Raw genomic sequence first — 57,531 nt, 5'->3', positions numbered from 1 at the left:
GCTGGTGGTGTACCGCTTCGACGACGCGATCCTGTTCTTCAACGCCGACTACTTCAAGATGCGCCTGCTCGAGGCGGTACAGAGCCAGGACCAGCCCAAGGCCGTGCTGTTCGATGCCGAAGCAGTCACCAACATCGACGTCAGCGGCATCGCTGCCCTGCGTGAAGTACGCGACACCCTGGCCGCGCAAGGCATCTTCTTTGCCATCGCACGCGCCCGGGGTACGTTCCTGCGCATGCTGGTACGCTCGGGGATGGCGCGGGAAATGGAAGACAAGCTGCTGTTCGGATCGGTACGGGCCGGGATTCGCGCGTACCGGGTGTGGCGCAACCGGAACCGCAGTGTGCCGGCTGCCGAGCAGGACTAAAGAGGTGTTTTATGACCACTGGCCCTATCGCCGGCAAGCCAGCTCCCACAGGTACGACGCAAGGCTCATGGGCTGTGCCGTACCTGTAGGCGCTGGCTTGCCGGCGACAGGGCCAGTGCAGCCAACACAAGACCCTGGCGTGGACACCAACCCTCGCACACCGTGCATGACATGCTAAAGTCGCCCCGTTCTCCGCTCCACCCAACGGACCCCAGCATGCCCGCACTTGACGCCACCCTCACCCCCTGGCCAGAACTCGCTGCCCGCCACCCCTGCGACGCCCTGCTGCTGGGCAACGGTGCCAGCCGCGCAGTGTGGAAGCCGTTTGGCTACTTCTCGCTGTTCGAGGAAGCGCAACGCGCCGGCCGCAAGAAAGGCCTGGCGGTCAGCGACCAGGCGCTGTTCAAATCCTTGGGCACAGAACTGTTCGAGCCCGTGCTAAGCGCCCTCAACACCACCGTGCGCGCCAACGCCGCGCTGGCCATCAACTCCACCGCGCCGCTGAACCGCTACTACTCGATCAAGGAAGGGTTGATCCACGCCGTGCGCACGGTGCACCTGCCGTGGTCACTGATGCCAGCCACCACCCTGGCAGCCCTCAACCAGGCCCTGCGCGGCTACCGCAGTATCTACACCAGCAACTACGACTTGCTGCTGCCCTGGGCCATACAACACGCTCCGCATGGCTTCGCCAACCTGTTCGACGAGCAAGGCTTTTTCGATGTGCGCCGCACCCGCAGCGAAGGCACCCGGGTGCTGCACCTGCATGGCGGCCTGCACTTGCTCAAGCTGCCTGACGGCACCACACGCCAACGCAGCGCCGACAACGCCGAGCTGCTCGATGGCTTTGCGGTGAACATCCCCGGAGAGGTGCCGCTGTTCGTCAACGAAGACCGCAGCGACGAAAAACTGCGCGCCATCCGCAACTCGGACTACCTGAGCTGGTGCCTTGGGCAGTTGGCCCGGGAAAGCCAAGGGCTATGCCTGTTCGGGCAGCATCTGGACAGCAGTGACCAGCACCTGCTCGAAGCCATCCGCCAGGCGCGGCCACAGCATCTGTCGATTGCCATAAGGCCATTGAGCGAGGCTTCAGTGATCAACCAGAAGCAACACTATATTGATCGATTCGGAAATCTGGCGGGGACGCAGGTGCATTTCTTTGATGCCAGTACGCATCCGTTGGGGCTGGCGGCGTTAGCTACTGAGATGCCGCTTAACCGAAGATGAGGTGGGCTCGGTGCACAAGCTCAATGGGCCAAGCCAGACTCGCCGAAAACACGCTTGTATGAACTGGAAACATTGACAGCCATCGCTATGCGAGCCAGCTCCAAGGTGCCCTGAGCAATCGAGTAGCTGCCTCGCTCCTGCAACCAGAGCAAAATGTCGGCAAGGTGCCAGAGAGAAGTACTGCCATCGTGAACAGGTGCAGGAAAGCTGACCGAATGCGCCACCATCAATTTCCGCATGTTTTGCCGAGACATGCCGATGATCTCAGCCACATCGGTAAGCCCCACGAGATCGGGAGTCGCTTCGATCAGGCGAGCCCACGGAACAATTTTGCCAACGTCAGCAAGCGCGCTCTCGATAGCCTCTTTGGCAGAGGAAGATTCGCGAATGAATGCCAGTGCCAACCGACCCGGCTGACCTACGCCAACCAACGCATCATCACACCCGCCTTCAGCCAGACGCTCCAATAGCACATCGGTATCTTCGTTTTCGCCCAATTGATACTTCAGGGTGAACTCGTACTCCATTGCGATTACTCCTTCCAAGCATTCGGCGCATGAGCTGCCTTCCGGCTGCCCGAACAGTTGTCGACCACACGCTTTAGCTGTCGCGCAAAATTGCCAGCACTCTTCGGCGTGCTCCATACGCTGACAATGCAGTATTCCCCGCACCGGCAATCGGCATCATTGAGGGGGCAATACATCTTTCCCCAACAGTGCCCACCGCCCACTACGATTTTCCATCCCTTTGACTCTGCGTGCCTCAAGGCCTGCTCGACCTCTTTCTTGGCGTGACAGGGGCGTGCCATCAGCTTTCTCCAGTGTGAGCCCGCCACTCGAGAGTTGTCAACTGACAACCAAAACGCTCGACAAGCGTGCACGCCACACTACAGAAAGGCTGATGAAAGAAATCGCCGCAAAGTGCGATTAGGAATTTCCCTACATCGATTGGAGATTCATACCCAATGTGCGCCTCAATCAGGTCCGACGTGCAGCCGTCAGAGCAACCCATCCGCCCGCAGTAACGTCTCCAGGCAATGCTCCTGCACCCCATAGAACGCCTTGAGCTGGCCAATCTTCTCCAGCAACGCCCCGTTATCTGCCGCCTTGGGCCGCTTCACCGCAAGAATCATCTTGTTCTTGTTGGTGTGCTCCAGCGAGATAAACTCGAACACCTTGGTCTCGTAACCGCAGGCTTCCAGGTACAGCGCGCGCAGGCTGTCGGTCAGCATTTCGGCCTGCTGGCCCAGGTGCAGGCCGTACTGCAGCATGGGTTGCAGCAACCCCGGGCTATGCAGTTGCGGGCGGATCTGTTTGTGGCAGCACGGCGAGCACATGATGATCGCGGCGTTGCAGCGGATACCGGTATGGATGGCGTAGTCGGTGGCGATGTCACAGGCATGCAGGGCGATCATCACTTCGATGGCCTCAGGCACCACGCTGCGCACATCACCGCACTGAAACTCCAGGCCCGGGTGGTCGAGGCGTGCGGCAGCGCTGTTGCACAGGTCGACCATGTCCTGGCGCAGTTCCACGCCAGTTACCTGTGCGTCGCGGCCCAGGCTGTTGCGCAGGTAATCGTGCATGGCGAAGGTCAGGTAACCCTTGCCCGAGCCAAAGTCGGCCACCCGCAGTGCCTGCCCGGCAGGCACCGGAGCGCTGGCCAGGGCGTGGTCGAAGACCTCGATGAACTTGTTGATCTGCTTCCATTTGCGCGACATCGACGGAATCAGCGCGCCTTGTGCATCGGTTACGCCCAGGTCACGCAAAAACGGGCGCGACAACGCCAGGTAACGCTTCTTCTCGCGGTCATGGCCGCTGCTGGCAGTGACATCACGCGGTGCCTGTGCGCCGTGACGCTGCAGCATCGGCTTGCCCTTCTTGCTGAAGGTCAGCTGCACTTCGCCGTCAGCATCGAACAGGTGGGCGTTGCGGAAGCTGTCTGGCAGCAGCTCGGCGACCAGCGCCTGGGCCTGGTCCAGCGGCAGGTTGCGGGTGATGTCACGCGTCTGGTGGCGGTAGACCAGCGAAAGGCACGGCTGGCCCTTGACCTGCAGCGGCTTGGCGATGATCCGTTGCAATGTCTGGTCGGCACCGACATGGCGCGCCAGCACCAGTTTGACCAAGGTATCGCCGTGCAGGGCGGCGTTCAGCAGGTCGAGAAACTGAGCGCGCGCATCCGGCGCGGAGTGGGCGGAAGTACTGGCGGACATGGAGAAACGGTGCCTCGAATAGCGGGAAGCGCATTCTACACCCTGTGGGAGCGGGTTTACCCGCGAATGCGTCGGTAGCCTCCAGGCAGCATTCGCGGGTGAACCCGCTCCCACAGGGAACGCGTCAAGCCAGGCGGATCCGAATCAATCGAGAATGACCAGCCGGTTGGGCAACTCGTTACGGGCATGGGTTGCCGGCACGTGCTGGCCAAGCAGCTCGCCACACGCCTCGATGCACTCGACAAAGCCCTGCAACGTCTGGCCCTGGCGCACCTGTTCGGCAAGGCGGGCACCCATGGCCGCGCGGGCTTCAGCATCCAGGCAGTGTTCGATACCCCGATCGACCAGGATCTCCACATGCCGCTCCGCCTCGCTGACGAAAATCAGCACGCCCGTGGCGCCTGCGGTGCGCTGCAGGTTCTGCTCGCGAAACTGCTGGCGGGCCAGCCGAGAAGCATGCCAGCGACGCAGGCCACGGGGGATCAGCCAGCCGGCCAGGCGCGGGTTGCGTAGCAGCAGGCACAAGCCGACGAACAGCAGCACGTTGGCCACCAGCAAGCCGCGCACGCCGGGCCAGCCCAGCAGCCAATGCAACAGGCCCGGTACAACCAGCGCCAGCACGGCGGCCCAGAACAACGGCCAATAGGCGTAATCGTCGGCACGGCGGGCCAGCACCGTCACCAGTTCGGCATCGGTGCGCCGTTCGGCACGCGCAATGGCTTCGGCAATCTGCCGTTGATGGTACTCGTCGAAGGGGGTCATGCCGTCGGTCTCTTGAGCGTTCTTATAGTTGTTGTCCCGGCACTCGGGGCTTCATCCGCAGGGGACATATTCAGGCATAATCCGCTGCTGGAACCTAAGCCTGCAAATCGTACAACAATAGCCGCCTGAAAACTCCGGCCGCGCGCGTATCACCCTGGATACGGCAGAGGCCCCACAACGGAATTGATGATGAAACTGTCTTTGCTGGGCCTGGCCATGGGCCTTGCCAGTCAGGCGGCTCTTGCCGCCCCCTACGCCCCGCCCCTGCAGGACAAGCAGGCGTTCATCGAGCACCTGATCAGCCAGATGACCGAAGCCGAGAAGATCGGCCAGTTGCGCCTGATCAGCATCGGCCCGGAAATGCCCCACGAAAAGATCCGCGAGGAAATCGCAGCAGGCCGCATCGGCGGTACCTTCAACTCGCGCACCGCACCCGAAAACCGCCCCATGCAGGACGCGGCCATGCGCAGCCGACTGAAGATCCCGATGTTCTTCGCCTACGACACCATTCACGGCGAACGCACCATTTTCCCGATCGGCCTGGGCATGGCCGCCACCTGGGACATGGACGCCGTCGCCAAGGTCGGCCGCACTGCCGCCATCGAAGCCTCGGCCGACGCCCTGGACATGACCTTTGCCCCCATGGTCGATATCGCCCGTGACCCGCGCTGGGGCCGTACCAGCGAAGGCTTCGGCGAGGACACCTACCTGACCTCGAAGATCGGCCAGGTGATGGTGCGCTCGTTCCAGGGCAGCAGCCCGGCCAACCCCGACAGCATCATGGCCATCGTCAAGCACTTCGCCCTGTATGGTGCAGTGGAAGGCGGGCGCGACTACAACACGGTCGATATGAGCCTGCCGAAAATGTACAACGACTACCTGCCGCCGTACCGCGCCGCGCTTGACGCCGGTGCTGGCGGGGTGATGGTGGCGCTGAACTCGATCAACGGTGTGCCGGCCACCTCCAACACCTGGTTGATGAATGACCTGCTGCGCAAGGAGTGGGGCTTCAAAGGCGTGACCATCAGCGACCACGGCGCCATCCAGGAGCTGATCCGCCACGGCGTCGCCCGTGACGGCCGTGAAGCCGCCAAGCTGGCGATCAAGGCCGGCATCGACATGAGCATGAACGACACCCTGTACGGCGAAGAGCTGCCAGGCCTGCTGAAGTCCGGCGAAGTGACCCAGCGCGAACTGGACCAGGCGGTACGCGAAGTGCTCGGTGCCAAGTACGACATGGGCCTTTTCAAGGACCCCTACGTGCGCATCGGCAAAGCCGAAACCGACCTGAAAGACTATTACGGCAACGACCGCCTGCACCGCGAAGCTGCGCGCGACGTGGCACGCCGCAGCCTGGTGCTGCTGGAAAACCGCAACCAGACCCTGCCGCTGAAAAAGGCCGGCACCATCGCCCTGGTCGGCCCGCTGGCCGATGCCCCGATCGACATGATGGGCAGCTGGGCCGCCGACGGTAAACCGGTGCATTCGGTGACCGTACGCGAAGGCCTGCGCCGCGCCGTGGAAGGCAAGGCCAAGCTGGTCTTCGCCAAAGGCTCCAACGTCACTGGCGACAAGGCGATCCTCGATTACCTGAACTTTCTCAACTTCGACGCCCCGGAAATCGTCGACGACCCGCGCCCGCCTGCGGTGCTGATCGATGAAGCGGTCAAGGCGGCCAGGCAATCCGATGTGGTGGTGGCAGTGGTCGGCGAGTCCCGCGGTATGTCCCACGAGTCTTCGAGCCGTACCACCCTGGAAATTCCGGCCAGCCAGCGCGAGCTGATCAAAGCCCTCAAGGCCACCGGCAAACCGCTGGTGCTGGTGCTGATGAACGGCAGGCCGCTGTCGATCAGTTGGGAGCGAGAGCAGGCCGACGCCATTCTCGAAACCTGGTTTGCCGGAACTGAAGGCGGTAATGCCATTGCCGACGTGCTGTTCGGTGACTACAACCCGTCCGGCAAGCTGGCCATCACCTTCCCGCGCTCGGTCGGGCAGATCCCGATGTACTACAACCACACCCGCATCGGTCGGCCCTTCACCCCTGGCAAACCGGGCAACTACACCTCGCAGTACTTTGAAGAGCCCAACGGCCCGCTGTACCCGTTCGGCTATGGTCTGAGCTATAGCAGCTTCGAGCTGTCGGGCCTGAAGCTTTCGAACAAGGACCTGAAGCGCGGGGACACACTGGAGGCCAAGGTGACGGTGGCGAACACCGGCAAGGTAGCCGGCGAGACCGTGGTGCAGTTGTACCTGCAAGATGTGTCGGCGTCGATGAGCCGCCCGGTAAAGGAACTGAAGAACTTCCAGAAGCTGATGCTCAAGCCGGGCGAGTCACGCACCTTGACCTTCCGCATCAGTGAGGAAGACCTGAAGTTCTACAATGGCCAGCTGCAGCGGGTTGCCGAGCCAGGGGAGTTCAATGTCCAGGTCGGGCTGGATTCCCAGGCGGTGCAACAGCAGAGCTTCGAACTGCTGTAACTGAAAGGTCGCCTGTACCGGCCCTTTCGCGGGCTTGCCCGCTCCCGCAGGATACTCACAGCCCGATGGACCTGTGCAGTACCTGTGGGAGCGGGCAAGCCCGCGAAGAGGCCAACCCCGATATCACCATCATCCGGATCCGCCCCGATGCCCTTTTCCTTTCGCGCCCTGCGTCTGGGGCTGATCACCCTGTTGATCGTGCTGGGCACCGCCCTCAGTGCCGGGTGGGCCATGCACCAGGCCAAGCGCCAGGCCATGGAAGACGACGCCCGGCGTGCCAGCCAGCAGTTGGGCCTGTACGCCAATACCTTGCACACCCTGATAGACCGCTACCGCGCCCTGCCCGCCGTGCTGGCGCTGGACCCGGAACTGATCGCCGCCCTGCGCGACCCTGTCAGCGAACAGGTGCAGAACGCCCTGAACCGCAAGCTCGAACGCATCAACGGCGCCGCAAATTCCTCCACGCTCGAACTGCTTGACCGCACCGGCCTGGCCATCGCCGCCAGCAACTGGCGGCTGCCCAGCAGCTACGTCGGTTCCAACTACGGCTTCAGGCCCTACTTCAAGCAGACCCGCAGCCAGGGCAGTGGCCGCTTTTACGCCGTGGGCGTGACCAGTGGCGTGCCGGGCTACTTCCTCGCCAGCGCGGTGAACGACGAGCATGGCCGCTTCCTCGGCGCCATGGTGGTGAAGCTGGAGTTCCCCGAACTTGAACGCGAGTGGCGCCAGGGCAGCGACATCCTGCTGGTAAGCGACGCCCGCGGCATCACCTTCATTGCCAACCAGGACGGCTGGCGTTACCGCGAGCTGCAGCCGCTCAGTGGTGCCGACCGTGCCGAACTGGCCGAAACACGCCAGTACGACAAGCAACCGCTGGTGCCGTTGCAGCATCAGGTGCTGACGCGCTTTGCCGCCAACAGTACCCTCAGCCGCGTGCAAGGCCCCGAGGGCAGCGCCGAGTACCTGTGGGAAAGCCTGCCACTGGAAAGCGAAAACTGGACCCTGCACCTGCTGCGCAAACCGCAGGTCGCCGCCGACGGCCGCAATGCCGCCCTCGGCGCCGCTGCCGTCTGGCTGAGCCTGGTGTTCGCCGCCCTGTTCGTCAGCCAGCGCCTGCGCCTGGCCCGTCTGCGCCAGCGCAGCCGGCAAGAACTAAAGCGCCAGGTCGAGGAGCGCACCCGCGAACTGCGCACTGCTCAAGAAGGCCTGGTGCAATCAGCCAAGCTGGCGGCGCTCGGGCAGATGTCGGCCGCCATGGCCCACGAAATCAATCAGCCACTGACCACCCAGCGCATGCAACTGGAAACCCTTCGCCTGCTGCTCGACCATGGCCGCCATGACGAAGCGCGCCAGGCATTGGAGCCACTGGAGCAAATGCTGACGCGCATGGCCGCGCTCACCAGCCACCTGAAAACCTTTGCCCGCAACAGCCCGGTCGGGCTGCGCGAGCGCCTCGACCTGGCCACCGTTGTCGACCAGGCACTGCATCTGCTGGAAACCCGCATTCGCACTGAGGAGGTAGAGGTTGCCCTGTACCTGGCGCGCCCGGCCTGGGTACGCGGCGATGCCATCCGCCTGGAGCAAGTGCTGATCAACCTGTTGCGCAATGCCCTCGACGCCATGGCCGACAAGCGCTACAAACGCCTGGAGGTGCGCATCGAGCCCGAGGGCGAGCGGTGGTGCCTGAGTGTGCTGGACTCGGGGGGCGGCATTGCCCAGCCCGACCTGGCCAAGGTCTTCGACCCGTTCTTCACCACCAAACCGGTGGGCGAAGGACTGGGCTTGGGCCTGGCCATTTCCTACGGCATCGTCCACGAGGCCGGTGGCCAGTTGCAGGCCGAAAACCTGCCCGGTGGCGCACGCCTGAGCCTTATCCTGCCCCGTGACCTGGAGCCTGTATGTTGAATTCAGTGATCGTCGTCGATGACGAAGCCAGTATCCGCACCGCGGTCGAGCAATGGCTGAGCCTGTCCGGCTTCGGCGTGCAACTGTTCGCACGCGCCGAAGAGTGCCTGGCACACCTGCCGCAGCACTTTCCCGGGGTAATCATCAGCGATGTGCGCATGCCGGGCATGGATGGCCTGCAGTTGCTCGAACGCCTGCAGGCGGAAGACCCCGACTTGCCTGTCATCTTGCTGACCGGCCACGGCGACGTGCCGATGGCAGTGGAGGCCATGCGCAGCGGCGCCTACGACTTCCTGGAAAAACCCTTCACCCCGCAGCACCTGCTGGGCAGCCTGCGCCGGGCCCTGGAAAAGCGCCAGCTGGTGCTGGAAAACCGCCGGCTGCACGAACAGGCAGACCTCAAGTCCCGCCTGGAAGGCACGCTGCTGGGCATGTCACAGGGCCTGCAACAGCTGCGCCGACAAGTACTGGAGCTGGCCAGCCTGCCGGTCAATGTGCTGATCCGTGGCGAAACCGGCAGTGGCAAGGAGCGCGTGGCCCGCTGCCTGCACGATTTTGGGCCGCGCGCCAGCAAACCCTTCGTCGCACTCAACTGCGCGGCCATCCCCGAGTCGCTGTTCGAGGCCGAGCTGTTCGGCCATGAGAGCGGCGCCTTCACCGGCGCCCAGGGGAAGCGCATCGGCAAGCTGGAGTACGCCAACGGAGGCACGGTGTTTCTCGATGAAATCGAAAGCATGCCACTGGCGCAACAGGCCAAGCTGTTGCGCGTGATCCAGGAGCAGAAGCTGGAGCGTCTGGGTGCCAACCAGAGCATCAGCGTCGACTTGCGTGTCATTGCCGCGACCAAGCCAGATTTGCTCGAGGAAGCTCGCGCCGGGCGCTTTCGCGAAGACCTTGCCTATCGCCTGAATGTGGCCGAGTTGCACCTGGCGCCGCTGCGGGAGCGGCGCGAAGACATTCCGCTGCTGTTCGAGCACTTTGCCCGTGCCGCAGGTGAAAAGCTTGGTCGTAATGCCTTGCCGTTAACGGGTCCACAGCTGGCGCAGCTGCTATCGCATGACTGGCCAGGCAACGTGCGTGAGCTGGCCAACGCGGCGGAGCGGCATGCGTTGGGGCTGGGTTCGCCAAACATTGAAGTGACACCTGCCGGACCTTCGCTGGGCGAGCAGATGGAAGCGTTCGAGGCGCAATGCCTGCGCGCAGCCTTGCGACTGCATGGGGGCGAGATCAAGTCGGTGATGGAGGCGTTGCAGCTACCCCGGCGTACGCTTAACGAAAAAATGCAGCGGCATGGGCTGGTGCGCGAGGACTTTGTCGGGCGCGAATGAGCGGATTTCCGCTTACCTGCAATCGTTGATAGGCAAAAATCCGCTTATCTCTGAGCGATCCTGGGGCTGCTTTGCAGCCCATCGCGACGCAAGGTCGCTCCTACAGGCCAGGTACCACAAGGTCCTGCACTCAAATGAATCACCCCGCCCCCATTTGGCACACCTTCTGCAATTGCCCTGGCAAGCTGCGCCACGGCGCGCTCCACAAAAACAACGAGAAGGTATCCCTGATGGATAACGCCACCTCCCTGCCCGCCGGGGCGGCCACTGCGCCCGCCGCGGAAAAAACCACCGCCAGCCGCCTGAAGTCGATTTTCAGCGGGTCCATCGGCAACATGGTCGAATGGTACGACTGGTACGTCTACGCCGCATTCTCGCTGTACTTCGCCAAGGCCTTTTTCCCGGCCGGTGACTCCACCGCACAATTGCTCAACACCGCCGCGATCTTCGCCGTGGGCTTCCTCATGCGCCCAATCGGTGGCTGGCTGATGGGCCTGTACGCCGACCGCAAAGGCCGCAAGGCCGCGCTGATGGCCTCGGTACTGCTGATGTGCGCAGGCTCGCTGGTCATCGCCCTGACCCCGGGCTACGAAACCATCGGCGTCGCCGCACCGATCCTGCTTGTCATCGCACGCCTGCTGCAAGGCTTGTCGGTGGGTGGCGAGTACGGCACCTCGGCCACCTACCTCAGCGAAATGGCCAGCAAGGAGCGCCGTGGCTTCTTCTCCAGTTTCCAGTACGTGACCCTGATCTCCGGCCAGCTCATCGCCCTGGCGGTACTGATTGTCCTGCAACAGACTCTGACCACAGAGCAGCTGTATGCCTGGGGCTGGCGCGTGCCGTTCGTGATCGGTGCGCTGTGCGCAGTGGTTGCCCTGTACCTGCGTCGCGGCATGGAAGAAACCGCCTCGTTCACCAAAAAGGAAAAGGCCAAGGAAAGCCTGATGCGCACCCTGCTGCGCCACCCCAAGGAGCTGATGACCGTGGTCGGCCTGACCATGGGCGGCACCCTGGCGTTCTATACCTACACCACCTACATGCAGAAGTACCTGGTCAACACCGTGGGCATGAGCATCAGCGACTCGACCACCATCTCGGCCGCCACGCTGTTCCTGTTCATGTGCCTGCAGCCGGTGATCGGTGGCCTGTCCGACAAGATCGGCCGACGTCCGATCCTGATCGCCTTCGGTGTGCTAGGCACCCTGTTCACCGTACCGATCCTCAGCACCCTGCACACCATCCAGACCTGGTGGGGCGCGTTCTTCCTGATCATGGCAGCACTGATCATCGTCAGCGGCTACACCTCGATCAACGCCGTGGTCAAGGCAGAGCTGTTCCCAACGGAAATCCGCGCCCTGGGCGTGGGCCTGCCGTACGCCCTGACTGTGTCGATCTTCGGCGGCACCGCCGAGTACGTGGCCTTGTGGTTCAAGAGCGCTGGCATGGAAAGCGGCTTCTACTGGTACGTCACCGCCTGTATCGCCTGCTCGCTGCTGGTTTACGCGACCATGAAGGACACCAAGCAACACTCGCGGATTACTACCGAGTGAATGTGAAGCTGCTGAAATGAAAAGGGCGCACCGTTCCAGGTGCGCCCTTTTCATTTGTTCGATCAACACTCATCTCGCTGTGAGCCGATTAAACATGCTATTCGGCTCATCCTGTGAGCCGGATAGCTCAGTTAATCGGCGCACTCGTGCCTCAGAGCCTGTTCAGGACATCTCCAACACCTGGCGCGGTTCCCGACGCTGGTACCAGGTGGCCATCAGCACCAGCACCAGCAGCACCCCGCCCAGCACGGCCGACGAACCGATTGTGCCGAAGTCCAGGCCGCCCTTTTCATGGGGTTTGGTGAGGAAGTCGCCCAAGGTGGCGCCGAATGGGCGTGTGAGCACGAACGCCACCCAGAACAACACCACGCCGGGGATGCGCGTCCAGTAACGGGCCACTACCACCAATGCGATGGCACTGCCGATCAGCAGCGCGCCGCCGGCAAAACCAAGCCCCGAATCATCGGCCAGGTAATCGCCAAGGGCAGTGCCAAGCGTGTTGGAAAACAGGATCGCTACCCAGTAGAACAGCTCGCCCGAACGATTCTTGATGCGGGTGACGTCCAGTGGGTTGCCGCTCAGGCGCCAGACCAGGAAGGTCAGCAGCAGGATCCCGATGAGCAGGGCCGAACCCGTGGCATAACCCAGACCCAGGGTGCGGTCCATGAAATCGGACATGGTAGTGCCAGCAGTGCTGGTGGAGAGGATCACCAGCCAGTACAGCATCGGATGGTAGCGGCGGGAGTAGAGCTGGCCGACCAAGGTCAGCAGGAACACGCTGATCAGCATCAACGAGCTGAGTGCATAGCCGATGTTCAGCGTCATCGACAGCAAGTCGCCGGCGGTTTCGCCAAGGGTGGTAGCGCAGATCTTCATGACCCAGAAGGCCAAGGTGATTTGCGGGAGTTTGTTCATTGTTGTGCCGCTCCAGTTTGAGGTGCGGCGATGGTGCTGAGCAGCGTCTGAAAAATCGGTTGGTGATGTATGAAAAAAGCGTTGATTGAACTTTGAAACAAGACATTTCGTTCTTAACGCCCCATTAATTCCCGACCCTCAAGCTGCAAGGGCTGATGAAACGATACGCGAGAGCTTACGGCGAGTGAACGACACCGCTACCTGACTCACGCGAAGTGCGCCCTGACACATCGATATATTCGATTTTTAGACGCTATTATTTGCGCTTTTTAATCAAATTAATCAGCGTAGGATTAAACCCATAGAAACAAACAACCTCTCGCACAGATGGAGCACCGACCATGAAAAACAAACTGATCCTCACCCTGGCCCTTTCGGTTTTCGCAGCTGGCGCCTTCGCCGAAGATGGCTTCGACCGTACCAGCGCTCACACCTTTGCCGCGGCTCAAACACAGTCCGCTAGCTACGCTGAAGATGGCTTTGACCGCACTGGCGGCCAACGCTTTGGCGAAGACGGCTTCGACCGCACCGGTGGCCAGCGTTTCGCCGAAGACGGCTTCGACCGCACCGGTGGCCAACGCTTTGCCGAAGACGGCTTTGACCGCACCGGTGGCCAACGCTTCGCCGAAGACGGCTTTGACCGCACCAACGCCCACCGCATCAGCTGATACCTGATGCGAGCAACCAGCCCGGCTTTGGCCGGGCTTGATCATTTGCAGGCGAGCACAGGCTTGGCACACTAGGCACCTTGTCCATCAGGAGGTAGGGCCAACAAGCCCAGCACAGATGTATTACTACGAACCTGCCAAAGGCCACGGCCTGCCCCACGACCCGTTCAACGCCATCGTCGGCCCCCGCCCTATCGGCTGGATTTCCTCGCACGACCGCGAAGGCCGCCTGAACCTGGCGCCCTACAGCTTCTTCAACGCCTTCAACTACATCCCGCCGATCATCGGTTTCTGCAGTGTCGGGCGCAAAGACAGCCTGAACAACATCGAGCAGACCGGCGAATTCGTCTGGAACCTGGCCACCCGCCCCCTGGCCGAGCAGATGAACCAGAGCTGCGCGCCGGTTGCTGCCGAGGTAAGCGAGTTCGAATTGAGCGGCCTCACCGCCACGCCCTCGCGCATCGTCAGCGTGCCGCGTGTAGGCGAAACCCCGGTGGCGTTCGAATGCAAGGTCAGCCAGATCGTCCAGCTCAAGCGGGCCGACCAGGAGCTGGTGCCCAGCTGGCTGATCCTTGGCGAAGTGGTGGCGGTGCATATTGCCGAGCACCTGCTGAAAAACGGCATCTACGATACCGCTGCTGCCGAACCGATTCTGCGTGGTGGTGGCCCGGCGGACTATTTCGAATTGGGCAACCTGTTCAAGATGGCCCGCCCGCCGGCCTGATCACCAGATCAGTTCGCCCTCTTCGCTGACGCCTTGCAGGCGTTGCAGCTCGGCCGTGGCCGCTTCGTCGGCAGCCACGGCGCCTTTGAATACCTGCCCGTCGAGGACCTTGTGAAAGCGCGGCGCGCCGCCCATGCTCAAGGCCTTGACCGCAATGGCGGCGCTGTAGCCGCCACCTTCCACAGGCACCATCGCCGATACCGCTTCGAAATGAGTGAATTCCCTACGTGCCATGTTGCTATCCGCTTGGTTGAACAAGGGCGTCACTTTACCTCATCCACCCTCAATCGAAGGTATGCAAGTCCAGGCTGCTGACCACTTGCGCCTGCACCAGCTCGCCAAACACGTCCAGGGTCGGCGAAGCAAAGTAGCCACTCATCGCCTGCTGATCCTGCCAGCTGCCACTGAGCAACCACAGGTCGGCATCGGCCTGGGAGCGCTGCACCGTGAAACTCAGGCAACCCGGCGCACGCCGCGAGGGCTCGAGCAGGTCGCGCAGGCGCGCGCCCAGCTCTGCCGAGCGCCCGCTGCTGGCACGGATGAAAGCAAGATGGGTGACCGGTTGTTTTAGGGTCATTACACAATCTCCTTGAAGCAGGCGGACGGAAAAGCCAGGTTGCCAAGGTTAGGGGCTCACCCGCGCGGCGCGTTAGGCCAATACTGCTCGCCGATTGCCTGATCCTGCAGCGCGGCAGGATCAGGCAATCGACGTGCAGCTTTCGACTAGCGCCCGTCTTTGCCCAAACCTATGCTGCGTCGGTCAGTAGAGGAAAGCCATCATGACCACCGCCACGTCCATCGACCCGCCCCTGGAACTGCAGCGCCTGGAACTGGCCGAGCTGATCCGCCGCCACGCCGGCGACCCTCATGGCCCGGCATCCGCCATCGATGACCTGTACCTGGTGCGCTACACCGAGAACGTGCGCTCGGTGCCGACCTTGGCACAACCCGCACTGTGTATCCTTGCCCAAGGCAGCAAAACCCTGTTCCTCGGGGACGAGCAATACGCCTATGACCCACTGCATTACATGGTTGTCTCGGTGACCTTGCCGCTGAGTGGCGTGAGGCTCGACGCCAGCCCGGAGAACCCAAGCCTTGGCCTGCGCATGGACCTGGACCCGGCCGAGATCAGCCAGCTGATCGCCGAAAGCGGGCCGATGCTGGTACCCAACCGGCCCTCAGGCCGTGGCCTGTATGTGGAAAGGACCGATGCCGCATTGCTCGACGCCTTGCTGCGGCTGCTGCGCCTGCTGGACACCCCGCGCGACATCGCCATGCTCGCGCCGCTGTTCCGCCGCGAGATTCTCTATCGCCTGCTGCGGGGGCCGCAGGGTTGCCGGCTGTATGAAATTGCCTTGGCCAACAGCCAGACTCACCGGGTTTGCCAGGCCATTACCTGGCTGAACAACAACTATCAGTTGCCGCTGCGCATCGAGGATCTGGCGCGGGAGGTCAACCTCAGCACCTCGACCTTGCACCATCGCTTCAAGGCCGTGACGTCGATGAGCCCGTTGCAGTACCAGAAGCAGCTGCGCCTGCAGGAGGCGCGGCGGTTGATGCTCAACGACGGGCTTGAGGCGGCGGTGGCCGCCTATCGGGTGGGGTATGAAAGCCCGTCGCAGTTCAGCCGTGAGTACAGCCGGCTGTACGGCGCACCACCGATTCGGGATGTGGCGCGGTTGCGGGCTACTGCTGGCTGAGTCCTGTTTTTCCTGTACCGGCCTCTTCGCGGGCTTGCCCGCTCCCACAGGTACAGCACAACTTCAGAGTATGTGCAGCACCTGTGGGAGCGGGCAAGCCCGCGAAAGGGCCAGTACAGGCAATAGCTTGACTTCAACCCGCCACGGTTTCCTGCCACTGATTCTGGTCAACCTGAATCAAGGTCGGCCCGGTGCGCTCCACCGCCTGCCCCAGCGCCGCTTGCAGCTGCTTCACGTCCGTCACATGCTCCGCCGCAGCCCCCAACGCCCGCGCCACGCCGAGGAAGTCCGGGGTATGGATATCGACCCCGACCGGCTCGATCGCCCGGTTGACCATGTACTTCTTGATCTCCTCGTACCCTTGGTTATTCCACAGCAGCACGATCAACGGCACCTGCGCCTCCACCGCGCTGGCCAGTTCTGGCAGGGTGAACTGCAAACCGCCGTCACCAATCAGGCACACCGCAGGCGCGCGCTGACCGATTTGCTCCGCACTCCCCAGCCAGGCGCCCATGGCCGCAGGCAGGGCGTAACCCAGGGTGCCGTAACCGGTGGAGGCATTGAACCAGCGGCGTGGCTGGTCCATGTCCAGGGTCAGGTTGCCGGTGTACACGGGCTGGGTCGAATCGCCCACCAGGACGGCATTAGGCAGTCGTTCGAGAATCGCGCTCAGCAAGCGCGTCTGGCTCAGGGTTGGCTGGTCCCAACCTGCCGCCAGAGCCTGGCGTAGGCAGCCTACCCGAGCCACACCCCAAGTGCTTTCACGCACGGGTTGCGGCAGGGCCTGCAAGGCACCGAGCAATGCATCAGCAGCCAGTCCGGCATCGGCCACCAGCGCAAGCTCGGGCAAGTAATTGCGCACGGTCTGGTCCGGGTCGATGTCGATGCGCAGCAGGCTGCCCGGGATCTCGAAACCACCCTTGAAGGTCACGTCATAATCGGTTTCGGCCAATTCGGTGCCGATCGCCAGCACCACATCGGCCTCAGCCACCAGCGCACGTGTGGCCGGCAGCGACTGGGTCGAACCGATCTGCAGCGGGTGGCTGGCCGGCAACAAACCTTTGGCATTGATGGTCAGCGCCACCGGGGCCTGAAGGTGTTCGGCCAGGCGCGCCAGCGCAGCCCCCGCGGCCAACGCACCACCGCCCGCCAGGATCAAGGGCCGCCTTGCACCTGCCAGGCGCTCGGCCATCTGCGCCACGGCCTGCGGCGCTGCCCCTGCCCGGCTGCCACGCACCGGGCGGCCCGGCAGCAGGAAGTCGGCCGGTTCGACCAGCACGTCGAGCGGGATTTCGATATGCACCGGGCGCGGCCGGGCGCTCTCGAACACGGCAAATGCTCGCGCCAGCACCTGCGGCAGGTCTGCAGCCGTCATCAAGGTGTGAGAAAACGCGGCCACACCCGACACCAGTGCCGCCTGGTTGGGCAGCTCGTGCAGCTTGCCGCGGCCACCGCCCAGCTGGTCACGGGACTGCACGCTGGAAATCACCAGCATCGGGATCGAGTCGGCATACGCCTGGCCCATGGCAGTGGTGATGTTGGTCATGCCCGGGCCGGTAATAATGAAGCACACCCCAGGTTTGCCACGGGTGCGCGCATAGCCATCAGCCATGAACCCGGCACCCTGCTCGTGGCGCGGGGTGATGTGGCGAATGGACGAGCCTGCCAGACCACGATAGAGCTCCACGGTATGTACACCGGGAATGCCGAAGACATGGTCGACGCCATAGCCTTCAAGGAGATTGACCAGAACTTCGCCGCAGGTTGCCATCGGTTTTCACCCTGAATATTGTTGGATTATGCCCTTATTGGACCCAAGCCACGGCTACCGCCACAATGCAAAAAAACACATACTAGCCATGTCCTGTCATCATGGCTCAGCACGATGAAACGCTTCCCGCCCCTGCCCGCCCTGCACACCTTTCTGGTTACCGCCCAGCACTGCAACTTCACCCGTGCAGGGCAACAGCTGCACATCACCCAAGGCGCCGTCAGCCGGCAGATCGCTGCCCTCGAAGCGCACCTGGGTTATGCGCTTTTCCAGCGCCAGGCCCGCGGGCTGAGCCTGACCCGCGAAGGCCAGGACTGGCTGCCTCGTGTACAGCAGGTATTCGCGCTGATTGAGCAAGGCGTGCGTGAGGTCGGTGGACGCAGCACTACCTTGCAGCTCAAGGCCCCAACCTGCGTGATGCGCTGGCTGCTGCCGCGCCTGATGGAATGGCAGGCACTGCGCCCGGACGTACCGGTGGAGCTGACCACCACGGTGCAGCATGGCGTGGATTTTCGTCGCGAGGGCTTCGATGCAGCGGTGGTTTATGGCGATGCGCCAAACCACGGGCTGCATGTGCGCAAGCTGTTCGATGAACAACTTACGCCCGTGTGCGCCCCCTCGTTGCGTGAGGGGCCGATACCGTTGCAGCAGGTGGAAGACCTGGCGCGGCACATGCTGCTCCACCCGTCGCGGGATGAACATGACTGGCAGTTGTGGCTGCAGGCAGCGGGGGTGACGTTGGCCACTCATGGGCCGAAGCAGCATTTCGAGACACTGGACATGGCGATGGCCATGGCCTCGCAGGGGACGGGTGTGGCCATCGGCGACTGGTCGCTGATTGGCGATGACTTGCGCGGGGGGCGGCTGTGCATGCCGTTTGCGCTGAAGGTAGTGACCGGGAAAGGGTATTACCTGGTAAGCCAGGCCAGAAGCTTGCCGCCAGGGTTGATGGAGTTACTGGACTGGCTGGAGAGCCAGGCTAGCCAATAAGTGCCTCTTCGCGGGCGCGCCCGCTCCCACAGGTACAGCATGGGCCTTGGGAACTGTGCTGTAGCTGTGGGAGCGGGCATGCCCGCGAAGCAGGCGACTCAGTAGCCCACTGTAAACCGCTGCCGCGAATGCGCCGGCTTTTCCAGCTCGTCGAGCATGGCAATGGCATAGTCGGCAAAGGTGATCCAGCTTTTGCCATCCGCACCGATCAGCAGATGATCCTTGCCCACTTTGTAGCGCCCGCTGCGCTCACCTTCAACAAACTCCGCCGACGGCGAGAGGAATGTCCAGTCCAGGTCTGGGTCGCGCTGCAACGCTTCCAGAAAACGCACCCCGGCCGTGGCCTCGGCCTTGTAGGCCTCCGGGAAGTCCGGGCTGTCGATTACCCGATGCCCCGACGGCAGCAGCAAGCTGCCGGCCCCCCCCACAACTAGCAGGCGCTTTACCCCGGCCCGCTTGACCGGCTCGATGATGGCATGCGGCTCGATGGTCGAGAAATGCGCCGCGCTCAACACCGCGTCCATACCCGTTACCGCCGCTTGCAGGGCCGCACTGTCCTTGGCATCCAGCGCCTTGACGGTCACCCCTTCACGCCCTTGCAGTGGCGAAGGGTCGCGGGCGATGGCCAACACACTGTGGCCACGGCGCAGGGCCTCCTCCAGCAACTGGCTGCCAGCGCGGCCAGTGGCACCGATAATTGCGATCTTGCTCATGGGAACACTCTCCATTGATTGAACGGAATTACCACTTCATCTCGCCCTTGGCGACCTTGGCACCGAGTTCCAGCGAGCTTTCATCGGCCAGGCCCGGGTAGCGCTGCTTCATGGCCTGGATCAACGCATTGGCGTCTTTCGCCTTGGCGGTTTCAGCGTCAAACCCACGAATGTAGTTTGCCGTGAAGCGCACGGCCTGCAGTGAACGGCTGCTGTCTCCCAGGTAATGCCCGGGGATGACCGTGCGTGGCCCCAGCGCCTCGATGTGCGCCAAGGTGCCAAGCCAATCGGCATGGGACTTGGCCGATTGAGTGTCGGCCATCCACACATGAATGTTTTCGGACACCACCACGCCACCGACCACCGCCTTGATCGACGGGATCCACACAAAACTGCGGTCTGGTTGCGGGCCGTCCAGGCCGACCACGTCCAAGGCCTGCCCCTCCAGCGTCAGGCGCTGCCCTACGAGCACTTGCGGCAGCACCAGCCGCTGCGGTTTGTCTGCCCCCATCTGCGGCCCCCAGTACGCCAGCTTGGCATCCCTGGTCTGGCGGATATGTGCAACCGTGGCGGCAGAGGCCAGCACCTTGGCGTTGGGGAAGGCCTGGGTCAGGGTGTCCAGGCCAAAGTAATAGTCCGGGTCGCCGTGGCTGATGTAGATGGTGGTCAAGTGTTTGCCGCCAGCCTGCAGGCGCTTTACCAGTTGCTCAGCCTGGGCTTTGCCAAACTGGGCGTCGACCAGCACGGCATCGTGCTCGCCACTGACAATCACCGAACTGACCGGAAAAATGGCCTCGTGCCCAGGGTTGTAGACCTCCAGTTGCAGCGGTTCGGCGGCTAGCGCAGGGCCGGCCAGGGTCACGCAGGCCAGTAGCAGGCCTCGCAGGGGGGTGAACAGGGACATGGGCAAGGCCTTCAGTTGAACAATGCCTAACAGCTTAGTTGCCCGATCCGTGACAAAAAATGCCATGCTTGAACATAGTTTGTTTCTAAAAACGGGCAAATCATGGACCGTCTCAACGCCATGCGCGTTTTCGTTACCGTCGTCGACCTGGGCAGCCAGTCGGCAGCGGCAGACCACCTGCAGCTTTCTCGCCCCGTGGTGTCGCGTTACCTGGCAGAGCTGGAGGACTGGGTTGGCGCGAGGCTAATGCAGCGCACCACTCGCAAGCTCAGCCTCACCGCGGCCGGCCAGGAAACCCTGCCCCGCTGCCGGCAACTGCTGGAACTGGCCGGCGACCTGCAGGCCGCGGTGCAGCAGCCGGATGACGCGCCGAAAGGCGCGCTGCGCATCAGCGTCAGCACCTCTTTCGGCCAGGCGCAGCTGGTGGACGCGGTGGCGGCCTATGTGCGGCGCTATCCTGGGGTGAAGGTGGAACTGCAAATGCTCGATCGCACCGTCAACCTGGTGGATGAGCGCATCGACCTGGCCATCCGCACCAGCAACGAGCTGGACCCCAACCTGATCGCCCGGCGCCTGAGCGTGTGCCGCTCGGTGGTGTGCGCAGCCCCGGCCTACCTGAGCGAGCACGGCGTACCGCAACGGGTCGAGGACCTGAGCCGGCACAACTGCCTGACCCATGCCTATTTCGGCCACAGCCTGTGGCATTTCGAGGTGGCCGGCCAGCAGGTCGCCGTACCGGTGGCGGGAAACATCAGCGCCAACGAAGCCATGACATTGCAAAAGGCAGCCCTGGCCAGCGCAGGAATCGCCATGCTGCCAACCTACCAGGCCGCCGACGCCCTGCGCAGGGGCGAACTGGTACGCCTGCTGCCCGAAGCGCAGCCACGTGAACTGAACCTGAATGCGGTGTACACGTCACGCAAGCACATGCCGGCGACCTTGCGCAGCATGTTGGATTTCCTGGTGCAGCGGTTCAAGGACGAGCCGGAGTGGGATCGGGATCTGTAACGCTGAAATTGGCCTACGCTGGAAGGTATCACCTATTGCTGTAACAGGAGGTGAGCACCATGGGCATCAAATCCAGAAGAGTCGCCCTTGTCATGGCCCTGACTGCGGTCGCAGGGCTGTATGGTTCAGCGTGCTGGCGCGCCGAGCTGCTACGCAGTCAGCCCAGCGCCGCAGCCAGCTGCGAGCAGGCACATTGCGTGCCTCACACTGCAACCTTGAGCGCCATCCGCTGAGTTGACGGCGCCCTGCCGGTCACTCTTCGACGCTCATGTATTCCTTGGCCCAGCGGATGTAATCCTCGGGCTGGGTGTAGGTGTGCGAGAGTTCGGTGGCGCTCAGGTTCTGCGACTTGTTCTGCTGGCCACGCTGCAAGCGCAAGCAATCGTAAGTGGCCTTGATCGCAGCAAAGTAGGCGCCATGGCCATCGACTGCGATACGCACGCCCAGGCTCGCCAGGCGTTCATCGTCATGCAGGTTGGGGTTGCCATAGGTGACCAGCATCAGCGGCACTGTCAGGTGCTCGGCAATCTGCTCGAGGTGTTCGAAGTCCTTCACGCCTACCATACAGATACCATCGGCACCGGCCTTCTGGTAGCTCTGGGTGCGCACGATGATTTCTTCGGTGGTGAGCACGCCAGCATTGGTACGGGCAATGATCGACAATGACGAGTCGACACGCGCCTCCAGGGCCGCACGAATCTTGCCGACGCCTTCCTCAACCGGGATCAGGTCGGTGGACTTGCGCCCGAATTGGGCGGGCAGCAGGGTGTCTTCGATGGTCAGCCCAGCCACGCCGGCGCGCTCCAGTTCGATAACCGTGCGCATCACGTTCAGCGCGTTGCCGTAGCCGTGGTCGGCATCAGCCAGCACGGGCAATTGCGCTACCCGGCCAATTCGGGTGGCCTGCTCGACAAATTCACTGAGGGTGATCAGGGCGAAGTCCGGCGCAGCCAGTACCTGCAATGAAGCGACAGAACCGCCCAGGATGCCGACCTCGAAGCCCAGGTCTGCGGCAATGCGTGCCGACATCGGGTCGAACACCGATGCAGTGTGGTAACAGGAACCTGAAGCGAGCAGTTCGCGGAAGGCAAAACGCAGATCTTGATGGGAAGCCTTGGGCATGATCACTCCGCAAATAAGTTGAAATTTGAACGGTAACTACCGACCCCTGTAATCGGGTCTACCTGACCTGTTCCAACCGTCGCCATCTGGGCGGTCATGCTCGACATGCAGGCAGAGGAATAAAAGGTGTGGGAGACAGCGGCCTGAAAAACCTGCGGCATATTGCTGCACCAAGCTGGTGCAAGCCCCGGTTTTCAGCCCCTGTGGCATACCAACGATATCACGCAGCCATGCATCACTGAATGAATGCGCCAATGCCGATTCGGCATAGGGGATGCAGATAGTACATAGGAAGCTACCTAACTCAGGTTACAATCCGACTTGCCCGCGAAGAGGCCGCCACACTCAATCAAGGTATTCCCGTGACCGCCGCCCTGCCCCCCACCACCCTGCGCAACGTGCTCACCGCCCTGATGCTGGCGATCTTCCTCGGCGCACTGGACCAGACCATCGTCGCCGTCTCACTGCCCGCGATCTCGGCCCAGTTCAACGATGTCGGCCTGCTGGCGTGGATCATTTCCGGCTACATGGTGGCGATGACCGTGGCCGTGCCGATCTACGGCAAGCTGGGTGACCTGTACGGGCGGCGGCGGATGATCCTGACCGGCATCAGTCTGTTCACCCTGGCCTCGATCGCCTGCGCCTTGGCCCAGGACATGCAGCAGCTGGTGCTGGCGCGGGTACTGCAGGGCATTGGTGCGGGTGGCATGGTTTCGGTCAGCCAGGCAATTATCGGCGACTTTGTGCCACCCCGCGAACGCGGCCGCTATCAGGGCTATTTCAGCAGCATGTATGCAGTGGCGAGTGTCGCCGGGCCAGTGCTGGGTGGAGGGTTGACCGAGTACCTGTCATGGCGCTGGGTATTCTGGATCAACCTGCCGCTGGGGCTGGTTGCCTTGTGGGCGATCCACCGGGCCCTGGGCGGCATGCCGGCGCAACGCCGCGAGGCGCAGGTTGACTACCTCGGCGCCGTGCTGCTGATCCTCGGCCTGGGCAGTCTGTTACTGGGCATCACCTTGGTCGGCCAGGGCCACCCTTGGGCCGACCCGGCCGTACTGGCCCTGTTCGCCTGCGCCGTGCTGGGCCTTGCGCTGTTCATCGCTCATGAGCGCCGCTGCCCGGAGCCGCTGCTGCCCTTGGGCCTGTTCGGCAACCGTGTCGCGGTTTGGTGCTGGGGCGTGATCTTTTTCGCCAGTTTCCAGTCCATTTCCCTGACCATGCTGATGCCGTTGCGCTATCAGGGCATCACCGGCGCCGGTGCCGACAGCGCCGCCCTGCACCTGCTGCCACTGGCGATGGGGCTGCCCCTGGGTGCCTTCACCGGCGGGCGCATGACCAGCCGCACCGGGCGCTACAAGCCGCAGATTCTGGCCGGTGCCCTGCTGATGCCAGTGGCCATTTTTGCCATGGCGCTGACCCCGCCACAGTCTGGGTGGTTCAGTGCATTGTTCATGCTGCTGACCGGCATTGCCTGCGGGTTGCAGTTCCCTACATCGCTGGTAGGTACGCAAAGTGCTGTGGACAGCAAGGACATTGGGGTGGCCACCAGCACCACCAACCTGTTCCGGTCGCTGGGCGGGGCCATGGGCGTGGCCTGCATGTCCAGTCTGCTGCTGGCACTGCTGCACCAGGGCGGGTTCGAAATGCTGGGCAACCCGTTGCTTGGGAGTCTGAAGGCAGGGGAGGTGGACCTGGTCACGCAGGCGCGGTTGACGGAAACATTCCGGCAGTTGCTGATGGGAAGTGGGCTGGTTGCACTGCTCGGGCTGATTGCCGCAGTGGCGCTGCCGGATCGGCAACTGCGCGGACGCTAGAGGCAGCTCCCGCACCCTGCGCTTAATACTCTGCTAATACATAAGGGAAACAATCCCTCACAATCCTTAACAAAGTGTCATTTGCGCAGAGCCGGGCTCAAGCGCAGCATATCCAGCCCGGTGTCGACCCATTTTTCGACATCACCCAACAGATCGACACTGTCAGGCAGCAACAGCCAGCGCCCGATCAGGCCATCGACATAGGCAAACATGGCCACCGCCGCGCGCTCGACATCCAGCTCGCCAGGCAACTGGCCCCGGCGAACGGCATTGGCCAACGCCAGGGCAATGCCCTTGTGGCAATCCAGCACCGCCCCCTGGCGCTGCTGGCGAATTTCACACATGTCATCGGTGAACTCGCACTTGTGATGCAGGATTTCATTGATACGCCGGGTTCGGGCATCGAGCACCAGCTCGTTGAACACTTGCAACAGCAGCTTGCGCATGCAGCCGAGCGGGTCGACTTCGTCCTCGCTTTCGCTCGCCCGTGCCAAGTGGTCATGGGTTTCGTGCAAGCTGTCGAGCAGCGCCTGTACCAGCTCCGCCTTGTTGTTGAAGTGCCAGTAGATCGCCCCGCGCGTGACTCCCGCCAGCTCGGCGATGTCGGCCAGGGTGGTTCGCGCAACCCCGCGCTTGTAGAAGGCCTTTTCCGCCGCCTCAATGATCTGGGCGCGGGTTTCCTGGGCTTCTTCTTTGGTTCGACGGACCATGGCAGTACAACCTCATCTGGCCCGAACGCGCGGCGCGTACGGGGGACGCTTCGGGGGCACCTCTGCAGGGAGCCTCACGGATAAGCTAATCAAGAGCTGTGGCAGTACCTGAGTACAACCCAGCGGTATTTACAAACAACCATGAATGTAAGTATATTCCTTAGCAAGCTATTTATCCACCGGATAGCAATTTTTCCAGATCAAGAACTCTTCCATTACTCTTGAGCGTCTCCCTGCTCCAGCGACCCGAGGATCCTCATGCAATTCAAGCCAGCCGTTACCGCTCTGGTTTCCGCCGTCGCCCTGGCAACCCTGCTCAGTGGCTGTAAGAAAGAAGAAGCAGCGCCCGCGGCGCAGGCTCCTCAGGTCGGCGTCGTGACCATCCAGCCGCAAGCCTTCACCCTGACCTCGGAATTGCCGGGGCGCACCACTGCCTACCGCGTCGCCGAAGTGCGCCCACAGGTCAATGGCATCATCCTCAAGCGCCTGTTCAAGGAAGGCAGCGATGTCAAGGAAGGCCAGCAGCTGTACCAGATCGACCCTGCCGTGTACGAAGCCAACCTGGGCAATGCTCAGGCCAACCTGCAGGCTACCCGCTCGCTGGCCGAGCGCTACAAGCAGCTGATTGACGAACAGGCCGTCTCCAAGCAGGAGTACGACGACGCCAATGCCAAACGATTGCAGGCCGAGGCTTCGCTCAAGAGCGCACAGATCGACCTGCGCTACACCAAGGTCCTGGCACCGATCAGCGGCCGTATCGGCCGTTCTACGTTTACCGAAGGTGCCCTGGTAAGCAATGGCCAGACCAACGCCATGGCAACCATCCAGCAACTCGATCCGATCTATGTCGACGTCACCCAGTCCACCGCCGAGCTGCTCAAGTTGCGCCGTGACCTGGCGAGCGGCCAGCTGAAGAAGGCTGGCGAAAATGCAGCCTCGGTGCAGTTGGTGCTCGAAGACGGCAGCCTGTTCAAGCAGGAAGGCCGCCTGGAGTTCTCGGAAGTTTCGGTTGACGAAACCACGGGCTCGGTCACCCTGCGTGCCCTGTTCCCTAACCCCGATCACACCCTGCTCCCAGGCATGTTCGTGCATGCGCGGCTGAACGCCGGGGTTAACGCCAACGCCATTCTGGCACCGCAACAGGGCGTGACCCGTGACCTCAAAGGCTCGCCAACCGCCCTGGTGGTCAACCAGGAGAACAAGGTCGAACTGCGCCAGCTCAAGGCCAGCCGTACCTTGGGCAGCGATTGGCTGATCGAGGAAGGCCTCAACCCAGGCGACCGCCTGATCACCGAAGGGTTGCAGTACGTGCGCCCGGGCGTCGAGGTCAAGGTCAGCGAAGCCACCAACGTCAAGAAGCCGGGCAGCCCTGATCAGGCCAACGCGGCGAAAGCAGACGCCAAAGCGGAGTAAACCATGTCGAAGTTCTTTATCGATCGCCCGATCTTCGCCTGGGTGATCGCCTTGGTGATCATGCTGGTCGGCGCCTTGTCGATCCTGAAGCTGCCTATCAACCAGTACCCCAGCATCGCGCCGCCGGCCATCGCCATCGCCGTGACCTACCCGGGCGCCTCGGCGCAGACCGTGCAGGACACCGTGGTACAGGTGATCGAGCAGCAGCTCAACGGTATCGACAACCTGCGTTATGTATCGTCGGAAAGCAACTCCGACGGCAGCATGACCATTACCGCTACCTTCGAGCAAGGCACCAACCCTGACACCGCGCAGGTCCAGGTACAGAACAAGCTGAACCTGGCCACACCACTGCTGCCGCAGGAAGTGCAACAGCAAGGTATCCGTGTCACCAAGGCAGTGAAAAACTTCCTGCTGGTGATCGGCCTGGTGTCCGAAGACGGCAGCATGACCAAGGACGACTTGGCCAACTACATCGTCTCAAACATGCAGGACCCGATCTCGCGTACTGCGGGTGTGGGTGACTTCCAGGTGTTCGGTGCGCAGTACGCCATGCGTATCTGGCTCGATCCGGCCAAGCTGAACAAGTTCCAGCTCACTCCGGTCGACGTCAAGACCGCCGTGGCGGCGCAAAACGTGCAGGTGTCGTCCGGCCAGCTCGGCGGCCTGCCAGCCCTGCCTGGTACCCAGCTGAACGCCACCATCATCGGCAAGACCCGCCTGCAGACCGCCGAGCAGTTCGAGAAGATCCTGCTCAAGGTCAACAAGGACGGCTCCCAGGTACGGCTGGGTGACGTCGCGCAAGTGGGCCTGGGCGGTGAAAACTACGCGGTCAGCGCCCAGTTCAACGGCAAGCCGGCTTCCGGCCTGGCCGTAAAACTGGCAACCGGCGCCAACGCCCTGGACACCGCCAAGGCACTGCGCGAAACCATCAAAGGCCTGGAACCTTTCTTCCCGCCTGGCGTGAAAGCGGTATTCCCTTATGACACCACCCCGGTGGTCACCGAATCCATCAGCGGTGTGATCCACACCTTGATCGAAGCCGTGGTCCTGGTGTTCCTGGTGATGTACCTGTTCCTGCAGAACTTCCGCGCCACCATCATCACCACCATGACCGTACCGGTGGTGTTGTTGGGCACGTTCGGCATCCTTGCCGCCGCCGGCTTCAGCATCAACACCCTGACCATGTTCGCCATGGTCCTGGCCATCGGCTTGCTGGTGGACGACGCCATCGTCGTGGTGGAGAACGTCGAACGGGTCATGTCCGAAGAAGGGTTACCGCCCAAGGAGGCGACCAAACGTTCGATGGAACAGATCCAGGGCGCCCTGGTGGGTATCGCCCTGGTACTGTCGGCGGTACTGCTGCCCATGGCGTTCTTCGGTGGTTCCACAGGCGTGATCTACCGGCAGTTCTCCATCACCATCGTGTCGGCCATGGGCCTCTCGGTGCTGGTAGCGCTTATCTTTACCCCGGCACTGTGCGCCACCATGCTCAAGCCGCTGAAGAAAGGTGAGCACCACACCGCCAAAGGCGGGTTCTTTGGCTGGTTCAACCGCAACTTCGACCGCAGCGTAAACGGCTACGAGCGCAGCGTGGGCACTATCCTGCGCAACAAAATACCGTTCCTGCTCGGCTACGCGCTGATCGTGATCGGCATGATCTGGCTGTTCACGCGCATTCCAACGGCGTTCCTGCCCGAGGAGGACCAGGGCGTACTGTTTGCCCAGGTTCAGACACCGGCCGGCTCCAGTGCCGAACGCACGCAGGTTGTGGTTGACCAGATGCGTGAGTACCTGTTGAAGGAAGAGGCCGACACCGTGGCATCGGTGTTCACCGTCAACGGCTTCAACTTCGCCGGCCGCGGCCAGAGCTCGGGCATGGCGTTCATCATGCTCAAGCCGTGGGGCGAACGCTCCAAGGAGAACAGTGTGTTCGCCCTGGCCGAGCGTGCCCAGCAGCATTTCTTCACCTTCCGCGACGCGATGGTGTTCGCCTTCGCGCCGCCTGCGGTGCTCGAACTGGGTAACGCTACCGGCTTCGACGTGTTCCTGCAGGACCGCGGCGGTGTCGGCCATGCCAAACTCATGGAAGCGCGCAACCAGTTCCTGGCAAAGGCCGCACAAAGCAAGATCCTCAGCGCCGTGCGCCCGAACGGCCTGAACGATGAGCCGCAGTACCAGCTGACTATCGATGACGAACGTGCAAGCGCCTTGGGCGTGACCATTGCCGACATCAACAACACCCTGTCGATTGCCTTGGGTGCCAGCTACGTCAACGACTTCATCGACCGTGGCCGGGTCAAGAAGGTGTACATCCAGGGCGAACCAAACGCGCGGATGAGCCCGGAAGACCTGCAGAAGTGGTACGTGCGCAACGGTGCAGGCGAAATGGTCCCGTTCTCCTCCTTCGCCAAGGGCGAGTGGACATACGGTTCGCCCAAGCTGTCCCGTTACAACGGCGTCGAGGCAATGGAAATCCTGGGTGCTCCGGCCCCGGGCTACAGTACCGGTGATGCCATGGCCGAAGTGGAACGCATCGCGGGCGAGTTGCCGGACGGTATCGGCTTCTCCTGGACCGGCATGTCTTACGAGGAAAAACTCTCCGGCTCGCAGATGCCGGCACTGTTCGCCCTCTCTGTGCTGTTCGTGTTCCTGTGCCTGGCTGCACTGTATGAAAGCTGGTCGATCCCGATTGCCGTCGTGCTGGTCGTACCGCTGGGTATTATCGGTGCACTGATCGCCACCAGCCTGCGCGGGCTGTCCAACGACACGTACTTCCTGGTTGGCCTGTTGACCACCATCGGTCTGGCGGCGAAAAACGCCATTCTGATCGTCGAGTTCGCCAAGGAACTGCACGAGCAAGGCCGCAGCCTGTATGACGCAGCGATCGAGGCGTGCCGCATGCGTCTGCGCCCGATCATCATGACCTCGCTGGCGTTCATCCTCGGCGTGGTACCGTTGACCATCGCCAGCGGCGCCGGCGCCGGCAGCCAGCACGCCATTGGTACTGGCGTGATCGGCGGCATGATCAGTGCGACCGTGCTGGCTATCTTCTGGGTACCACTGTTCTTCGTCGCAGTGTCGTCGCTGTTCGGCAGCAAAGAGCCGGAAAAAGACGCCACCCCTGAAACTCCACGTTATGAGGCTGGGCAATGACCAAGTCTTTGTTGTCCCTGGCAGTAACCGCTTTCATCCTTGGCGGCTGCTCGCTGATCCCTGACTACCAGACCCCGGAAGCGCCGGTGGCAGCGCAGTGGCCGCAAGGCCCTGCGTACTCGCCGACGCAATCGGCGGACGTTGCTGCCGCCGAACAGGGCTGGCGCCAGTTCTTCCACGACCCGGCGCTGCAACAGCTGATCCAGACTTCGCTGGTCAACAACCGCGACCTGCGCGTCGCGGCGCTGAATATCGACGCCTATCGTGCGCAGTACCGCATTCAGCGTGCCGACCTGTTCCCCGCGGTTTCGGCCACTGGTAGCGGCAGCCGCCAGCGGGTCCCGGCAAACATGTCGCAAACCGGCGAATCCGGCATCACCAGCCAGTACTCGGCCACGGTGGGCGTGAGCGCTTATGAGCTGGACCTGTTCGGCCGTGTGCGCAGCCTGACCGAGCAGGCGCTGGAAACCTACCTGTCCAGCGAGCAGGCGCGTCGCTCCACGCAAATCGCCCTCGTAGCCAGCGTGGCCAACGCCTACTACACCTGGCAGGCCGATCAGGCCCTGTTCAAGCTGACCGAAGAAACGCTGAAGACCTACGAGGAAAGCTACAACCTCACCCGCCGCAGCAATGAAGTCGGCGTGGCTTCGGCACTCGACCTCAGCCAGGCGCGCACCGCCGTGGAAGGCGCCCGGGTCAAGTACTCGCAGTACCAGCGCCTGGTCGCCCAGGACGTCAACAGCCTGACCGTACTGCTGGGTACCGGCATTCCTGCCGACCTGGCCAAGCCCCTGGAGCTCAATGCCGACCAGCTGGCCGAAGTACCGGCCGGCCTGCCGTCAGACATTCTCCAGCGTCGCCCGGACATCCAGGAAGCCGAGCACCTGCTCAAGGCCGCCAATGCCAACATTGGTGCCGCCCGTGCAGCGTTCTTCCCCAGCATCAGCCTCACCGCCAACGCGGGCAGCCTGAGCCCCGACATGGGGCACCTGTTCGCGGGTGGCCAAGGCACCTGGCTGTTCCACCCGCAGATCAATCTGCCGATCTTCAACGCCGGCAGCCTGAAGGCCAGCCTGGATTACTCGAAGATCCAGAAGGACATCAACGTCGCCAAATACGAAAAAACCATCCAGACCGCCTTCCAGGAAGTCTCCGATGGCCTGGCCGCGCGCAAGACCTTCGAAGAGCAGCTGCAGGCACAGCGCGACCTGGTGCAGGCGAACCAGGACTACTACCGCCTGGCCGAACGCCGCTACCGCATCGGGATCGACAGTAACCTGACCTTCCTCGACGCCCAGCGCAACCTGTTCAGCGCCCAGCAGTCGCTGATTACCGACCGCCTGTCGCAGCTGACCAGCGAGGTCAACCTGTACAAGGCGCTCGGCGGTGGCTGGTACGAGCAGACCGGCCAGGCCAACCAGCAGGCATCGGTGGAAACACCGAAAGGCTGATTGCGTCATTAGCTGAATCAAGCCCACCTTCGCGGTGGGCTTTTTTGTTATCCGCTGCCTGTTCCGCCGCGAAGCACTCGGACCAGGAAATTAATTAACCAACTGGAACATTCCGTTCGATTATCGCCCCGTTCCGTTTGCGGCGAATTGCCTCACCCCCGCAAGACCCCGCAACATCCCCTCACGCAACGTTGCCCAAGTTCATCAAGAAAAGACCCGCACCTGCAGGCTCGATCCAGCAGTGCACCGGCTCGCCCCATAAAAACAAGAGATCCACGACAGATGAGCACTTTGCAACCCGCACGCCAGCTGCTGCCCGGCCTGTTGGCCATGTCCTGCGCCCTCCCCGTGTTCGCCGCCAACGAAGGTGGTTTCATGGAGGACGCCAAGGCCACCCTCAACCTGCGCAACTTCTACATCAACCGCAACTTCGTCGACCCGGCCCTCCCGCAGGGCAAGGCCGAAGAATGGACGCAAAGCTTCATTCTCGACGCCCGCTCCGGCTTCACCCAAGGCACCGTCGGGTTCGGGGTGGACGTGCTGGGCCTGTACTCGGTGAAGCTCGACGGCGGCAAAGGCACCACCAACACTCAACTGCTGCCCGTGCATGACGACGGCCGCCCGGCCGATGACTTTGGCCGCCTGGGTGTGGCACTGAAAGCCAAGCTGTCCGAAACCGAGCTGAAAGTCGGTGAATGGATGCCGGTGTTACCCATCCTGCGCTCGGACGATGGCCGCTCGCTGCCGCAGACCTTCCGCGGTGGCCAGCTGACCTCCAAGGAAATAGCCGGCCTGACGCTGTACGCCGGCCAGTTCCGCGGCAATAGCCCGCGCAACGATGCCAGCATGGAGGACATGTCGATGAACGGCAAAGGTGCGTTCACCTCCGATCGTTTCAACTTCGGCGGCGGCGAGTACACCTTCAACGACAAGCGCACCATGATCGGCCTGTGGGATGCCCAGCTCAAAGACATCTACCACCAGCAATACCTCAATCTGACCCACAGCCAGCCGCTCGGCGACTGGACCCTGGGCGCCAACCTGGGCTACTTCATCGGCAAGGAAGACGGCGCAGAGCGCGCCGGCAAGCTGGACAACCGCACCGCCTCCGCCATGCTTTCGGCGCGCTACCAGGGCCACACCTTCTACGTGGGCCTGCAGAAGGTCAGCGGCGACGATGCCTGGATGCGGGTCAACGGTACCAGTGGCGGCACCCTGGCCAACGATAGCTACAACTCCAGCTTCGACAACGCCAAGGAGCGCTCCTGGCAGCTGCGCCATGACTTCAACTTCGCAACCGTTGGCGTGCCTGGGCTGACCCTGATGAACCGCTATATCAAGGGTGAAAACGTCACCGTGGGCAGCGTGGATGACGGCAAGGAATGGGCTCGCGAGACCGAACTGGCCTATGTGGTGCAGTCAGGCAGCTTCAAGGACCTGTCGGTGAAATGGCGCAACTCCACCATGCGCCGGGACTTCAGCACCAACGCCTTTGATGAGAACCGGCTGATTGTGAGTTACCCGCTGAATCTCCTTTGAATGCTTCGCGGGCACGCCCGCTCCCACAGGACCGGCACAGCTTTCAGACGCTGTGCTGCTCCTGTGGGAGCGGGCGTGCCCGCGAAGAGGCCAAAGGCCCTTTGAAATAACCAAAAGAAATAATCAAATCCATAAACCTTCTTGGACGACATAAGCTGTAACAGCTTGAATAGGGCCCTGATCCCCGCCCCAGAGCCGTGACATGGACCTCCGCCAGCTGCGCTACTTCATTGCCCTTACCGAATACCGCAGTTTCGTCCGTGCCGCCGAGGCCATGGGCATCACTCAACCCGCCTTCAGCCGCGCCATCCAGAGCCTGGAACACACGTTTGGCTGCCCGCTGGTAGACCGCGCCAGCAAGGCGCTGCTGCCAACGCCCGAGGGCCTGGTGGTGCTGCAACACGCCCGCCGCCTGGTGCAGGGCGCAGCACAACTGAGTAACGAAGTGCTGCAAATGACCAAGCTTGACGCCGGCGAGCTGCATTTCGGCAGTGGCCCGGCGCTGGCGGTACGCCTGGTTCCCGACGCCTTGCGCCACTTCATCGAGCACCACCCCGGCATCCGCACCTCGCTGCTGGTGGACAATGCCGAACGCCTGGGCCAGGCCCTGCGCCGCGAACAGATCGAGTTTTTCGTCGACGATATCCGACCGTTCGAAGCCGACCCCAACTTCCATACCGAGCCCCTGTCGCCACGCCCCGGCCTGTTTTTCTGCCGCCCGGGGCACCCATTACTGGCCAAGGACAGCCTCTCGACCAACGACCTGTTCCGCTATCCACTGGCCAGCGCCCTGCTCGCCCCCGGCGTGCGCAAGCGCCTGGCCAACCTGAGTGGGCGCAGGGATTTCATCCCGCACCTGCAAACCGAGCACCTGGCCATACTGCGCAGCGTGGTGCAGGCCAGCAACGCTATCGGCACGGCCAGCGAGGAGGCCGTGGCCGATGACCTTGCGGCTGGCACCCTGGTGCGCCTGCACTGGCGCAACCTGCCGCCGGCGCTGGAGGTACTGAGCGTGCGTTGCGGGGTGGTCAGCCGTAGCGGTTACCGGTTGTCGCCGGCGGCGCGGGCGATGATCGAGACACTGGTGGGGCTGGATACGCCAGTGCGGGCTGCTGCCATTCGCTGAGCTGATGATAGTGGTGGCTGCGGGCTATCCTGAGCTATATGGGTTGCCAAGGCCGGCCCTTTCGCGGGTGAACCCGCTCCCACAGGGTTTCGTGGATCCCTGTGGGAGCGGGTTCACCCGCGAAAGGGCCGGCACTGGCAATACACCTAGATCAGGCACACCAGGGAGGCACAACAATGAAAACCCTCGTCGACCACCTGAGCCAATACGCCAGCTACCACCGCGACCCACGCAACATTGCCACCCACTTCGTCGGCATCCCGCTGATCGTGCTGGCAGTCACCATCCTGCTGTCACGCCCTGGCGGGGAGGTGGCTGGCATGTGGTTGTCCCCTGCCCTGCTGGCAGCGGCGGCCTCGGTGTGGTTCTACCTGCGCCTGGACCTGCGGTTCGGCCTGGTGATGGGGTTGCTGCTGGGCCTGTGCCTGTGGGTCGGCCAGGTGCTGGCCGTGCAGACAACTACGCTGTGGCTCAGCACCGGCCTGGCGGCATTCGTGGCGGGTTGGATCATCCAGTTCGTCGGCCATTACTACGAAGGCCGCAAACCTGCATTTGTCGACGATATCAGCGGCCTGATCATCGGGCCACTGTTCGTGGTGGCAGAAGCCGCGTTCATGCTGGGCCTGTGCCCGAACCTGAAACAGGCCGTAGAAAACAACGCAGGCCCGGTAGCCATGCGTTAGAAGAACACGGTTATGTAAGCATTGGATGGCCCTATCGCCGGCAAGCCAGCTCCCACAGGGATTGCATCAGGCCTGAGGGCAGTGCATTCCCCGTGGGAGCTGGCTTGCCGGCGATAGGGCCAGCGCAGGTATTACTGCTGTCGAGACTCGACACCCAGTTCATCCCACACCGACTCAGCCAGGTGGAACGTGGCGTTGGCTGCCGGAATGCCGCAATAGATGGCACTCTGCATCAGCACTTCCTTGATCTCGTCACGGGTCACGCCATTGTTGGCCGCCGCGCGCAGGTGCAGTTTCAGCTCATCGTTACGGTTCATGCCGATCAGCATGGCAATGGTGATCAGGCTGCGGGTGTGACGGGGCAGGCCCGGGCGGGTCCAGATATCACCCCAGGCGTGGCGGGTGATCATCTCCTGGAACTCGCCATTGAAGTCATTGAGCTTTTCCAGGCTGCGGTCCACGTGGGCATCGCCAAGCACCGCACGGCGCACTTGCATGCCGGCGTCGTAACGTTGTTTCTCATCCATGGCGTTTTCCTCAGTGAGCCAGCAGGAAGTCGAGCACACGGCGGCTGAACGCCTCACCGATTTCGACGTTGGACAGGTGCGCTGCCGGGAAGTCTACGTACTCGGCACCTTGGATACCGGCCTGCATGAAGCGGCCATGCTCAGGGGTGGTGACCACGTCTTGTGTACCGGCAACGATCAGCGCGGGCACCTGGATGCGGCCCAGTTGTTCACGGTAATCGGCATCACGCACCGCTGCGCAGTTGGCGGCATAACCTTGCGGGCTGGTTTGCGCCAGCATCTGGCAAATGCGCTGGGCTTGCTCAGGCTGGGCCTGGACAAAGCCTGGGGTGAACCAGCGGGCGATAGAGCCATCGCGCAGGTCGACCATGGCCTGCTGGCCACCCTTGAGCACGGTGTCGATACGGGGGTTCCACACCTCGTCACTGGCGATCTTGGCGGCGGTGTTGCACAGGGTCAGGCTGTGCAGGCGCTGGCCGGCGTTGATGCCCAGCCACTGGCCGATCAGGCCACCCATCGACAGGCCGACAAAGTGCGCTTTCTGAATGTCCAGGCCGTCAAGCAGCGCCAGCACGTCACGGCCCAATTGCTCGATGCTGTAGGGGCCTTCAGTGACCAACGAGGCACCGTGGCCACGGGTGTCGTAGCGCAGTACACGAAAGTGCTGGCTCCACAAGGGAATCTGGGTGTCCCACATGCCCAGGTCGGTGCCCAGCGAGTTGGACAGGACCAGCACCTGGGCGTTTACCGGGCCATCGATCTGGTAGTTCAAAACGCCATCGGCCAGTTGCAAATGCGCCACAGCAGTCTCCTTCAGGCAGTGAAATGTTGATGTTCGGATACGGCGCGCGCCACCCAGACGCGGGCCTGGCCCAGGTAATGGGCAGGGTCGAGCAGGCGATCAAGTTCTTCGGCAGACAGCTCGGCACTGACCTGCGGTTCGTCACCCAGCACAGCACGCAAGTGGCGCTGCTCGGCCACCGCGCGCTGGCAGCATTGTTCGAGCAGGTGGTGGGCACGGTCGCGGCCCAGGCGCTGGGCAAGCACAATACTCACCGCTTCTGCCAGCACCAGCCCTTGGGTCAGGTCGAGGTTACGGCGCATGCGCGCTGCGTCCACTTCCATGCCCTCGGCAATGACCTGGGCCTGGCGCAGCGCGCCGGAGACCAGGCAGCAGATATCCGGGAGGGTTTCCCATTCTGCATGCCACAGGCCCAGGCTGCGCTCATGTTCTTGGGGCATGGCAGCGAACAGCGTCGACACCAGCCCCGGCACACGGGTAGCCGCACCAATCAGCACCGCAGCGCCCACCGGGTTGCGCTTGTGCGGCATGGTCGAAGAGCCGCCCTTGCCCGGCGCAGAAGGCTCGAACAGCTCCCCCGCCTCGGTTTGCATCAGCAAGCTGATATCGCGGCCGAACTTGCCCAGGCTGCCGGCCACCAGGCCCAGCACCGAGGCAAACTCCACCAGGCGATCACGCTGGGTGTGCCAGGGTTGCTCAGGCAGGGTCAGCTTCAGCTGCTCGGCCAGGGCCTCGGCCACCGGCATCGCCTTGCTGCCCAAGGCGGCCAGGCTGCCCGACGCGCCGCCAAACTGCAGCACCAGCAAACGCGGGCGCAGTTCCCGCAGGCGCTGGCGGTGACGGGTCAATGCACCCAGCACGCCGGCCAGTTTCATGCCCAGGGTCACCGGGGTGGCATGTTGCAACCAGGTGCGACCTACCAACGGCGTATCAGCATGCTTCAAGGCCTGCTGCGACAGGGTATCGGCCAGTTTACCCAGGTCGGCTTCGATCAGGTCGAGGGCATCGCGCAACTGCAGGACCAACCCGGTGTCCATCGCATCCTGGCTGGTGGCGCCCAAGTGCACATAGCGCTCGGCCTCGGGCACGCCACTGGCAATCACCTTGCCCAACGCCTTCACCAGCGGGATTGCCGAGTTGCCAGCGGTAGCGATGGCATTGGCTAGCGCACCAACGTCATAGCGCTCGGCCTGGCATGCCGCTTCGATGGCAGCCACGGCGCTGTGCGGGACCAGCCCGGCAGCGGCTTCGGCACGGGCCAGTGCGGCTTCGAAATCGAGCATGCCCTGCAGGCGGCCACGGTCGGAGAAAATCTCGCGCATGGCCGGCGCGGTGAAGTAGGCGTCGAACAGTTGGTTGGTCATGCCACGTCCTTAGTCATCGTGGTGCAGGTACGCGGCCTGCTTGGGCAGGCGCAGGCTGAACAGGAAGGCAATTGCCATCATGGCCGTCACGTACCAGTAGAAAGTGTTTTCCATACCCAGGGTCTTCAGGCCCAGGGCCACGTACTCGGCAGAGCCGCCGAATGCCGCGTTGGCGACTGCATAGGCCAGGCCCACACCCAGTGCACGCACCTGTGGCGGGAACATCTCCGCCTTCACCAGGCCGCTGATCGAGGTGTAGAAGCTGACGATACACAATGCCAGGCTGATCAGTACGAAGGCCATGAACGGGCTGGTGACGGTTTTCAGCGCCATCAGCAGCGGTACAGTGCACAGGGTACCGAGGGCGCCGAACAGCAGCATCGAATTGCGCCGGCCGATGCGGTCGGACAGCATGCCGAAGAACGGCTGCAGCACCATGAACAGGAACAGCGCGCCGGTCATCACGTAGCTGGCGTTTTTCGCCGTCATGCCAGCGGTGTTGACCAGGTACTTCTGCATGTAGGTGGTGAAGGTGTAGAAGATCAGCGAGCCACCAGCGGTGTAGCCAAGCACGGTAATGAAGGCCGCTGCATGGTTGCGGAACAGGCCACCGATCGAGCCTGCATCCTTGTCATTGCGGGTTTCGGCGCTGCTGGTTTCGTGCAGCGAACGGCGCAACATCAGCGAGATAAGAGCGGCAATGGCCCCCACCACGAACGGAATGCGCCAGCCCCAGGCCCGCAGTTCGTCTTCGGTCAGCAGCTGTTGCAGGATGACCACCACCAGCACCGCCAGCAACTGGCCGCCAATCAGGGTGACGTACTGGAACGAAGCAAAAAAGCCGCGCTGGCCACGAAGGGCCACTTCACTCATGTAAGTGGCGGTGGTGCCGTATTCCCCCCCCACCGACAAGCCCTGGATCAGGCGGGCCAGCAACAGCAACGCTGGCGCCCAGGTGCCAATGCTGCCATAGGTGGGCAGGCAGGCGATCATCAAAGAGCCGAAGCACATCATCAGCACCGAGATCATCAGCGAATTCTTGCGACCATGTCGGTCAGCGAGGCGGCCGAAGATCCAGCCACCGATGGGGCGCATCAAAAAACCTGCGGCGAACACGCCGGCCGTGTTCAACAACTGCACGGTCGGGTCGTCGGAGGGGAAAAAAGCCGGGGCGAAGTAGATTGCGCAGAAGGCGTAGACGTAGAAGTCGAACCATTCCACCAGGTTGCCTGATGAGGCACCGACGATAGCGAAGATGCGCTTGCTGCGTTCTTCGCCGGTGTAATAGGTTGAGGTCATGACGGGTTTACTCCTGGAGGGTACTAGGTAAGTCTAGACATACCTGGTAACACACTCGTTCCGCTATCTGGCTGGCAATTGGCCTTATGTCGAAGCTACCGGCCCTATCGCGGGCAAGCCCGCTCCTACAGGGAGAGCGTGGTTCCTTGTAGGAGCGGGCTTGCCCGCGATAGGGCCGGTACAGGTCAAACCCGCTCGATGGCCAGCGCCAGACCTTGGCCGACACCTACACACATGGTCGCCAGGCCCTTGCGCCCGCCACTTTTCTCCAGCTGATGCAGCGCAGTCAGCACCAGGCGCGCACCGCTCATGCCCAGCGGGTGCCCCAGGGCGATCGCGCCGCCATTAGGGTTCACCTGCGGTGCATCGTCGTCCACACCCAGCTCACGCAGCACCGCCAGGCCTTGGCTGGCAAAGGCTTCGTTGAGCTCGATCACGTCGAAATCACTCACCGCCACCCCCAGGCGCTCGGTCAGCTTACGCACCGCTGGCACCGGGCCAATGCCCATCACACGTGGTGCAACACCGCCGCTGGCCATGCCCAGCACGCGGGCGCGCGGGGTCAGGCCGTGCTTCTTCACGGCTTCCGCCGACGCCAGGATCAGCGCCGCAGCACCGTCGTTCACGCCCGAGGCGTTGCCAGCGGTGACTGTCTTGTCCGGGCCATTGACCGGCTTGAGCTTGGTCAGCGCCTCCAGCGTGGTTTCCGGACGCAGGTGCTCGTCACGCTCCACGATGGTTTCGCCCTTCTTGTGCGCAATGCGCACCGGGACGATCTCTTCGGCAAAGAAGCCAGCAGCCTGGGCCGCTGCAGCCTTCTGCTGGCTGCGCAGGGCGAAAGCGTCCTGGTCAGCGCGCGAAACCTGGTAGTCGTCGGCGACGTTATCGGCCGTTTCCGGCATGGAGTCCACACCGTACTGGCTCTTCATCAGAGGGTTGATGAAACGCCAGCCGATGGTGGTGTCTTCAAGCTTCATGTTGCGCGAATAGCCGCTTTCAGCCTTGCCCATGACGAACGGTGCGCGCGACATCGACTCGACACCGCCAGCAATCACCAGCTCCATTTCGCCGCTTGCAATAGCGCGGAAGGCGGTACCAATGGCATCCATGCCCGACGCGCACAGGCGGTTCAGGGTGACACCCGGGATGCTTTCCGGCAGGCCGGCCAGCAGCAGCGCCATACGCGCCACGTTGCGGTTGTCTTCACCGGCCTGGTTGGCGCAGCCGAAGAACACTTCATCAACCTGGTCCCACTGCACGGCAGGGTTGCGCTCGATCAGCGCTTTGAGTGGCACGGCGGCCAGGTCGTCGGCACGCACACTCGCCAGCGCGCCGCCGAAGCGGCCGATGGGGGTGCGGATGGCGTCACAGATAAATACGTCGCGCATTAGGCTTCTCCTGCCACTGGCCATGGGCCGCGGCGGTACGTGTGGAGGCTACTGGTCAGGGTGCTTCGATGAGCCCAGATTAAGGAGACTGACGGTAGGCTTACAATCCGATAATCGACTATCCGTGCGATTATCGAACTATTTGTTACGCTGCTACCTATCTGCCTGCTGGGAGCGCTGCACGCCCCCCCCCGCTATTCAGGTCGCGTCGGCGTGGCTTACCAGCCCCTTCACGATCACACCTACGGTCGCCAGTGCCGCTGGCACCAGCAACGCCGTCAGTACCTGTTCGAAGTTCCAGCCCAGGCCCAACAGCGTAGCGCCGCTCCAGGCCCCCAGAATTGCACCAAAGCGGCCGATACCCAGCATCCACGATACACCCGTGGCACGGCCCTGAGTCGGGTAGAAGCGTGCTGCCAACGATGGCATTGCCGATTGCGCGCCGTTCACGCACATACCGGCAATCAGCACCAAGGTGGCCAACACGGTGATGTTGCCCAGGCTCTGCCCCACGGCGTATGCAAACACCCCGGCCAGCAGGTAGAAAATGCCGATCACCTTGTGCGGGTTGTAGCGGTCCATGGCCCAGCCCACACCCACGGCACTCAGCACGCCGCCAAACTGGAACAGCGCGCCGATAAATGCGGCCTGCTCCATGCTCGCGCCGCTGTCACGCATCAGGGTTGGCAACCAGCTGGTCAGCAGGTAGACGATCACCAGGCCCATGAAGTAGGTCAGCCACAGCAGCATGGTGCCCAGGCCATAAGTGCCGGAGAAGATCAGCGCAAAGACGCTGCGGGCGGCTACGGCCTTTTGCTCTGGCACGCTGAAGCTGCCCGCCTCGGCCACCACCTGCGGCGCAATGGGCGAAAGGGTCTTGCGTATCTTGTCGGTACCCCGGTTGCGCACCACCAGGAACCGCGCCGATTCCGGCAGCCAGACCATCAACACCAGCGCCAGCAGCAGTGGCAGCACGCCGCCGATTACCAGCAGGCTGTGCCAGCCATAGGCCGGGATCATCTTGGCGGAAATGAAGCCACCACCGGCCATGCCCAGGTTGAAGCCGCAGAACATGCTGGTCACCAGCAGCGATTTGAGGCGCTCGGGGGTGTATTCGGACAGCAGTGTGGTTGCATTGGGCATACCGGCGCCCAGACCCAGGCCGGTCAGGAAGCGCAGTACCAGCAACTGGTCGACGTTGGTGGCATAGGCTGAGGCCAGGCTGAAACCGCCAAACACCAGCACCGCGCCCACCAGCACGCCTTTACGGCCGAAGCGGTCAGCCAACGGCCCGGAGCCCAGGGCACCGAACACCATACCGATCAATGCGGCGCTCATCACCGGGCCAAGGCTCGCCCGGTCGATGCCCCACTCCTGCGACAGCGCCGGGGCGATGAAGCCCATGGCGGCAGTGTCCAGGCCATCGAGGAAGACGATCAGGAAGCACAGCAACACGACCCGCCACTGGTAGCGGGAAAGCGGCTGCTGATTGATGAACGACTGAACGTCGAGGCTTTTGCCGACGTTGTTTTGCGCTTGGTTCATTGTTGTTGTCCAGAATGTTGGGCACAGCCAGACCACTGCACACGGGCGACCGGCACAGAGGACGATGATTGGGGGAATATGGCCTGCGTCAGCCTGGATACAACGGTACTGCGTGCGGGTGCGGCCGCAGCAGCAAGTGGACAGTATTCATGGTAAGTGCCTCTTGTATTTTTTGTTCGGTCGGCATGGCCGACCGTTGCGAGAGACATTAATCAGCGGGCGGCGGTGGCGCAATTCGCCCGGAGCGACACTGTGCGTTTATCGCACAAGAAACCGTTTTGCCTGTTCTAAATGTCAAAGGGGGGCGCTCCGCGGCCCCCTTCAATCTCAGCCAAACAACTGATGGCAAAGGTCCCGGCTGGCCGCCAGCAGGATCGGCAGGAAGCGCTGTTCCAGCTCACTGCGTGTCACCCGCCCCACATGGGTGCTCACGTTCAACGCCGCCAACACTTGCCCCGATGCATCGTAGATCGGCACGGCAATCGAACGCAGCCCCTGCTCCAGCTCCTGGTCCACCACGCACCAGCCTTGGGCGCGGACCTGCTGGATGCAGGCGAACAGTGACTCGGGGTCATGCAAGGTACGGCTGGTACGCGCCTTCAGGTCGGCACGCTCCAGGTATTCACGCAGGCTGGTGTCGTCCATGGCCGCCAGCAGGATGCGCCCCATGGATGTGCAGTAGGCCGGCAGGCGCCCGCCCACCGACAGGTCGACCGATATCAGCCGCTCCACCGTGGCCGAACGGGCTATATAAAGAATGTCGTCGCCTTCAAGGGTGGCCATGTTGGCGGCTTCGTGCAATTGGTCACTGATACGGTCGAGATAAGGCTGGGCAGAGATCGCCAGTGGCGTAGACGACAGGTAGGCGTGCCCCAGCGTCAGCACTTTGGGCAGCAGCGAATAGGTACGCCCGTCGGAGGTGGCGTAACCCAGCTTGATCAGTGTGTGCAGGCAACGGCGCACCGCGGCTCGGGGGATTTCGGTGCGGTGGCTGATCTGGGCGATGGTCAGGTGGCGCTTGCGTTCCTGAAAGGCCTGGATCACGGCCAGGCCACGTGCCAGGGAGGTCATGAAGTCTGGATCGCCGGTAAACGCCTGGATGCGCTTGGCCGGTGAAGCCACGATCGGCGGGGCCATGGCGGCCGATGGGGGTCGCGCCGGCTCTGGATTGACCGAATCATTGACCAGGGTTTCGTCACTCATCGCACACCTCAAAAAAAAACGCCCACTCGTTCGATTATCGAACAAACGGCCGATAATCGCAATTGACCGCTGACACGTTTGCTTATACCTTTCTCATGCCACTTGTGGCTTCTTTGGAGAGACTGGTCAGGTACCCACCGTAGAAGTCCCCAGGCAACGGCCTCGCCTCTTGGCGAGGCCGTTTTTCATTCTGGCGTCGCCCTGGCATTGCGGCGAACTTTTATCCGTCATGCCTTTCAAACTTGTACGAAGCGTCCGAACTGTTTCCGCCCCTGCCACTCGTTGCGTCAGGTGCTGTCAGGGTTCGGTAAATAACGATGTTCGGCGAATTATCGGTTGCTATAATCATTGCGCAGGCCCGGGCGCTAGCATGGCAGCGGCGTATTCCGCTGTATGTAGCCGTTGCGGCCAGCCAGGCATGTGCACGCTGCACATCGCATAACAAACGTCATCACACTTAATTCAGGTACTGCATGTGACGAAAGATGAACTGCGCGCAGAACTCGAGCGCCAGGCTGAACGTTACAAGGATGTTTACGGTGGTGAAGTCACCACTTACGCCGCACAACCGGATCCGGAACGCAAACCCTGGCGCAAACGTGCCAGCGTGCGCGACCAGGCGTTCAACCAGGAACTTGAACGCATTGAAAAGGAACTGCGCAGCGACAATCCCTGACCCGGGACCACGCCAGCGCGTCGTCGCCCGGCCAGCCCGGGCGAGGTCGATCTTTACCGCCTGACCGAAGATGAAATGGATTTTCACAAATTTCATACGACCGTTTGAATGATGACGAAACGGCCATTTCTTCGCTTTTTTGCCTGATTTCGCCAGGCTTTGCGCTTTTTAGCAGACATTTTCCTGCCTGATTGCCCCAGTTCGCATCCCATGCTCACGCCATGAAGATTGCCATCGGTCTGTAGCAGGTGCATCGATTGCCAAGGTTTTCTGGCATAATCCCGCCCCCCTATACCCGCCAGACAACCTTCATGATCGATTTATTCAGCGGACTGGATGCCTGGGTGTTGGTGAGCCTGCTGCTCGCCTTGACCTTCGTACTCGCCTTCGAGTTCATCAATGGCTTTCATGACACCGCCAATGCGGTAGCTACAGTCATCTACACCAAAGCCATGCCGCCGCACCTCGCCGTGTTCTTCTCCGGTGTGTTCAACTTCCTTGGCGTTCTGCTCGGCGGTGTGGGGGTGGCCTATGCCATCGTGCACCTGCTGCCGGTAGAACTGCTGATCAATGTGAACACCGGACACGGCCTGGCCATGGTCTTCTCGCTGCTGGCTGCGGCCATCACCTGGAACCTGGGTACCTGGTACTTTGGCATCCCGGCCTCGAGTTCGCACACGCTGATCGGCTCCATTCTCGGTGTCGGCCTGGCCAACGCCCTTATCAACGACATTCCGTTGGGTGATGGCGTCAACTGGCAGAAGGCGATCGACATCGCCATGTCGCTGGTGGTTTCGCCAATGGCCGGCTTTGCCGTGGCGGCCCTGGTGCTGATCGGCCTGAAGTGGTGGCGCCCGCTGTCGAAGATGCACAAAACCCCCGACCAGCGTCGCAAACTCGACGACAAGAAGCACCCGCCATTCTGGAACCGCATGGTACTGGTGGTTTCGGCCATGGGCGTGAGCTTCGTGCACGGCTCCAACGACGGCCAGAAAGGCATCGGCCTGATCATGCTGGTGCTGATCGGTATTGTCCCGGCCAAGTTCGTCCTCGACCTGAACAGCACCACCTACCAGATCGAGCGTACCCGCGACGCTACCCTGCACATGAGCCAGTTCTACCAGCGCAACGCCGCCACCCTGGGCGAATTCCTGGCACTGGGCAAGGCCAAGTCCAGCGACCTGCCGGAGAAGTTCAGCTGCAACCCGCAGCAGACCGAGCCGACCATCGCCGCGCTGCAGTCTTCGCTTCAGGGCGTGACCGACTACCACAGCCTGGATGCCGACAAACGTGTTGAAGTGCGCCGCTACCTGCTGTGCCTGGATGACACCGCGAAAAAGGTCGGCAAGCTGCCGGGCCTCGAGGCCCGTGAAAAGGCCGACCTGGAAAAACTCCGCAAAGACCTGACCGCCACTACCGAATACGCACCATTCTGGGTGATCGTGGCCGTCGCCCTGGCCCTGGGCCTGGGCACCATGGTTGGCTGGAAGCGTGTGGTACTCACCGTTGGCGAAAAAATCGGCAAGCAGGGGATGACCTATGCCCAAGGCATGTCGGCACAAATCACTGCCGCCTGCGCCATCGGCATGGCCAACGTGTTCGCCCTGCCGGTATCGACCACACACGTGCTGTCGTCCGGTGTAGCCGGCACCATGGTTGCCAACAAGAGCGGCCTGCAAGGCGGCACGGTGAAGACCATCCTGCTGGCCTGGGTCCTGACCCTGCCGGCTTCGATGGGCCTGGCCGCCGGCCTGTTCTGGCTGGCATCCAAAGCCATTGGCTGAGTGACACCGCAATAGAAAAAGGCGCCTCATGGGCGCCTTTTTCACAGGAGTCATTCCTGTACCGGCGATAGGGCCGGTACAGGCAAACTACCTTTTCTTGCCCCCCAGCAACGATCCCATCAGCCCTCGCACCAGCTGTCGCCCCAACTGATTGGCCGCCTGGCGCACTGCCGACTTGATCGCCTGCCCCGCCGCACTTTGCAAGAAGTCGCCGGCCTTGTCGGCAAAGCTCTCCTCGTCCACCTTCGGTTGCGGCGCCGGCTCCAACGCCTCGCCCTTGCGCTGGGTCAGCCTCTCATAGGCCGACTCACGGTCCACCGGTTTGTCATAGCGCCCCACCAGCGGCGAAGCAGCAATCAGCGCAGCTCGCTCGGCCGCACTCAGTGGCCCGATACGCGACTGCGGCGGCGCAATCAGCACCCGCTGCACCATGGCAGGCGTGCCCTTTTCCTCCAAGGTACCCACCAACGCCTCGCCAATCCCCAGCTCGGTCAGCACCGCCAGGGTGTCGAATGCCGGGTTCGGGCGAAAGCCATCGGCCACCGCCCTCAGCGACTTCTGCTCCTTGGCGGTAAACGCCCGCAAGCCATGCTGTATGCGCAAACCCAACTGGGCCAGCACCGCATCCGGCAAGTCACCCGGTGACTGGGTGACGAAATACACCCCCACACCCTTGGAGCGGATCAGCCGCACCACCTGCTCCAGGCGGTCCTGCAACGCTTTTGGCGTACCGTTGAACAGCAAGTGCGCTTCATCGAAGAACAAGGCCAGCACCGGCTTGTCGGCATCTCCACGCTCGGGCAACTGCTCGAACAGCTCGGCCAGCAGCCACAGCAGGAAAGTCGCGTACACCTTGGGCGCCTCATGCACCAGCCGGCTGGCGTCGAGCAGGTGGATGCGCCCACGGCCATCCAAATCTGGCCGCAGCAGGTCCTCGAGCTGCAATGCCGGCTCGCCGAACAGCGCCTCGGCGCCCTGCTGCTCCAAGGTCGCCAGGCGCCGCAACAGCGCCTGGGTCGAGGCCGTGGTCATTAGCGCACTGTCTTCCCCCAGCAATTGTGGGTTGTCCTTCAGGTGCGCGAGCAGCGCCTTGAGGTCCTTGAGGTCCAGCAGCAACAGGCCCTCACGGTCGGCCACCTTGAAAGCTGCATACAGCGCCGCCTGCTGACTGTCGGTCAGTTCCAGCAGGTTGCCCAGCAGCAACGGCCCCATTTCACTGAGGGTAGTGCGCAGCGGGTGGCCGGACTGCCCGGCGATGTCCCAGAGGCTGACCGGGTAGGCCTGAGGCGTGTGCCCCAGCCACGGCATGCCGGCGATGCGTTCGGCCACCTTGCCCTGCGGCGCGCCGGCAGCCCCCAGCCCACACAGGTCACCTTTGACATCGGCCGCGAATACGGCCACCCCTGCGTCACTGAACGCTTCTGCCAGGTGCTGCAAGGTCACGGTCTTGCCAGTACCCGTCGCGCCCGCCACCAGGCCATGGCGGTTGGCCAGCCGCATCGCTTGCCCGACTGGCTGGCCATCTGGGCCAGCACCCACAACTATGGTCGAAGTTTCCGACATCTCTGCAATCCTCTGCTCAAGCTTTGCCTTAATTCGGCCGATACCTTTGGGTGATATTCGCCTTAATTAGAGAGGAACAACCGAAAAGGGACTTTTCGGGATGTTGCACTGCTTTGCGGCTCCACCCGTGCGAACGCCTGATATAACACCTTAGCGGAACCGATTACGCCATGAACAAAAGCCTTCGTTTCAGCCACAAGATTCTTTTGGCAGCATCATTGATCGTGATACTCGCCTTCAGCCTGTTCACGCTCTACAACGATTACCTCCAGCGTAATGCGATCCGCGCGGACCTGGAAAACTATCTCGCTGAAATGGGCGCCTCCACTTCGACCAACATCCGCAACCTGTTCGATGGCCGTATCAAGCTGGTGGAAAACCTGGCACAGAACATTGCCCAAAACCCAACCAACGCCGAAACCCTGATGGGCCAGAATGCGTTGATTTCCAGCTTCCTCACCGTTTACCTGGGCAAGGTGGACGGCGGCTTCAGCGTGCGCCCGGACGCAAAAATGCCCGATGGCTACGACCCGCGCACCCGCCCTTGGTACAAGGACGGCATGAACGCCACCGGCGCGACACTGACCGAACCGTACATCGACATGACCACCAACAAGATGGTCATTGGCATCCTCAGCAAGGTTTCCAGCAGTGTCGGCGTGGTCGGGGGCGACCTGGCCCTGGACGGCCTGGTGCAGATCATCAACTCGCTGAACTTCGGCGGCATGGGCTACGCCTTCCTGGTGAACGACCAGGGCAAGATCCTGGTGCACCCTGACCAAGACCTGGTGATGAAGTCGCTGTCGGACCTGTTCCCGCAGCACACGCCAAAGCTGACCGGTGAGCTGACCGAAGTGCAGAGCGAAGGCCAGACCCGCCTGCTGACCTTCACCCCGATCACCGGCCTGCCTTCGGCCAACTGGTACATCGGCCTGTCGGTGGACAAGGACAAGGCCTTCTCGATGCTGAGCACTTTCCGCACCTCGGCGGTGATCGCCACGGTGGTGGCGGTGGTGATCATCATCGGCCTGCTTGGCCTGCTGATCAGCGTGCTGATGCAGCCGCTGCATACCATGACCCGCGCCATGGAAGACATCGCCGAGGGTGAAGGCGACCTGACCAAACGCCTGCGCATTCACAACCACGACGAGTTCGGCATCCTGGGCACCGCCTTCAACCGTTTCGTCGAGCGTATTCACAGCTCCATCGCCGAAGTGTCCTCGGCCACCGAGCAGGTCAACGAAGTGGCCCTGCGTGTCATCAGCGCCTCGAACTCGTCGATGACCAATTCTGACGAACAGTCCAACCGTACCAACAGCGTGGCCGCCGCCATCAACGAACTGGGCGCCGCCGCCCAGGAAATCGCCGGCAACGCTGCTCAGGCGTCGCAGCACGCCAGCTCGGCTCGCTTGCTGGCTGAAGAGGGTCAACAGGTGGTCGAGCGCAACATTGCGGCAATGAACCGCCTGTCCGACCTGATCGTCAGCTCCAGCGGTCACATCGAGACGCTGAACAACAAGACCGTCAACATTGGCCAGATCCTCGAAGTGATCACCAGCATTTCCCAGCAAACCAACCTGCTGGCGCTGAACGCCGCCATCGAAGCGGCCCGCGCCGGTGAAGCCGGCCGTGGTTTTGCCGTGGTGGCCGATGAAGTGCGCAACCTGGCGCACCGTACCCAGGAATCGGCGCAGCAAGTGCAGACCATGATCGAAGAGCTGCAGGTGGGCGCCCGCGCGTCGGTCGAGACCATGGACCAAAGCCAGCGCCACAGCCAGGACAGTGTGCAGATCGCCAACCAGGCCGGTGAGCGGCTGGACAGCGTTACCGTACGCATCAGCGAGATCGACGGCATGAACCAGTCGGTGGCCACCGCCACCGAAGAGCAGACCGCCGTGGTCGAGGCGATCAACATGGACATCAACGAGATCAACATGCTCAACCAGGAAGGCGTGGAGAACCTGCAAGCCACCTTGCGCGCCTGCTCGGACCTTGAGCAGCAGGCCGGCCGCCTGAAGCACCTGGTGGGCAGTTTCCGCATCTAAAGACACTGTTTCGCGGGCACGCCCGCTCCCGCAACGGCTGACACAAACCTCAAGGTCTGTGCAGTCTCTGCGGCAGCGGGCGTGCCCACAAAGAAACCAACACCCCCCTCAGCCCTGGGCCGCCAAACCCCGATCGAACAAACTATCCTTCACACAGGTCAACCTGTAGGCGCGTCATCGCCGGATGACAAGCCCGAAGATGATCCTGGAGGGATGCTGATCGTGCACATCGCCGACATCACCATGTTCTATGCCCCGGCCAGCGGCGGCGTACGAACCTATCTTGATGCCAAACACCGCCGCCTCGACGCCATTCACGGCGTACGCCACAGCCTGCTGATACCCGGTGCCAGTGCACAGCACGCCGATGGCATCTATCAGGTGCCCGCCCCGCCTCTGCCATTCGGCAAGGGTTACCGCTTCCCGGTGCGCCTGGCCCCCTGGTGCAATGAACTGCGACGGCTCAAGCCCGACCTGATCGAGGTCGGCGACCCCTATCTGACCGCCTGGGCTGCGCTGGAGGCCCGGCGTCAACTCGATGTGCCAGTGATCGGCTTCTATCATTCAGACCTGCCGTTGTTGGTCAGCAACCGCATGGGCAACTGGTTCACGCCCAATGTCGAGGCCTACGTCAGCAAGCTGTACGGCAATTTCGACCGGGTGCTGGCGCCCAGCCAGGTCATGGCCGACAAACTGCGCCGCCTGGGTGTACGCGATGTGCATGTGCAGCGCCTGGGGGTGGACCTGGCCACCTTCAACCCAGACCAGCGCGACCCGCACCTGCGCGCGCAACTGGGCATCGCTGACACCAGCCGCCTGCTGATCTATGCCGGCCGCGGCTCGCGGGAAAAGAACCTGCCAGTGCTGCTCGACTGCATGCAGCAGCTGGGTAGCCCCTACCACCTGCTGCTGGTGGGTTCGAACATGCCGGCCAATGTGCCGCGCAACGTCAGCGTGATCGACCACTTCTGCCCCGCGCCGGAAGTTGCCCGGCTGCTGGCCAGCGCCGATTTGCTGGTGCACGCCGGGGACCAGGAAACCTTTGGCCTGGTCATTCTTGAAGCGATGGCCAGCGCCATCCCGGTGGTGGCTGTACGCGCCGGTGCCTTCAGTGAAATCGTCAACGAACAGTGCGGCCGCCTGTGCCGCCCCAATGATGGCCACGCCATGGCGGCAGCCGTGCGCGAGGCGTTCGAGGCCGGCGTACGTATACTCGGGGCGCAGGCGCGCCGCCATGTGGAGCAGCATTATTCATGGGACAACGTGGTATGCGGCCTCCTGCAGCACTACCACGCGGTGCTCGGCCATCCACTGCAGGTGCGCGCCCATGGCTGAGGCATGGCCGGCGTCGCGCAGCCTGATGCTGGTGCTGCATGACGTCGCGCCCGAGACCTGGCCAGACTATCAACCCTTCGTCGAAGCCGTCGACACCCTCGGCGGCGTCCCCATGACCTGGCTTGTGGTGCCAGACTTTCACCAGCGCAACCTGCTGCTGCGTTCGCCCACCTTCTGCCGCCTCCTTGACCGGCGCCTGGCCCAGGGCGATGAACTGGCCTTGCACGGCTACTACCATGCCGACAACAGCCCACCGCCACGCACACCCGGCGACTACTTCATGCGCCGTATCTACACCCACGAAGGTGAATTCTACGGCCTGGACCAGCAGCAGGCCCTGCAACGGCTGGAGCGCGGCCTGGCACTGTTCCACCAGCAAGGCTGGCCTGTAGCAGGCTTTGTAGCGCCGGCCTGGCTGATGAGCGAAGGCACCCGCCAGGCCCTGCGCCGCCTTCCCCTGCGCTACACCAGCACGCCGCAGCACCTGTACCGCTTGCCGGACTTCACCGCGATCGAAGCCCCGGGGCTGGTGTGGAGTGCCCGCAGCGCGTGGCGCCGAGGGCTTTCCAGGGTGCTGTGCGACTGGCAATGCCACCGGTGGCGCAATGCCGAGACCCTGCGCCTGGGCCTGCACCCGGTGGACATGCGCCACCGTTCATCCCGGGACTACTGGCTGAACACCTTGCGCAGCTTGCTGGCTCAAGGCCGCGAGCCCCTGACCAAGTCGGCCTGGCTGGACCGCAAGGCAAGCGCATGAACCGCCTGGCCTGGCTGGGCCTGACACTGCTGGCGGCGGTGCTCGTGCCGATCCTGCTCGGTGGCAGCGAGCTGCTGCCGAGGCTACAACGCTTCGATCCTGTGCTGATGCTCACCCTGCTGGGCATGATTCTGCTGTGCTGGGCCATCAACGCCATTCGCTTGCGCCTGTTGCTCGGCCAGCAGGGAGCCAGGCTTGGGCCCCTGCGTAGCCTGGGCGTGATAATGGCCACCGAATTTGCCATCTGCACCACCCCCGGTGGCAGCGGCGGGCCCTTGACCCTGATGGCCCTCCTGGCACGTGACCGCATCAGCGCGGCACGCAGCGGCGCTGTATTCGCCATGGACCAGTTGAACGATCTGGTGTTCTTCTTCTGCGCCATGCTGGCAATAGCTGGCTACGCGCTGTTCCACAGCCTGGGCCGCAGCCAGGAAAGCATGTTGCTGGGCAGTGCGCTGCTACTGTGCACAGCACTGGCCGGGGTGGTCGGGCTGCTACGCTATCGCCGTCAGGTCATGCGCTTGAACGGCAGGCTGCTGCGGCGCCTGGGCATGAGCCAGCGGCGCAAACGCCGCTGGGCGCGCAAGCTGTTGCACTTCGTGCACGCGCTGACGCAAACCTGGCAGCTGCCCAAGCGCACACTCAGCCTGGTGTTCACCTTGACCTGTGCACACTGGGCTCTGCGCTACAGCGTGTTGTACCTTGTCTTGAGGGGATTGGGGGTGGACCTGGCCTGGATCCCCAGTTTTCTGGTGCAGATGCTGTCGCTCAGCGCCGGCCAGCTCAGCCTGCTGCCAGGCGGCGCCGGTGCCGCCGAGCTGACCTCGGCCAGCCTGCTGACGCCATGGGTGGGCGGCTCTACCGCCGCCGCGGCCATCCTGATATGGCGGGCGGTTACCTACTACTTTTATCTGCTGGCGGGTGGGCCGGTGTTCGTGTGCCTGCTGGCGCGTCCGTTACTGGAGCGCTGGCGGCGTCAGGCGGGTTGAGCTGTTGCCAGAGTTCGGCAGCGCCGGGGAAGTCGGTGCCGTCAGTATCATCCAGGGCTTCGGGGTCGTAGCGGGCCAGGCAACCTTCGCCGAGAGTGGGAGGTGGTGAGGCATTGGGGGTGTTGCGTTGTGTGGCCATCAGTGTTCCTTTCAAGATTGCAGGGGCGCTTTGCGCCCCTGCATCATCAATCGAAAACGACAGTCTTGTTGCCATGCACCAGCACCCGGTCTTCCAGGTGATAACGCAGGCCGCGGGCCAGCACCATCTTCTCTACATCACGGCCAAAGCGGACCATGTCCTCGATGCTGTCGGCATGGCTGACACGCACCACGTCCTGCTCGATGATCGGGCCGGCGTCCAGTTCTTCGGTGACGTAGTGGCAGGTCGCGCCGATCAGTTTCACGCCACGCAGGGCGGCTTGGTGGTAAGGCTTGGCACCGACGAACGACGGCAGGAAGCTGTGGTGGATGTTGATCACTTTTTCAGCAAAGTCCCGGCACAGTTGCGGCGGCAGGATTTGCATGTAACGGGCCAGCACCACCACATCGGCGGCGTGCTCCTGAACCAGGCGCGACACTTCGGCAAAGGCCGGGGCCTTGTCCTTGGGGTCAACCGGCACGTGGAAGAAAGGAATGCCGTGCCACTCGACCATGCTGCGCAGGTCGTCGTGGTTGGAAATCACGCAAGGGATCTCGCAGTCCAGTTCATCAGTGTGCCAGCGGTGCAGCAGGTCGGCCAGGCAGTGCGACTCTCGGCTGGCCATCAGAACCACACGCTTTTTCTGCGCCGAGTCGGTAATGCGCCAGGTCATGGAGAACTCTTCGGCGATCGGCGCAAACGCCTCGCGGAAGGCTTCGATACCGAACGGCAGGGATTCAGCGCGGATCTCATGGCGCATGAAGAACCAACCGCTCTGCTCGTCAGAGTGGTGACTGGCTTCGTTGATCCAGCCATTGTACAAGGCCAGGAAATTACTGACTTTCGCCACGATGCCGACACGGTCGGGGCAGGCGATCACCAGACGATAGGTGCGCATGAATGAGACTCCAGAACTTCGCAAAGGCGCCTATTCTAGCGGCACGCCAGAAAAAACGCAGTATTGATCGCAGCCACGATGGCGTATGCCGGTCGCCATACACAGCGCAGGCATTGCCTGACAGACACGTGGAAAAACAGGGTTTTTAAGTAAATTTTTGTTCACGTAGAGAAATATTGTCACAGCTTAATTAACAGTTAATCGCCCAATATCATGTTTACTTGCGACTATCGCCTGTCTATTATTGCTCCACACATTTCTGAACACGCATTAAGGAACACTCCATGTCCCTGATCAACGAGTACCGCGCTACCGAAGAAGCCATCAAGGAACTTCAGGCCCGCCTGGCCAACCTGTCGCAGGATGACAAGCTCAAAAAAGAACTGGAGTTCGAAGGCAAACTGCGCACTCTGATGGGCGAGTACTCCAAGTCGCTGCGCGACGTGATTGCCCTGCTCGACCCAGAGTCGAAACTGAGCAAGGCACCTCGCGGTGCGGTCAAGACTACTGCCACCAAACGTGCGCGCAAGGTCAAGCAATACAAAAACCCGCACAACGGTGAAGTCATCGAAACCAAAGGCGGCAACCACAAAACCCTGAAAGAGTGGAAAGCCACTTGGGGTGGTGATGTGGTTGAGAGCTGGGCAACCCTGCTGGACTGATTGTCCGCATTTGCCTTTTGCTTGTCGCAACAAAAACGCCGGCACATTGCCGGCGTTTTTGTTGCCCCGCTGTCAGCCAATTGCAAATTGTTCCTGCAGTTGCCGGGCGTGCAGTTGCCAAGCTTCCAGCACACGCCGCCCAGCCTCGTCAGCGCCCTCCCAGGCTTTTTGACGCGCCTGTTCGAAGTCGCCCAGCGTATTGGGCGCCCCCCACTGCGGGTCGCTCAGGCGCTGCTGACAAAAGCCATACCAGCGCTGACGCTCTTCGCTGGTCAAGGTTTCGGGGAAGTTGCGCGCCCGATAGCGGAACAGCAATTCCGGTAAACGCGGGTCATCGAACATCCACTGCCCACGGCCCAACTGCGCGGGTTCCAGCATACGCACTTGCTCACATAAGCGGCGGTCTCGGTCCCCTACAAAACCGTCATACAACTGTTGTTCCGGGTCTTCTGTCGGGGTGAAGTCTTCCTTGCCGTAGATGTGCTCCAGCTTGTCTTGCCATTGCGCCTGTTGATTAGCCAACTGTTCGCCGCGCAATTGTAACAACGTCAAGTCCAGGCCTAATCGTTGTTGGTCGGCCGGGCGCAATACCGACAGTGGCGCCAGTACCGGGCAGCGATTGATCTGTACCAGTTTGAGCGGCACCGGTAATTCACCCTCGGCCAGTGCTTCATGACGGGTATACAAGCGCTGGCGTAGAACCTCGGCACTTTCCCTTAGTAACGGTAGGGGTTCCTGATGCAAGTCGCAGACGATCAGCGCATTGCGATTACGTGGGTGCCACGCTAATGGCAGTACGACACCCAGGTAATTACGCGCCGCCGAAAAGCGCCCGGATATGTGCACCAGTGGCTGCAACAAACGGATCTGCTCCATCACTTTATGCTTGCTGCGCAACTGGAAGAGCCACTCATACAACTTGGGTTGTTTCTGCCGAATCAGACGGGCCAGCGCAATGGTTGCCCGCACGTCGGAAAGCGCTTCGTGAGCATGCCCATGGTCAATGCCATTGGCTTTGCTCAACAGTTCCAGGCGCAGGCTGGTGCGCCCATCCTGTTGCGGCCATTGAATACCGTCAGGGCGCAACGCGTAGGCGGTTCGCACGATATCGATCAGGTCCCAGCGGCTGTTGCCGCCCTGCCACTCCCGGGCATAGGGGTCGAAAAAGTTTCGGTACAAACTGTAGCGGGTCACTTCATCGTCAAAACGCAGGGTGTTGTAGCCAGCACCACAGGTGCCCGGGTGTGCCAGTTGCGCATGCACCCGGGTCATGAACTCGGCCTCGCACAGGCCTTGCTCGGCCAGCAACTGCGGGGTAATGCCAGTCACCAGGCAAGCCGCCGGGTGTGGCAGGATGTCATCGGAAGGCCGGCAATAAAGGCTGATCGGCTCATCGATTTCGTTAAGGTCGAAATCGGTGCGCACGCCGGCCACCTGCAGCGGCCGGTCGCAACGCGGGTTGATGCCGGTGGTTTCGTAGTCGTGCCAGAAAATGCTTGAGGTCACGGGGTCGTCCTGTATCAAGGTCGACCCGATTCTAGCGCAGCCTCAGACAGAAGCGTTGGCAGGCAGGAAACTGAAATAATCACGCAGTGAGCGCACGAACTCGTCGAATTCGCGAGGCGCCTGCAACAGCATGAAGCCGGAATCGTAGTGGCCTGGCGTCTGGTCTTCGCGGCACCACAGGCAACTGGCGGTCAGGTTGACGAACTGATGCCCGCCGCCAACCAGCGGCAAGCGCAATTGCAGTTCGTAATCGGGCCCTACCAGCACAGGCAGCTGGCTGATGACCATCAGCCCATCCTCGGAGGCATTACCCAGCTGGCCGATCTCCTGACCGGTAAAACGGTTGAATACCTTGAGGATACAAGGCAGCTGATGACGCTCGATGTGGCGCTTGTTGAACATGATCGCGTGTGTATTCCGTACCTGGTGCCAGGAATACAAGGTACTGGCGGTTGTTGTAACAGCTGAGTTACAGATTAGCGCAGGGCGCGCAGCAAATCCCGTGAAATAAACCACACCTTGGTGTTATCGCCAAGGTGCGGTGGTCACCGGGTTGGCCACAGCCGCTTCGCCGCTACGGGCATGCCCGAGTTTTTCAAGGGTCTGCAGGCGTGCCTGGGCACGATAGGCGTACTCGTTGCCCGGGTATTTCTGGATCAGGTACTGATAAGTCTGCGCGGCATCCACGTACAGCGCCTGGCGCTCCAGGCACTGGCCACGCAGCAGCGACACCTCGGGGTGGATGAACGGCCGCGAACGGCTGGTGCGATCGACCTGCGACAGCTCCAGCATGACCCGTGCGCAGTCGCCACGGTCGTAGGCGCGGTAGGCATTGTTCAGGTGGTGGTCCATGGACCAGCGGGTGCAGCCGACGGCGCTGGCCGCCAGGGCTAAAACGATCAGGGCTCGCATGGGGATCTCCTTTGATGCCTGTGTATCGGCCATCGCCAACAAATCTTCACAGGCTTTTGCAAGCATACCCCGACCGTTCAAATGCCACCCTGCCTTGGTCGCAGGTAGTGCAACGGAACAATGACTACAGCGAGATTCAGGAGTAGCCTTTCGCTGCGCTTCACTATAGGAGTCTGTGCATGACCATCCGCCGTACCAAAATCGTCGCCACCCTTGGCCCCGCCAGCAACTCGCCGGAAGTGATCGAGCAATTGATCCTTGCCGGCCTGGACGTGGCACGCCTGAACTTCTCCCACGGCACCCCGGACGAGCACAAGGCCCGCGCTCGCCTGATCCGTGACATCGCCGCCAAGAACGGCCGCCATGTCGCGCTGCTGGGCGACCTGCAGGGTCCAAAGATCCGCATCGCCAAGTTCGCCAACAAGCGCATCGAATTGAAGATCGGTGACAAGTTCACCTTCTCCACCGCCCACCCGCTGACCGAAGGCAACCAGGACATCGTCGGTATCGACTACCCCGACCTGGTCAAGGACTGCGGCGTCGGTGACGAACTGCTGCTCGACGATGGCCGTGTGGTCATGCGCGTCGAAACCGCCACTGCAGACGCCCTGCACTGCGTGGTGATCATCGGTGGCCCGCTGTCGGACCACAAAGGCATCAACCGCAAAGGTGGCGGCCTGACCGCGCCGGCCCTGACCGAAAAAGACAAGGCCGACATCAAGCTGGCCGCGGAAATGGACCTGGACTACCTGGCCGTTTCCTTCCCGCGTGATGCCAGCGACATGGAATACGCACGCAAGCTACGTGACGAGGCCGGCGGCAGCGCCTGGCTGGTGGCCAAGATCGAACGGGCCGAAGCAGTTGCCGACGACGAGACCCTCGACAAGCTGATCGCCGCCTCCGACGCGGTGATGGTTGCCCGTGGCGACCTGGGTGTGGAAATCGGCGACGCCGAGCTGATCGGCATCCAGAAAAAGATCATCCAGCACGCCCGCCGCAACAACAAGGCGGTGATCGTGGCGACCCAGATGATGGAGTCGATGATCCAGAACCCGATGCCGACCCGCGCTGAAGTGTCCGACGTGGCCAACGCCGTGCTGGACAACACCGATGCGGTGATGCTGTCGGCCGAAAGTGCTGCCGGTTCCTACCCGATCGAAGCCGTACAGGCCATGGCGCGGATTTGCCAAGGTGCCGAAAAGCACCCGACCAACCAGAAGTCCAGCCACCGCCTGCACACCACCTTCGAACGTTGCGACGAAAGCATCGCCCTGGCGGCCATGTACACCGCCAACCACTTCCCGGGCGTGAAGGCGATCATCGCCCTGACTGAAAGCGGCTACACCCCGCTGATCATGTCGCGCCTGCGTTCGCACGTGCCGATTTTCGCCCTGTCGCCGCACCGCGCGACCCAGGCTCGCGTCTCGATGTTCCGCGGCGTGTACCCGATCGCCTTCGACCCGGCCTCGCTGCCGGCCGACAAGGTAAGCCAGGCGGCAGTCGACGAGCTGCTCAAGCGTGGCCTGGTGCAACAGGGTGACTGGGTGATCCTGACCAAAGGTGACAGCTACCACACCATCGGCGGCACCAACGGCATGAAGATCCTGCATGTCGGTGATCCTCTGGTCGGCTGATCAGCTGCTCGCAGGTCGCGTGCTACAAGAGCCCCGTACAGCTTCTGTCGGGGCTTTTTTCAACGTCACGCATCTCGCCTCTCAAAGACTTATCTAGCGCCAGCCAGCTCGCCACGTGTCCTTGAATTGGGCCTCTTCACTTCGATGACGAGAGCCTGATCATGCGTGACGCTCCACTACACTCCCAAGCCGGCAACTTTCTTGATTGCTTCAAGACCGCTGTCGACAACCGAACAGGCCAGTTCTGCTTGGCCATTGCCCTGCCCG

General features: G+C 62.4%; 51 protein-coding genes and 1 pseudogene (2 of these 52 running past the window's edge). 28 read left to right on the top strand and 24 right to left on the bottom strand.

Features of this window, described 5'->3' with window-relative positions; translation table 11 throughout:
• Both AC07XM_RS01345 and AC07XM_RS01340 read left to right on the top strand, forming a co-directional pair.
• Positions 1–367, top strand: the end of a protein-coding gene (locus AC07XM_RS01345) for a SulP family inorganic anion transporter (protein WP_016488850.1). 1,340 nt of this gene lie to the left of the window's left edge; only the last 367 of its 1,707 coding nucleotides appear in the window; its start codon lies off the left edge, out of view; its stop codon occupies positions 365–367.
• Between the two features lie 216 nt (positions 368–583).
• The gene (locus tag AC07XM_RS01340; protein WP_070087032.1) at positions 584–1,594 is read left to right on the top strand and encodes a DUF4917 family protein; all 1,011 of its coding nucleotides are present in this window, start codon (positions 584–586) and stop codon (positions 1,592–1,594) included.
• On the opposite strand, the gene AC07XM_RS01335 is transcribed toward AC07XM_RS01340, so the two are convergent.
• The 4 genes from AC07XM_RS01335 to AC07XM_RS01320 form a co-directional block, all read right to left on the bottom strand.
• Entirely contained in the window at positions 1,562–1,825 is a 264-nt protein-coding gene (locus AC07XM_RS01335) for an SWIM zinc finger family protein (protein ID WP_134792750.1), read from the bottom strand. The two genes, AC07XM_RS01340 and AC07XM_RS01335, sit on opposite strands and share 33 nt — an antisense overlap.
• A gap of 301 nt (positions 1,826–2,126) precedes the next feature.
• On the bottom strand, positions 2,127–2,402 hold the full coding sequence (locus tag AC07XM_RS01330) for a hypothetical protein (protein ID WP_083283771.1): 276 nt from the start codon (positions 2,400–2,402) through the stop codon (positions 2,127–2,129).
• Between the two features lie 189 nt (positions 2,403–2,591).
• Complete coding sequence (locus tag AC07XM_RS01325; RefSeq protein ID WP_016488853.1) at positions 2,592–3,806, bottom strand: class I SAM-dependent methyltransferase; 1,215 nt, start codon at positions 3,804–3,806, stop codon at positions 2,592–2,594.
• Positions 3,807–3,950: 144 nt separating this feature from the next.
• Positions 3,951–4,568 (bottom strand): TPM domain-containing protein, encoded by a 618-nt coding sequence (locus tag AC07XM_RS01320; protein ID WP_016488854.1) that lies wholly within the window; start codon positions 4,566–4,568, stop codon positions 3,951–3,953.
• A 186-nt stretch (positions 4,569–4,754) separates the two neighbouring features.
• Between AC07XM_RS01320 and bglX the strand changes: the two genes are divergently transcribed.
• From bglX to AC07XM_RS01300, 4 genes are all read left to right on the top strand, one after another.
• Positions 4,755–7,046, top strand: coding sequence for a beta-glucosidase BglX (gene bglX, locus AC07XM_RS01315; RefSeq protein ID WP_023047317.1), 2,292 nt, complete (start codon positions 4,755–4,757; stop codon positions 7,044–7,046).
• Between the two features lie 147 nt (positions 7,047–7,193).
• Entirely contained in the window at positions 7,194–8,951 is a 1,758-nt protein-coding gene (locus tag AC07XM_RS01310) for a sensor histidine kinase (RefSeq protein WP_016488856.1), read from the top strand.
• Positions 8,945–10,279, top strand: a complete 1,335-nt coding sequence (locus AC07XM_RS01305) for a sigma-54-dependent transcriptional regulator (protein ID WP_023047318.1) — start codon at positions 8,945–8,947, stop codon at positions 10,277–10,279. The genes AC07XM_RS01310 and AC07XM_RS01305 overlap by 7 nt, the downstream gene beginning before the upstream one ends.
• A gap of 230 nt (positions 10,280–10,509) precedes the next feature.
• Complete coding sequence (locus AC07XM_RS01300) at positions 10,510–11,829, top strand: MFS transporter (RefSeq protein ID WP_024717451.1); 1,320 nt, start codon at positions 10,510–10,512, stop codon at positions 11,827–11,829.
• Between the two features lie 162 nt (positions 11,830–11,991).
• Here the strand turns inward: AC07XM_RS01300 and AC07XM_RS01295 are convergent, their stop codons facing one another.
• Positions 11,992–12,744: a COG4705 family protein gene (locus tag AC07XM_RS01295; RefSeq protein WP_023047319.1), complete on the bottom strand. Its 753-nt coding sequence runs from the start codon at positions 12,742–12,744 to the stop codon at positions 11,992–11,994.
• Positions 12,745–13,085: 341 nt separating this feature from the next.
• On the opposite strand from AC07XM_RS01295, the gene AC07XM_RS01290 reads away from it, so the two are divergent.
• Positions 13,086–13,412, top strand: coding sequence for a hypothetical protein (locus AC07XM_RS01290; protein WP_102688912.1), 327 nt, complete (start codon positions 13,086–13,088; stop codon positions 13,410–13,412).
• 118 nt (positions 13,413–13,530) lie between these two features.
• Positions 13,531–14,136 carry a flavin reductase family protein gene (locus tag AC07XM_RS01285; RefSeq protein WP_016488861.1) on the top strand — a complete coding sequence of 202 codons (606 nt, stop codon included), beginning with the start codon at positions 13,531–13,533 and terminating at the stop codon, positions 14,134–14,136.
• Here the strand turns inward: AC07XM_RS01285 and AC07XM_RS01280 are convergent, their stop codons facing one another.
• On the bottom strand, positions 14,137–14,403 hold the full coding sequence (locus tag AC07XM_RS01280; protein WP_016488862.1) for a hypothetical protein: 267 nt from the start codon (positions 14,401–14,403) through the stop codon (positions 14,137–14,139).
• Between the two features lie 16 nt (positions 14,404–14,419).
• Positions 14,420–14,713 carry a putative quinol monooxygenase gene (locus AC07XM_RS01275; protein WP_016488863.1) on the bottom strand — a complete coding sequence of 98 codons (294 nt, stop codon included), beginning with the start codon at positions 14,711–14,713 and terminating at the stop codon, positions 14,420–14,422.
• A gap of 202 nt (positions 14,714–14,915) precedes the next feature.
• On the opposite strand from AC07XM_RS01275, the gene AC07XM_RS01270 reads away from it, so the two are divergent.
• Entirely contained in the window at positions 14,916–15,836 is a 921-nt protein-coding gene (locus AC07XM_RS01270) for an AraC family transcriptional regulator (RefSeq protein WP_060517525.1), read from the top strand.
• A gap of 133 nt (positions 15,837–15,969) precedes the next feature.
• On the opposite strand, the gene AC07XM_RS01265 is transcribed toward AC07XM_RS01270, so the two are convergent.
• Positions 15,970–17,607 (bottom strand): 5-guanidino-2-oxopentanoate decarboxylase, encoded by a 1,638-nt coding sequence (locus tag AC07XM_RS01265; protein WP_016488865.1) that lies wholly within the window; start codon positions 17,605–17,607, stop codon positions 15,970–15,972.
• A 114-nt stretch (positions 17,608–17,721) separates the two neighbouring features.
• On the opposite strand from AC07XM_RS01265, the gene AC07XM_RS01260 reads away from it, so the two are divergent.
• Positions 17,722–18,597, top strand: coding sequence for a LysR substrate-binding domain-containing protein (locus AC07XM_RS01260; protein ID WP_016488866.1), 876 nt, complete (start codon positions 17,722–17,724; stop codon positions 18,595–18,597).
• A 98-nt stretch (positions 18,598–18,695) separates the two neighbouring features.
• Here the strand turns inward: AC07XM_RS01260 and AC07XM_RS01255 are convergent, their stop codons facing one another.
• Entirely contained in the window at positions 18,696–19,310 is a 615-nt protein-coding gene (locus tag AC07XM_RS01255; protein ID WP_102689328.1) for an NAD(P)-dependent oxidoreductase, read from the bottom strand.
• Between the two features lie 28 nt (positions 19,311–19,338).
• Entirely contained in the window at positions 19,339–20,214 is an 876-nt protein-coding gene (locus AC07XM_RS01250; protein WP_102689327.1) for an MBL fold metallo-hydrolase, read from the bottom strand.
• A 102-nt stretch (positions 20,215–20,316) separates the two neighbouring features.
• Here AC07XM_RS01250 and AC07XM_RS01245 point away from each other — a divergent pair, with 102 nt between their 5' ends.
• A complete protein-coding gene (locus tag AC07XM_RS01245) occupies positions 20,317–21,222 on the top strand; it encodes a LysR family transcriptional regulator (RefSeq protein ID WP_060517521.1) in 906 nt (301 codons plus the stop codon).
• A gap of 252 nt (positions 21,223–21,474) precedes the next feature.
• On the opposite strand, the gene AC07XM_RS01240 is transcribed toward AC07XM_RS01245, so the two are convergent.
• Positions 21,475–22,344: an isocitrate lyase/PEP mutase family protein gene (locus tag AC07XM_RS01240; protein WP_016488870.1), complete on the bottom strand. Its 870-nt coding sequence runs from the start codon at positions 22,342–22,344 to the stop codon at positions 21,475–21,477.
• Positions 22,345–22,706: 362 nt separating this feature from the next.
• Between AC07XM_RS01240 and AC07XM_RS01235 the strand changes: the two genes are divergently transcribed.
• Positions 22,707–24,158 (top strand): MDR family MFS transporter, encoded by a 1,452-nt coding sequence (locus AC07XM_RS01235; RefSeq protein ID WP_016488871.1) that lies wholly within the window; start codon positions 22,707–22,709, stop codon positions 24,156–24,158.
• A 77-nt stretch (positions 24,159–24,235) separates the two neighbouring features.
• Here the strand turns inward: AC07XM_RS01235 and ttgR are convergent, their stop codons facing one another.
• Positions 24,236–24,868, bottom strand: a complete 633-nt coding sequence (gene ttgR / locus AC07XM_RS01230) for an efflux transport transcriptional regulator TtgR (protein WP_016488872.1) — start codon at positions 24,866–24,868, stop codon at positions 24,236–24,238.
• 258 nt (positions 24,869–25,126) lie between these two features.
• Between ttgR and ttgA the strand changes: the two genes are divergently transcribed.
• The 6 genes from ttgA (at position 25,127) to AC07XM_RS01200 (ending at position 34,236) form a co-directional block, all read left to right on the top strand.
• Positions 25,127–26,281, top strand: coding sequence for a toluene efflux RND transporter periplasmic adaptor subunit TtgA (gene ttgA, locus AC07XM_RS01225; RefSeq protein ID WP_016488873.1), 1,155 nt, complete (start codon positions 25,127–25,129; stop codon positions 26,279–26,281).
• Between the two features lie 3 nt (positions 26,282–26,284).
• Positions 26,285–29,437 (top strand): multidrug efflux RND transporter permease subunit TtgB, encoded by a 3,153-nt coding sequence (ttgB, locus tag AC07XM_RS01220; protein WP_102689326.1) that lies wholly within the window; start codon positions 26,285–26,287, stop codon positions 29,435–29,437.
• Entirely contained in the window at positions 29,434–30,888 is a 1,455-nt protein-coding gene (locus AC07XM_RS01215) for an AdeC/AdeK/OprM family multidrug efflux complex outer membrane factor (protein ID WP_023048881.1), read from the top strand. Before ttgB ends, AC07XM_RS01215 begins: the two co-directional genes overlap by 4 nt.
• Before the next feature lie 282 nt (positions 30,889–31,170).
• On the top strand, positions 31,171–32,427 hold the full coding sequence (locus AC07XM_RS01210; RefSeq protein WP_102689325.1) for an OprD family porin: 1,257 nt from the start codon (positions 31,171–31,173) through the stop codon (positions 32,425–32,427).
• Between the two features lie 202 nt (positions 32,428–32,629).
• Positions 32,630–33,553, top strand: coding sequence for a LysR family transcriptional regulator (locus AC07XM_RS01205; RefSeq protein ID WP_102689324.1), 924 nt, complete (start codon positions 32,630–32,632; stop codon positions 33,551–33,553).
• Between the two features lie 176 nt (positions 33,554–33,729).
• Entirely contained in the window at positions 33,730–34,236 is a 507-nt protein-coding gene (locus tag AC07XM_RS01200; protein ID WP_016488878.1) for an Mpo1 family 2-hydroxy fatty acid dioxygenase, read from the top strand.
• A 131-nt stretch (positions 34,237–34,367) separates the two neighbouring features.
• Here the strand turns inward: AC07XM_RS01200 and pcaC are convergent, their stop codons facing one another.
• From pcaC to pcaR, 7 genes are all read right to left on the bottom strand, one after another.
• A complete protein-coding gene (gene pcaC / locus AC07XM_RS01195) occupies positions 34,368–34,763 on the bottom strand; it encodes a 4-carboxymuconolactone decarboxylase (protein ID WP_016488879.1) in 396 nt (131 codons plus the stop codon).
• A gap of 10 nt (positions 34,764–34,773) precedes the next feature.
• A complete protein-coding gene (pcaD, locus tag AC07XM_RS01190) occupies positions 34,774–35,565 on the bottom strand; it encodes a 3-oxoadipate enol-lactonase (protein WP_102689323.1) in 792 nt (263 codons plus the stop codon).
• An 11-nt stretch (positions 35,566–35,576) separates the two neighbouring features.
• On the bottom strand, positions 35,577–36,929 hold the full coding sequence (locus AC07XM_RS01185) for a 3-carboxy-cis,cis-muconate cycloisomerase (RefSeq protein WP_060517513.1): 1,353 nt from the start codon (positions 36,927–36,929) through the stop codon (positions 35,577–35,579).
• A 9-nt stretch (positions 36,930–36,938) separates the two neighbouring features.
• Positions 36,939–38,228 carry an MFS family transporter gene (locus AC07XM_RS01180; protein ID WP_016488882.1) on the bottom strand — a complete coding sequence of 430 codons (1,290 nt, stop codon included), beginning with the start codon at positions 38,226–38,228 and terminating at the stop codon, positions 36,939–36,941.
• 185 nt (positions 38,229–38,413) lie between these two features.
• Complete coding sequence (pcaF, locus tag AC07XM_RS01175) at positions 38,414–39,616, bottom strand: 3-oxoadipyl-CoA thiolase (protein WP_102689322.1); 1,203 nt, start codon at positions 39,614–39,616, stop codon at positions 38,414–38,416.
• A gap of 198 nt (positions 39,617–39,814) precedes the next feature.
• On the bottom strand, positions 39,815–41,161 hold the full coding sequence (pcaK, locus tag AC07XM_RS01170; protein WP_016488884.1) for a 4-hydroxybenzoate transporter PcaK: 1,347 nt from the start codon (positions 41,159–41,161) through the stop codon (positions 39,815–39,817).
• A 327-nt stretch (positions 41,162–41,488) separates the two neighbouring features.
• Positions 41,489–42,364: a pca regulon transcriptional regulator PcaR gene (gene pcaR / locus AC07XM_RS01165; RefSeq protein ID WP_016488885.1), complete on the bottom strand. Its 876-nt coding sequence runs from the start codon at positions 42,362–42,364 to the stop codon at positions 41,489–41,491.
• Positions 42,365–42,839: 475 nt separating this feature from the next.
• Here pcaR and AC07XM_RS01160 point away from each other — a divergent pair, with 475 nt between their 5' ends.
• Together AC07XM_RS01160 and AC07XM_RS01155 are read left to right on the top strand one after the other, a co-directional pair.
• On the top strand, positions 42,840–43,040 hold the full coding sequence (locus AC07XM_RS01160; protein WP_016488886.1) for a hypothetical protein: 201 nt from the start codon (positions 42,840–42,842) through the stop codon (positions 43,038–43,040).
• Between the two features lie 311 nt (positions 43,041–43,351).
• Positions 43,352–44,824 (top strand): inorganic phosphate transporter, encoded by a 1,473-nt coding sequence (locus AC07XM_RS01155; protein ID WP_024717454.1) that lies wholly within the window; start codon positions 43,352–43,354, stop codon positions 44,822–44,824.
• A gap of 87 nt (positions 44,825–44,911) precedes the next feature.
• Here the strand turns inward: AC07XM_RS01155 and AC07XM_RS01150 are convergent, their stop codons facing one another.
• Positions 44,912–46,387: a helicase HerA-like domain-containing protein gene (locus AC07XM_RS01150; RefSeq protein ID WP_023048374.1), complete on the bottom strand. Its 1,476-nt coding sequence runs from the start codon at positions 46,385–46,387 to the stop codon at positions 44,912–44,914.
• 170 nt (positions 46,388–46,557) lie between these two features.
• On the opposite strand from AC07XM_RS01150, the pseudogene AC07XM_RS01145 reads away from it, so the two are divergent.
• From AC07XM_RS01145 to gpgF, 5 genes and pseudogenes are all read left to right on the top strand, one after another.
• Positions 46,558–47,574 (top strand): annotated as a pseudogene (locus tag AC07XM_RS01145) (cache domain-containing protein); the annotation flags it as partial.
• 93 nt (positions 47,575–47,667) lie between these two features.
• The gene (locus AC07XM_RS01140; RefSeq protein WP_371262295.1) at positions 47,668–48,432 is read left to right on the top strand and encodes a methyl-accepting chemotaxis protein; all 765 of its coding nucleotides are present in this window, start codon (positions 47,668–47,670) and stop codon (positions 48,430–48,432) included.
• A gap of 213 nt (positions 48,433–48,645) precedes the next feature.
• Entirely contained in the window at positions 48,646–49,767 is a 1,122-nt protein-coding gene (gene gpgS, locus AC07XM_RS01135) for an N-acetylglucosaminyl phosphatidylglycerol synthase (protein ID WP_016488891.1), read from the top strand.
• The gene (gene gpgD, locus AC07XM_RS01130; protein WP_016488892.1) at positions 49,760–50,524 is read left to right on the top strand and encodes an N-acetylglucosaminyl phosphatidylglycerol deacetylase; all 765 of its coding nucleotides are present in this window, start codon (positions 49,760–49,762) and stop codon (positions 50,522–50,524) included. The genes gpgS and gpgD overlap by 8 nt, the downstream gene beginning before the upstream one ends.
• On the top strand, positions 50,521–51,513 hold the full coding sequence (gene gpgF / locus AC07XM_RS01125; RefSeq protein ID WP_102689321.1) for a glucosaminyl phosphatidylglycerol flippase: 993 nt from the start codon (positions 50,521–50,523) through the stop codon (positions 51,511–51,513). The genes gpgD and gpgF overlap by 4 nt, the downstream gene beginning before the upstream one ends.
• Positions 51,514–51,698: 185 nt before the next feature.
• Here the strand turns inward: gpgF and purU are convergent, their stop codons facing one another.
• Entirely contained in the window at positions 51,699–52,550 is an 852-nt protein-coding gene (purU, locus tag AC07XM_RS01120) for a formyltetrahydrofolate deformylase (RefSeq protein ID WP_016488894.1), read from the bottom strand.
• A gap of 284 nt (positions 52,551–52,834) precedes the next feature.
• Between purU and mvaT the strand changes: the two genes are divergently transcribed.
• Complete coding sequence (gene mvaT, locus AC07XM_RS01115) at positions 52,835–53,212, top strand: histone-like nucleoid-structuring protein MvaT (RefSeq protein ID WP_012273998.1); 378 nt, start codon at positions 52,835–52,837, stop codon at positions 53,210–53,212.
• A 72-nt stretch (positions 53,213–53,284) separates the two neighbouring features.
• On the opposite strand, the gene sbcB is transcribed toward mvaT, so the two are convergent.
• From sbcB to AC07XM_RS01100, 3 genes are all read right to left on the bottom strand, one after another.
• Positions 53,285–54,718, bottom strand: a complete 1,434-nt coding sequence (gene sbcB, locus AC07XM_RS01110) for an exodeoxyribonuclease I (protein ID WP_095116016.1) — start codon at positions 54,716–54,718, stop codon at positions 53,285–53,287.
• A 42-nt stretch (positions 54,719–54,760) separates the two neighbouring features.
• Entirely contained in the window at positions 54,761–55,120 is a 360-nt protein-coding gene (locus AC07XM_RS01105; protein ID WP_016488896.1) for a PilZ domain-containing protein, read from the bottom strand.
• 123 nt (positions 55,121–55,243) lie between these two features.
• Entirely contained in the window at positions 55,244–55,630 is a 387-nt protein-coding gene (locus AC07XM_RS01100; protein WP_102689320.1) for a tetratricopeptide repeat protein, read from the bottom strand.
• 179 nt (positions 55,631–55,809) lie between these two features.
• Between AC07XM_RS01100 and pyk the strand changes: the two genes are divergently transcribed.
• Together pyk and AC07XM_RS01090 are read left to right on the top strand one after the other, a co-directional pair.
• Positions 55,810–57,264: a pyruvate kinase gene (gene pyk / locus AC07XM_RS01095; RefSeq protein WP_016488898.1), complete on the top strand. Its 1,455-nt coding sequence runs from the start codon at positions 55,810–55,812 to the stop codon at positions 57,262–57,264.
• 161 nt (positions 57,265–57,425) lie between these two features.
• Positions 57,426–57,531, top strand: the 5' end (the start) of a protein-coding gene (locus AC07XM_RS01090; protein ID WP_096426713.1) for an RHS repeat domain-containing protein. Its footprint extends 4,901 nt past the window's final position; only the first 106 of its 5,007 coding nucleotides appear in the window; it begins with the start codon at positions 57,426–57,428; the stop codon falls past the right edge of the window.

This window comes from Pseudomonas sp. GW460-LB5, assembly GCF_059423245.1.
The sequence above is the reverse complement of the archived record's forward strand: the minus strand, read 5'-3'. Positions and strand labels throughout refer to the sequence as shown.

Bases quoted from the DNA above. Each gene is read 5' to 3' on its own strand.
- AC07XM_RS01340 (WP_070087032.1), top strand. From the start codon at position 584: ATGCCCGCACTTGACGCCACCCTCACCCCCTGGCCAGAACTCGCTGCC.
- AC07XM_RS01330 (WP_083283771.1), bottom strand. From the start codon at position 2,402: ATGGCACGCCCCTGTCACGCCAAGAAAGAGGTCGAGCAGGCCTTGAGG.
- AC07XM_RS01325 (WP_016488853.1), bottom strand. From the start codon at position 3,806: ATGTCCGCCAGTACTTCCGCCCACTCCGCGCCGGATGCGCGCGCTCAG.
- AC07XM_RS01320 (WP_016488854.1), bottom strand. From the start codon at position 4,568: ATGACCCCCTTCGACGAGTACCATCAACGGCAGATTGCCGAAGCCATT.
- bglX (WP_023047317.1), top strand. From the start codon at position 4,755: ATGATGAAACTGTCTTTGCTGGGCCTGGCCATGGGCCTTGCCAGTCAG.
- AC07XM_RS01310 (WP_016488856.1), top strand. From the start codon at position 7,194: ATGCCCTTTTCCTTTCGCGCCCTGCGTCTGGGGCTGATCACCCTGTTG.
- AC07XM_RS01305 (WP_023047318.1), top strand. From the start codon at position 8,945: ATGTTGAATTCAGTGATCGTCGTCGATGACGAAGCCAGTATCCGCACC.
- AC07XM_RS01300 (WP_024717451.1), top strand. From the start codon at position 10,510: ATGGATAACGCCACCTCCCTGCCCGCCGGGGCGGCCACTGCGCCCGCC.
- AC07XM_RS01295 (WP_023047319.1), bottom strand. From the start codon at position 12,744: ATGAACAAACTCCCGCAAATCACCTTGGCCTTCTGGGTCATGAAGATC.
- AC07XM_RS01290 (WP_102688912.1), top strand. From the start codon at position 13,086: ATGAAAAACAAACTGATCCTCACCCTGGCCCTTTCGGTTTTCGCAGCT.
- AC07XM_RS01285 (WP_016488861.1), top strand. From the start codon at position 13,531: ATGTATTACTACGAACCTGCCAAAGGCCACGGCCTGCCCCACGACCCG.
- AC07XM_RS01275 (WP_016488863.1), bottom strand. From the start codon at position 14,713: ATGACCCTAAAACAACCGGTCACCCATCTTGCTTTCATCCGTGCCAGC.
- AC07XM_RS01270 (WP_060517525.1), top strand. From the start codon at position 14,916: ATGACCACCGCCACGTCCATCGACCCGCCCCTGGAACTGCAGCGCCTG.
- AC07XM_RS01265 (WP_016488865.1), bottom strand. From the start codon at position 17,607: ATGGCAACCTGCGGCGAAGTTCTGGTCAATCTCCTTGAAGGCTATGGC.
- AC07XM_RS01260 (WP_016488866.1), top strand. From the start codon at position 17,722: ATGAAACGCTTCCCGCCCCTGCCCGCCCTGCACACCTTTCTGGTTACC.
- AC07XM_RS01255 (WP_102689328.1), bottom strand. From the start codon at position 19,310: ATGAGCAAGATCGCAATTATCGGTGCCACTGGCCGCGCTGGCAGCCAG.
- AC07XM_RS01250 (WP_102689327.1), bottom strand. From the start codon at position 20,214: ATGTCCCTGTTCACCCCCCTGCGAGGCCTGCTACTGGCCTGCGTGACC.
- AC07XM_RS01245 (WP_060517521.1), top strand. From the start codon at position 20,317: ATGGACCGTCTCAACGCCATGCGCGTTTTCGTTACCGTCGTCGACCTG.
- AC07XM_RS01240 (WP_016488870.1), bottom strand. From the start codon at position 22,344: ATGCCCAAGGCTTCCCATCAAGATCTGCGTTTTGCCTTCCGCGAACTG.
- ttgR (WP_016488872.1), bottom strand. From the start codon at position 24,868: ATGGTCCGTCGAACCAAAGAAGAAGCCCAGGAAACCCGCGCCCAGATC.
- ttgA (WP_016488873.1), top strand. From the start codon at position 25,127: ATGCAATTCAAGCCAGCCGTTACCGCTCTGGTTTCCGCCGTCGCCCTG.
- ttgB (WP_102689326.1), top strand. From the start codon at position 26,285: ATGTCGAAGTTCTTTATCGATCGCCCGATCTTCGCCTGGGTGATCGCC.
- AC07XM_RS01215 (WP_023048881.1), top strand. From the start codon at position 29,434: ATGACCAAGTCTTTGTTGTCCCTGGCAGTAACCGCTTTCATCCTTGGC.
- AC07XM_RS01210 (WP_102689325.1), top strand. From the start codon at position 31,171: ATGAGCACTTTGCAACCCGCACGCCAGCTGCTGCCCGGCCTGTTGGCC.
- AC07XM_RS01205 (WP_102689324.1), top strand. From the start codon at position 32,630: ATGGACCTCCGCCAGCTGCGCTACTTCATTGCCCTTACCGAATACCGC.
- AC07XM_RS01200 (WP_016488878.1), top strand. From the start codon at position 33,730: ATGAAAACCCTCGTCGACCACCTGAGCCAATACGCCAGCTACCACCGC.
- pcaC (WP_016488879.1), bottom strand. From the start codon at position 34,763: ATGGATGAGAAACAACGTTACGACGCCGGCATGCAAGTGCGCCGTGCG.
- AC07XM_RS01185 (WP_060517513.1), bottom strand. From the start codon at position 36,929: ATGACCAACCAACTGTTCGACGCCTACTTCACCGCGCCGGCCATGCGC.
- AC07XM_RS01180 (WP_016488882.1), bottom strand. From the start codon at position 38,228: ATGACCTCAACCTATTACACCGGCGAAGAACGCAGCAAGCGCATCTTC.
- pcaF (WP_102689322.1), bottom strand. From the start codon at position 39,616: ATGCGCGACGTATTTATCTGTGACGCCATCCGCACCCCCATCGGCCGC.
- pcaK (WP_016488884.1), bottom strand. From the start codon at position 41,161: ATGAACCAAGCGCAAAACAACGTCGGCAAAAGCCTCGACGTTCAGTCG.
- pcaR (WP_016488885.1), bottom strand. From the start codon at position 42,364: ATGAGTGACGAAACCCTGGTCAATGATTCGGTCAATCCAGAGCCGGCG.
- AC07XM_RS01155 (WP_024717454.1), top strand. From the start codon at position 43,352: ATGATCGATTTATTCAGCGGACTGGATGCCTGGGTGTTGGTGAGCCTG.
- AC07XM_RS01150 (WP_023048374.1), bottom strand. From the start codon at position 46,387: ATGTCGGAAACTTCGACCATAGTTGTGGGTGCTGGCCCAGATGGCCAG.
- AC07XM_RS01140 (WP_371262295.1), top strand. From the start codon at position 47,668: ATGACCAATTCTGACGAACAGTCCAACCGTACCAACAGCGTGGCCGCC.
- gpgS (WP_016488891.1), top strand. From the start codon at position 48,646: ATGCTGATCGTGCACATCGCCGACATCACCATGTTCTATGCCCCGGCC.
- gpgD (WP_016488892.1), top strand. From the start codon at position 49,760: ATGGCTGAGGCATGGCCGGCGTCGCGCAGCCTGATGCTGGTGCTGCAT.
- gpgF (WP_102689321.1), top strand. From the start codon at position 50,521: ATGAACCGCCTGGCCTGGCTGGGCCTGACACTGCTGGCGGCGGTGCTC.
- purU (WP_016488894.1), bottom strand. From the start codon at position 52,550: ATGCGCACCTATCGTCTGGTGATCGCCTGCCCCGACCGTGTCGGCATC.
- mvaT (WP_012273998.1), top strand. From the start codon at position 52,835: ATGTCCCTGATCAACGAGTACCGCGCTACCGAAGAAGCCATCAAGGAA.
- AC07XM_RS01105 (WP_016488896.1), bottom strand. From the start codon at position 55,120: ATGTTCAACAAGCGCCACATCGAGCGTCATCAGCTGCCTTGTATCCTC.
- AC07XM_RS01100 (WP_102689320.1), bottom strand. From the start codon at position 55,630: ATGCGAGCCCTGATCGTTTTAGCCCTGGCGGCCAGCGCCGTCGGCTGC.
- pyk (WP_016488898.1), top strand. From the start codon at position 55,810: ATGACCATCCGCCGTACCAAAATCGTCGCCACCCTTGGCCCCGCCAGC.